A 57,671-nucleotide genomic window follows, 5' to 3' on the forward strand; every position below is an offset into this window, starting at 1 on the left:
TTTGATAAGAAAGCTAAGCCAGAACAACTTTATGAGATTAGAAAGAATCTAATTAAAGATAACAGAAAAGACAGAATTAAAAGTTTAGTATTCGTAGTAATTGTTTTGGCTCTTATATACTTTAATAAATTAAAATAAACTGAAAAATTTTGGGCTTTGAAACATATACTTGCAGATATCACATATAAACTTAATAGCGATTTAACAACGAATAGTTAAAGGAGTTTCGAAATTATAAAGTTATAATTTCATATTTATTTTCACATTAAAAACTCTCGAAGTCATAAAATTTGGGATACCATAAAACTGTTTTGAATACACATCTCTAACCCAAGTATTGGTAATTGAATTTTGAATATCAAACATATTGTAAATCTCAAATCCAACAGCTAATTCTTTAAATTTTTGTAACCACCCACTTTGGTATTGGTTTATTGCATCTGTAAAAACGTAAGAAATTCCTATATCAGCTCTTTTGTATGCATTTAATCTATTTTGATAGTTATAAGGATCTGTATAAGATGGAGAACCACCAGGAACACCAGTATTGAAAACTAAATTTAAATACATTTTTATGTTAGGAATATTAGGAACATAATCTTGAAATAACATCCCAAATTTAAAACGTTGATCTGTTGGGCGGGAAATATAACCTCTGTTGTCGCTGTTTTCTTCAGTTTTTAAAAAGCCAATACTAATCCAACTTTCAGTTCCTGGCACAAATTCCCCATTCAATCTTAAGTCAATTCCAGTAGCATAAGCAGTTGCATTATTACTTGCGCTATATCTAACTCTAACATTGTCAACAGTATATGTATTTACATTGGTTAAGTTTTTGTAATAAATTTCAGAAGTTAATTTAAATGGCCGCTTCCACAGTTTAAAACTATAATCATTTCCTAAAACTATATGGATTGATTTTTGTGTCTTAACATCAGGAACTACAACACCATTTCTATTTCTAAGTTCTCTGTAGAAAGGAGGTTGATTGTACATGCCGCCTGAGATTCTAAAAAGCATTTCTTTTTCCCAATCAGGTTTTATAGCAAATTGACCTCTAATACTGTAAATAATTTGATTTGAAGTTTCAATATCATCGCCATAAACATTCCAATTATGAGATCTAGCCCCAATATTATACCAAATTTTATGATTATTCCAGTTACTATTTTTACTGTATTGTGCAAACCATATTAAACGATCAATTATTGTACTATTTTGGGCTTTAATACTTTGAAAAGGAACAATTTCTCCTGTAAAAGGCTCATAAGGTTGATTGTTTGAAATATGGTTTGGAGGGCGTACACTAAAACCTACCGAGTCTATAACTTCCCATTCATTTATACGATCTTTAATATCTTCCTTTTGGTATTTAATACCAAGATTTAGCTGAAATTTATCTTTTTTATAAGTGACCTTAAATTCAATATTACCAATAAGAGCATCAAGATTATTTCTAGCATGATTTAATTGCGTACCAATTCCTTCTGAAAACGCAACATCACCAAAATTACTAGAACCAAAATCACTGTTAGTTTCTCCTAAATTATAACTTGCTAAAATATCATAATATTCCTCTTCAATTGTTTGATATGTTGAAGTAGTTAAACTTAAATTTAAGTTTTTGTTTACAATATAACTCCCTTTTAGGGCACCAAAAAGTGTTTTAAATTTGTCTTTTTCTTGTCCTTCATAAAAAACAATTAGCTCTAAAGGATTTGAGATTGTTCCAAATTTAGTTCTTCTAGTAATAGGAGTGTAGTTGTAATTATTAATAGAGAAATTACCTAAGAAATCAACTTTTAACTTTGAGTTTACTTCATAAGATAAAAATGTTTGTATATCGGTAAAATTTGGGTTCGAATTAATATTAATGTCTTTACTATTAATAAATATACTATTATTTCTATATCTAACACCTAATATTGCACTTAGTTTGTGATGAAGCATATTACCTTCAACAGTTATACTCCCACCCAGTAAACTTCCCGTCATAGCTACAGCAAATTTTTCAGGAGTTCTATACGTTATATCTAAAACAGAAGAAAGTTTATCTCCATATTTGGCTTGAAATCCACCAGCTGAAAATTTTATATTTTGAACCATTGCGGGGTTTACAAAACTTAAACCTTCTTGTTGACCTGATCTCACTAAAAAAGGTCTATAAACTTCAATGCCGTTAACATAAACTAAATTTTCATCAAAATTGCCACCACGCACATTGTATTGTGTGCTTAATTCATTGTTATTATTAACACCTGCTAAAGTCATTAATATATTTTCAACTCCATTATTAGCACCAGGTATTTTAATTACATCAGCGGGGTTTATTTGAATAAAACCTTGAGCGTCCTTTTTATTATCTTTTACAATTATTTCATCAATATTTTCAACTTTAGGTTTTAATATTGGAGAGTAATTGTAGGTTTTATTTTTAGGAATTGTAATTGTTTTTGTTAAAATAGTGTATGATATATGCCTAAATGTGATTTTAATTTTAGTATCTCCCGGAACAGAGAATTTATATTCTCCCTTTTTATTAGTTGTTGTTCCGTAATTTAAATAAGAAATTGTAACCCCTTCTATGGGGTTTTTATCAGTGTTTTTTACAATGCCTTTAATAATTGAATTTTGAGCAGTAATACTTAGTGAGAATATTAAAAATAAAGTTAGGGTTACTGTTTTAAGCATGTACTATTTATTTTTTTCTAAAGAAAGTTGCTTTAATTATATTGGTGTTTCCAACATTATCTATAACTGTAATTTTTAAATTGTGTTTTGCTGTTGTAAAAGTTTTATCGCTAAAATTATAAGTTAAAATCCCATTTTTCACGTTGTACTCCATTAATATCCATTCTCCATCAATTTCACCTCGGTATGATTTTACACCAGATTCTTTATCAGAAATTTTAACTTTTAAGGTTTTAAAATGAGTGAGCCATTGCTCATTTTTAAAATTATGCAACCTAACTTTAGGTTTAATAGAATCTCTTTTTAAGGTGAATTTCCCTAATTTTTTAGTAGAACTATAAAATGTGGCATCTTTTTTTACGGTAGGTTCATAGCTTGTGCCTCCCTTTTTATTTATATAAGCAATGTATACTTGTTTTTTTTCATTTTCAGTGTATTTTGAAACATTAAAAGTAAGTGTGTATTTTTTATTTAATGGAATTGTAGGAGTATGTACTTTAACAATAGAATCATTTACACTAAAATCTAAATAGAAGTCTTTATAAAAGGTATTTTTAGGAAAAGCGATGGTTACACCATTTTTATTAAATTTATTAAATTGCTTATGCGCTATTTTATAAGGGGTTACTTTTTCAACCTTTTTAACCAATACTGAATTTTTTTCCCCTATGATTGGAATTGTTATTTTTTGTTTATTTCCTTTAAAGTCCTTTGCAATTATTTCAACAGTATATGATAAGCCATCTTCAATTGTTAAATAACCATTATTTATAGATTTAGTATACAAACTTAAGTTGTTCTCGGGTTCAATAAAACATTTTTGAACTCGCTGATTTAAATTTGCAAATCTCTCATAATCAATGAGTAAGTTAATAAATTTACTTTCTGAAAATGAAAAAGAGGAGGCTTCAAACTCAAATATTTTTTTACCATTAACTAGCATTGCTAAACTATAAAGCCCATTTTTGTTATACGCGCCATCCAATTGATCGTACGCGTTTATACCAAAACCAATTTTCCCAAAGGCTTTTATTTTAGTTGCTAATAATTCTCCATTTTTTAATTTTCTAAAAATGAGCTGAGTTGGTTTTTCAATACCATTTATTTGTGAATTTTCACCAAATGAATATCCTATTAACGTGTTAATTCTAGGCTTTTTAGAATCATTTACTTGCATGCCAAAAAGCATAGGATTTATTGGTTCCTCAGTTTTAGTATTTCTAATTTCAAAGTGTAAATGAGGCCCTACAAAGCCTCCAGTGCTTCCACTAAAAGCAATTATTTCATTTTTAGTAATTGGTAGCGTAGTTGAAGAAGGAAAAACCTGAATTTCAAAACTTTCTTTTTTATATTGTCTTTTCTTTATATAAGATTCAATACGTTTATTAAATTTTTTTAAGTGAGCATAAACGGTAGTATATCCATTAGGGTGTGTTATATAAATAGCTTTTCCATATCCCCAATGAGAAATTTTAATACGAGAAACATAACCTTCAGCGGCAGCAACTACCTCTAAACCTTCTTTTTGTAGCGTTTTAATATCTAAGCCAGCATGAAAATGATTGGTTCGTAATTCTCCAAAAGTACCCGATAAAATTAGTGGAATATTTAAAGGGTTTTTAAAATAGTTCACGGGATATTCACTTATTAATGTTGCATCTCCTTGAGAAAACACAATAGCGTTGTAAAGTAAAATGAATATGATAGTAAACTTTTTCATTAGGTTTGTTTAAATGCTAAAATACTAAATAAAACGATTTATAAAATTAATATATTTTCTCTTTATAACGTTAAAAGAAATAAGTTTTGCATAAATTAAAAAAAACAGTTGTAATATTCACTCACTAACACTAACTTTGTAATTAATAGTTTATATTCTTGGGCATATATGAGTAATATAACTGAAATTGTTAATTTAGTTGAAGATAAGCTTCAAAAGCTTTTAAAAAATTATAATTTTTTAAAAGAAGAAAATGATTTATTACATACAAAAATAGCAATTTTAGAAAATCAAGTAGCCAAAGAAAGGCAGTTATTAAATGATATTGAAAAAGAATATCAAACATTAAAAATTGCTAAAACTATTGAGGGCAGTAAAGAAGATAGAAGAGAAACAAAACTCAAAATAAATGCTTTAATTCGTGAAGTTGACCTATGTATAAGTCAATTAAGCGAGTAAGATCTTTAAAATGGCTGAATCTTTAAAAATAAAAGTAACTATTGCTGGTAGAGTATACCCCATTAGAATTAAAAATGAAAATGAAGAAGAAGGGATGCGTAAAGCAGCAACTCAAATAAATAATTTGGTTACAAAATTTGAAAAGAATTATGCCGTTAGTGATAAGCAAGACGTATTGGCAATGTGTGCTTTACAATTTGCTTCATTAATTGAAATAAATGCTATTAATAAAAATGAAGATTTAATTAATGCAACAGAAAAAATGAATAAACTAAGTGTTTTAATAGATAAACATTTAAAAAGATAAGTTCTTTAAAATAAGATAATAATAATACTGCCTACATTAGTTATTGTTTGTTAAACTCAACGTTATACCTTTATGAAGGGTGAGTCTTAATTGCAAAAGCAAGCCGTCTTAGAACGGATCCTTGACCAATTAGTTAGCCTTAATCTTGTTTAAAGGAGTTTTCAAAACCTTTCTAATGTAGGTTTTTTTATACCTAAATTTGAATTATGATAGATTATATATTACCCGTTATAGTTGGTATTGCAATAGGATTGGCTATAGGTTATATTATTGCAAAAGTTTTAGAAAAAACGAAAGCAACAAAAATTTTAAGAAACACAAAAAAAGAAGCAACAGCAATTCTAAAGGAAGCCAGAATTGAAGCAGAGATTCTTAAAAAAGATAAAATTTTACAAGCAAAAGAGAAATTTATTGAATTAAAATCAGAGCATGAAAAAGTAATAATAGCTCGTGATAAAAAAATTGCAGATGCTGAAAAACGTATTCGAGATAAAGAATCTCAGGTTTCACAAGAGTTAGATAAAAACAGGAAATTAAATAAAGAAATTGTACTAAAAATAAATGACTACGATAAAAAAGTTGAATATTTAGAACGCAGAACTGATGAAGTTGATAAGTTGCATCGTAAACAAGTTGAAAATTTAGAAGTTATTTCAGGCCTCTCAGCTGATGATGCTAAAAAAGAATTGGTTAAATCTTTAAAAGATGAAGCTAAATCTGACGCTATGGCACTTATACAAGACACCATTGAAGAAGCTAAATTAACAGCACAGCAAGAAGCACGTAAAGTAATTTTAAATACAATACAGCGTGTTGGTGTTGAACAAACAGTTGAAAATTGTGTCTCAGTATTTAATATTGAATCTGATGATGTAAAAGGAAGAATAATAGGTAGGGAAGGTCGTAACATTAGAGCTTTAGAAGCCGAAACTGGTGTTGAAATTATTGTTGATGATACACCTGAAGCAATTATTTTATCCTGTTTTGATCCGGTAAGAAGAGAAATAGCCCGTTTGGCATTGCATAAATTAGTGACTGATGGAAGAATACACCCAGCACGTATTGAAGAAGTTGTTAAAAAAACTGAAAAACAATTACAACAAGAAATTATTGAAGTTGGTAAACGCACAGTTATTGAATTAGGTATTCACGGCTTACATCCAGAATTAATTAAAACCATTGGTAGAATGAAGTATCGTTCTTCTTATGGTCAAAATTTATTACAGCATTCACGTGAAGTTGCAAACCTTTGTGGTTTAATGGCAGCTGAACTTGGGTTAAATGCTAAATTAGCAAAAAGAGCGGGATTGTTGCATGATATTGGTAAGGTGCCCGAATCTGAAAGTGAGTTACCACACGCATTACTAGGAATGAAATGGGCTGAAAAATACAATGAGAACGCTGAAATTTGTAATGCCATTGGTGCCCATCATGATGAGATTGAAATGACAACTCTTATAGCACCAATTGTACAAGTTTGTGATGCAATCTCAGGCGCAAGGCCTGGTGCTCGTCGTCAAGTTTTAGACTCATATATACAACGTTTAAAAGATTTAGAAGATATTGCTTTTGGTTTTACAGGTGTTCAAAAAGCTTACGCAATACAAGCAGGAAGAGAGTTGCGTGTAATTGTTGAAAGTGAAAAAGTGAGTGATGCTAAAGCTGGCGAACTTTCGTTTAATATTTCACAGAAAATTCAAAATGATATGACGTATCCTGGTCAAGTTCGAGTTACAGTAATTAGAGAAACAAGAATTGTAAATATTGCAAAATAGAACAATAACTTATTGTACTTTATAATTATACGCAATGTCAGTTAAAACCTGTCAACCAAGTATAGAGGAGGTGATTCTTGATATAAAAAACAGTATTGAACACGGTTATTTAACCAAATATCCATCCTTAATGCTGTTTTTTTATTTTCTAGGATGAAACTGGTTTACAACTTCTTTCAAAAAACTTTTATCTAAATGCATGTAAATTTCTGTAGTGGTAATACTTTCATGTCCTAACATTTGCTGTATAGCCCTTAAATCTGCACCTCTTTCTAATAAATGAGTGGCAAAAGAATGTCTAAAAGTGTGTGGACTAATAGTCTTTTTAAGACCTACTTTAATTGCTAAGTTTTTAATAATTGTATAAATCATTACACGTGAAAGGTTTTTTCCCCTTCTATTCAAAAAAACAGTATCTTCAAACCCTTTTTGAATTGTAAGGTGAATTCTAATAGTACTTATATAAAGTTGAATATATTTTTGAGTTTGTAAATTAATAGGTACAAACCGTTGTTTATTTCCTTTTCCAATTACACGTATAAACCCTTCATCAAAAAATAAATCAGAAAGTTTTAAATTGGTTAATTCTGAAACTCGTAGTCCACAACTATACAATGTTTCTAAAATTGTTCTGTTTCTTTCCCCTTGTGGCTCACTTAAATCAATAGCGCCAATTAATAAATCTATTTCTTCAGTTGATAAGGTGTCTGGTAATTTCCTGCCAATTTTAGGAGATTCAATTAAATCAGTAGGATTCTCTTTTCTGTAGTCTTCAAAAATTAAATAATCAAAAAAATTGCGAATCCCTGAAATTAATCTTGCTTGTGAACGTGCATTTATATTCTTTGAAATGGAATACACAAATTGTTGAATGGTATCTTCAGTAATAGTAATAGGAGAAATAGTTATATTATTTTCTTCTAAATACGAAATGAGCTTTTTAACATCACTTGAATAGCTGTTAATAGAATTTTTCGCCAATCCTTTTTCTATTTTCAGATAGAATTGATAGTCTTCTAATAGTTGTAACCATTTCATATGTTTAAATTTTATTTGTTAGTGGTAACATATGCCGTTCGCTATTAATTATTTCGTTGTCTTCCAAAACTTGTAATGCTCGTTTCATTTGATAAAAATAAGGTTTATATTTACATTTTAATAGCATATAAAATGAAAATACTTATTATAAACGGACCCAATTTAAATTTACTTGGAAAACGTGAGCCATCAATATATGGAAGCTTAACCTTTGAAGAATTTTTTGTATCACTAAAAAAGAAATATGCTGCTGTTGAGTTACATTATTTCCAAAGTAATATTGAAGGTGAAATTATAGATAAATTGCATGAAGTTGGCTTTACTTACAATGGTATAATTTTAAATGCAGGTGCCTATACACATACTTCAATTGCCATTGGAGACGCTATTAAAGGTATTGAAACACCTGTTATTGAAGTCCACATTTCTAATGTGTATTCAAGAGAAGAATTTAGGCATATTTCATATATAGCTCCCAATGCAAAAGGTATTATTGCTGGTTTTGGCTTGCAAAGTTATGAGTTGGCTTTAGAAAGTTTTTTATAAAATTTTGGCGTTTCCCCTTGGGTCGGGCTATCACTACTCGCTTTTTTAAGTTGCTAAAAACAACTTTTAAAAGAGCTCAAACAAACCGTTCTATCCCTAACGCAAACAACAATTGTTTTAGAGAGGGAAGTATAACAGAAGTCTATTCAATGATAGCAGTAGATTGCCACAGTTTTTAAAATTTAGTAATAATGTTGTTACAAAGAGTTATAGTAATTAAATAATCTATCACTTTGCATTTCCAATTATCAAATTGCTTCAACTTTCAAAACAATAGATTTCCAAAGAGGTACTTTCAACTAGAATCCTTCAAAAACACCTAATCCAAACAAGGCAAAATCATATTTTACAGGGTCGTTAGCATCCAGTTCTCGTAAATTCTTATCCAATTCAGCCAAAGCTTTTGCATCATTTTGTTTTCTAGCTATTAACCCTAATTTTCGGGCAACATTACCTGAATGTACATCTAACGGACAAGATAGTTGAGTAGGAGAGAGGCTTTTCCAAATTCCAAAATCTACTCCAGTGGTGTCATCTCTTACCATCCATCGTAAAAACATATTAATTCTTTTTGCTGCTGAACCTTTTAACGGATCAGAAATGTGTTTTTCCGTTCGTTGTAAATGAGATTTTTCAAAAAATAATTGTTTTAGTTTATGAATTGCAGGTTGTGTTGAAGATTCATTTGAATATTTTGAAAATACTTTTTCCAACCCATTGTGATTTGTATAAATGTGATTGAGTGCTTTTATAAAATAGGTTAAATCTTTACTATTAAAAGTTCTATGTACAAACCCATCAATTTTTTCTAAATGGTGTTCTTTGTGATTCATAACAAAATCAAAAGGAGAATTGCCCATTAGTTCCATCATACGGTTTGCATTTTTTATAATCATTTTTCTATTACCCCAAGCTATTGTAGAAGTAAGAAAACCCGATATTTCAATATCTTCTTTTAAATTATATTGGTGAGGTATTTGAATAGGATCACTTTCAATAAATTTTGGATTATTGTATTGGATTACTTTTTCGTTTAGAAAATCTTTGAGTTCGGTTTTAGTCAATTTTTTTACGTTTTATATAAGTTGCAATTACAATTCCTGATAAGATAAGTACTAAACTAAAGAAATGAACCATCCCAATTGCTTCATTTAAAATGAAATAAGCCAATAAACCACTAAAAAGAGGCAGTGTATAATAAACAATTCCGGCTTTTGTTGGTCCAATTTTTTCAATTGCTTTATTCCATAAAATATAAGCGGTTAATGAAGCAAATATACCAACATATAAAATTGAAAATATAGTTTTACTTTCAATTTTTATGGGAGGTACCGTAATTGTTTCCCAAATAAAAAAGGGCAACATAAAAAGAAGTCCCAAAATAAAAGTGCTTAATTGAAACCCTAAAAGGCTTAATTTTGTTGGTTTTTGTTTTATTAAAATACTGTATACTGCAAATATTATAGCAGCAAGTAACATCCAAATATCTCCAATTGAAAAAGAGAGGTTTAACAGTTTAGAAAGATTCCCTTTTGTAATTAAAAACAGTACACCAACTATTACAAGTAAAATCCCAATTGCTTTATGTGTAGTAATTAATTCTTTATAAAAAATACGTGAAAGTAATAGTATAAAAACAGGAAAAGTAATAGAAATTAAAGATAGATTAATGGCCGTTGTTGTATGTCCTGCCAAGTAAATTAACGTATTAAATATGGTAACGCCTAGTAAAGAGACTATAGAAATGTATATCCAGTTTTTCTTAAGTGTTTTCCAATCTGCTAACAATTTTTTTATAGCAAACGGAAATAGAAAAATAACAGCAACTGTCCATCTCCAAAAAGCAAGGCTTATAGGTGGAATACTTGTATTTAAATCTCTTGCAATAATAAAATTACCAGACCAAATTGCAGTTGCACTTAATGCAAAAAAATAGCCAAGAAGATATTTTTTATTTTTTAAATTTTTGTCAAAGTATAATTTCTTCAATTTGTTTAAGTATTTCTGAGGTGTTTTCTTCAAAGTTAAACCAATGAATTGTAGTATCTTTTTTATTCCAAGTTAGTTGTCGTTTAGCAAACCTACGTGTATTTTTTTTAATTTCATCAATAGCAAATTCTAATGTGAAATTACCATCAAAATAATTAAATAATTCACGATAACCTACGGTTTGTAGAGCATTTAAATTTTTGTATTTATAAAGTTCTTTCGCTTCTTCTAGTAAACCTTCTTGCAACATTAAATCAACTCTTTTATCAATACGACTGTATATGAGCTCTCTATCAGCTTCTAAGCCAATTTTAATTGGAATAAAGTTGCGTTTTTCTTTTGATTTATTTTTAAAGCTTGAATATGGTTTACCTGTTCCAATACAAATTTCTAAAGCTCTTATTAAACGATGTGGATTTTCAATTTCAATTATATTGTAACTTTCTATATCCAATTCTTTTAATTTATTTTGAAGTAAATTAAGTTCGCCATTTTCCAGTTGTTTAATAAGTTTTAGCCTTATTTCAGGATTAATTTCTGGAAAATAATCCAATCCATCAATTACAGCTTGAGTATATAAACCACTTCCTCCAACCATAACTACTATATTGTTTTTGAGAAATAAATTTTGTAATTTTTTAAGTGCATCTTTTTCAAACTGACCAACACTATAATTATCAAAAATGCTTCTATTTTGAATGAAGTGATGTTTTACAGAAGTTAATTCTTTTATTGTAGGAACTGCAGTTCCAATTTTCATTTCTTTATAAAATTGCCGAGAGTCACTTGAAATAATTTCAGTATTAAAATATTGAGCTAATTTTATACTTAAAGCTGTTTTACCTATTGCTGTAGCACCAATAATTGTAATTAAATAGTTATTCATGGTTTAATTTACTTCCGCATTTGTGGCAAAATGTAGCCATATCTTGATGTTTATCTTCTGAACAGTTGGGGCAGTGCTGTGTGTTAATCAATGCAAGGTTATCAGCTTTAGTCATTTCAGAAGTTACAATTCCTGTAGGAACAGCAATAATACCATAACCCAATATCATAACAATACTGGCTATAAATTGGCCAAAAGGAGTATGAGGAGCTAAATCTCCGTAGCCTACTGTTGTTAATGTTACAATTGCCCAATACATACTGTGTGGTATACTTGTAAACCCATTTTTAGGTCCTTCAATTAAATACATTACTGTACCTAAAATTATGGTGAGAACCAATACACTAAATAAAAACACTGAAATTTTAATTTTGCTTGCTTTTAAAGCAGCTATTAAATTTCTTGAAGCACCCATATAGCGTGCTAATTTTAATATTCGAAAAACTCTTAACAATCGTAAAGCTCGTAGCGCAATTAAAGCATGTGTACCAACAAAAATTATGGATAAATATTTTGGAATTGTAGCTAAAAAATCAATAATACCATAAAAACTAAAAATATAGGATGAAGGTTTTTTTATAGTTACGATACGGGCAATATATTCGATGGAGAATAAGATTGTAATAACCCATTCAGAAATATTTAGAAAATTATGGTATTTAGCATCAAAACTTTCAACACTTTCTAGCATTACAAGAATAATACTTATTAAAATGGTAATTATTAATATAATATCAAACCATTTTCCAGCCTTAGTATCAGCTTCATAAATAATTTCATGAAGTTTAGATTTCCAGTTAGTTGTTTTAGTTTGTGATTTCACAAGTTTTAATAGTTTAAATGTAATTTACAGAATTAAAGTTATAACTTTTTAATTTCAAGAGGTATTTTTTGAGTATTTACAATAATATTAAAAAAATCTTTAAGTGGTTTGTATTCAAAATTAAAAAAAGTAGGCTTACTAATTTTAACACTACTGCTTAAAATAAAAGAATCACTGGTTGATTTTACTAAAAAAATAAAGGAACCTCCATTTTCAGGAAGTTTAACAGACTTAGATTTAGGAAATGTGTGTATCTTATAATTTTTAGGAATATTTAATATGACGTTTGCACTATATGTTCTTGTGTAACCAAAATCTACTGGGTATAATCTATCTTTTTGGTTAAAAGGGTTCCTAGTGAATTTTTCTCCAAAATAAGGGTTAAAAAAATAAGTTTTAGAATTATCAAAATTTTCAATAATCACTTCAAAGGTTTCAATTAAAGGTTTGTTAATGGTAGTCTTATTTTCAATGGTATAATTTGTAACTTCAAGATTATTGTAGTTATCCTCAAAATTAGAAATAATATCATCTTCACTTTTGTTTTCTATTGATTTTCTTCTGTTAAGAGCATCATACCAAAACTTTACTTTTCTTAATTTTCCTATAATTGTACCATCTTCATTCAAGGTTAAGCCAACATAAAGTTTGGTTTTAGAACCTTTTGAAGGAACAATATCTATCCAATAACTTTCATTTTTAAAATCCATAACCCTACCGAAATGGTTAAGGCACTTGAATGGTAACATTCCAAAAGGTAGCAGTTTGTTAGTTGCATCTAAAAAATAATATGAATCTCCTATATTTACTTTAGCTATGATGTAGTTAAAATCGGAAATAATAGGGTGTAGTTTAGTAGGAAATCCATTACTTCTGGTAGAAAGAAGTACAAGCTCCGTTTTAATACCAACAAATTTAAGAGCGTTAATTAACGAGATGTTAATTTCACCTATATTTCCAACTTTATTTTCGTAGGCTTTTTTAACATTTACATTTTTAAAAATACTATACTTTTGATTCCAAGTATAATGTTTTTGTATAAATATATATATGGCTTTCGCTTTTTCTAAATCGGAGCTTAAAAGATTTATTTCTTTCGGAATTTTATTTTTAAAAAAAGATGTTTTTTTAAACTGCCCACCAATATTTTTATCAGTTTTAAACTCTCTGTCAACAGCTTTCCAAGTTGATGTGTATTTTTTTTTGGTACCATCAAACCAGGAGGTTGAACTTAGTTCAAATTTTATTTTTGAGAGAAAATTTTCTTTTGCGGTCATATATTCTTCTTCCTCAAAAGCGGGGATATTTTCCATAGCATAAAGTACCTTTTCGCAATTTGATGGAGTCGTATATCTGGGTACACTAAAGCACCTTCTTACAACTTGAGCATCGTTTACGCTAAGTTTTAAATATCCAGTTAAGCTTCTGTTATAGATGTAATTACCCGGAATTAATGCACTATACTGACTGTATTTTTTTGGAATATCTGATTGAAATTCCCATCCAGTTAAATTAAATTTAAACGGTGTATTTACGGTGTACATTACTTCAATAATACTTCCTTTTTTTAAATTAGGCATAGTAAATTTAACTTCCCTCCATCTATCGTTCACTCTTTCTTCAAAAATTTGTGATTTTTTAAGAAAAGTTTTATTAAAATTATTGTGTGTAATGGCTTTAACGTCTTTCACATATTCTTTATCACTTTTGTCATTGTATAGAGGAATAGAAAAGGTAGCATATTTAAAGCCTTCTTTATTAAAAATTTTAATTTTTTTATAAAAAGAGGTACTAACAATAACATTGTGAACTCCAACTTTAAAAGTGGTATTTGCAGATTCAAATAGTACAACTGCATTTGCAGTAGTATCTAATTTATATGTTTTTAAGGCTAATTCTTTGGTTGTGAGTTTTCCAAAAGTATATTTTTTTTGAGAATAAGTGAATAAGCAATTCAAAGATATGATTAAGAGAATAATTTTTTTTTTCATAGCATATAATTTTTAAAATCTAATTAACTGTTCTACTTTATTTTTTTGCAAGTATTTTTTTATAATTTCTCTATTGTGAATTGAATTTTTCATGGGAGAAATAAGGGTTTTTAGTATTTTAATATTGTTAATTTGATAATTTAAATCTGCAAAGCAATATCCTTTAAATTCATTGTTCTCAATTAATAAAACAGATTTTTCACCTATAGTTCTCCCTCTATCAATTACTATTAAATTTTCGTTGCTAAATTCAATAGTTGTAACTTTTGGTTTATTTATAAAGTTATATTGAGGCTTATTTATATGAAGTTCTTCATTGTATTTGAGTGCTGCAACAAGTTCATTCCCTGTTTCTTCGTAGGAAACAGAAATGACACTATTTTGTATGATTTTTGCCTTTTTTGAAGTCCGTAGAAATAATTGATTTACCTTTTTTTTAATATTTTTCCCTTTGCCAATATATAGAATTTTACTTGTATTATTGTGAATATAAAACAAACCAGTTGTTGAAGGTAAGTCATCTAAAATAGTTAATAATTTAGGAGTTAGTGTTCTTGTATTTTCAATTTTTACAGCTTGTTTTACAATTAGCTTGTCAACATCTTTATTGAGTAAAAGTTTAAATAGCTGAATAGTTGCAATAGCATCACCATCAGCTCTGTGACGACTTGAAACGGGGATTCCTAAAGATCTGCATAATTTTCCTAATTTATAAGAAGGAAGATTGGGAATTAATTTTTTACTTAATTCAACAGTACAAAGTGTTTTCCGTTCAAATAGGTAGCCTAAACGTCTAAATTCGGTTGTTAAAATTCGCTTGTCAAAATTAGCATTATGTGCAACAATAACACAATCTGTGGTAATCTCAATAATACGTTTTGCAACCTCATAAAATTTAGGTGCATTTTTAAGCATTTCACTATTAATACCTGTTAAATTGACTACAAATGGTTGAATTTCTCTTTCGGGATTTACCAAGCTAATAAATTGATCAACAATTTGATGCCCATCAAATTTATAAATGGCAATTTCGGTAATTCCTTCTTCGTTAAATTTACCTCCTGTGGTCTCTATGTCGAGTATTGCATACAAATTAGGTGTAGTTTCTTTTTCCAAAAATTAAACTTCCAACCCTAATCATATTGCTTCCTGCTTCAATGGCTATTTTGTAATCTCCACTCATACCCATTGAAAGAATAGAGAGATTAAAATTAGATGAATGGTGTTTTTTAAGTTTGGTAAAAATAAGATTAAGCATCTTAAATTCAGTTCTAATAATAGATTTATCTTCAGTAAAACTTGCCATTCCCATTAATCCTTTGATATTGATATTATTTAAGGATGCAAATTCTTCAGAAGTAATGATATTGTTTACATCAGTAATAGATAAACCAAATTTGGTATCTTCTTTTGCAATTTTTAACTGTAATAAGCAATCAATTATCCTATTGTGTTTTAGAGCCTGTTTGTTTATTTCTTTTAAAGTTTTAAAGCTGTCAACACCGTGAATTAAATGTACAAAATGAGCCATATATTTCACTTTATTGCGTTGTAAATGCCCAATCATATGCCATTCAATATCTTTTGGAAGTTCTTCATATTTTTTAACCATTTCCTGAATTTTATTTTCTCCAAATGCCCTATGCCCAGCATTGTAAGCTTCTAATATATCAGAAATTGGTTTCGTTTTAGAAACCGCAATCAATTGAACGTTTTTAGGAATATCATTTTTTATTTTATGTAAATTATCTTTTATAAACACAAATGTTAATCTAATTTATTAATAACTAAACCTGATCTTAATTTGGGTTCAAACCAAGTTACTTTTGGGGGCATAATATTATTGGTGTCAGCAATTCTCATTAATTGACTCATGCTTACAGGAAATAAAGCAAATGCCGCTGCCATTTCACCGCTATCAACACGTTTACTTAATTCTGATAGTCCTCTAATACCTCCAACAAAATCAATTCGAGTATCAGTTCTTAAATCTTTTATATTTAAAAGAGGCTCTAATATGTATTTTGACAAAACGCTAACATCTAAACTTTCTATAGGGTTGTTATCGTTATAAGTTGGTTTTTTTGCTGTTAAACCATACCATTTTCCATCTAAATACATGGAAAAATCATGTAGTTTTTCGGGTTTAACAATAGATTCACTAACTTGGGTAATTCCAAAATTTACATCAATTTTATTTAAAAATTCAGCAGTACTCAAGCCGTTTAAATCTTTTACAACTCGGTTGTAATCAATAATTTGTAATTGCGTATCAGGAAAATGCACAGCCATAAAATAGTTATAAGGCTCGTTACCAGTGTGGTTAGGGTTTTTTTTACTAAACTCAGTGCTCATTTTTGCAGCAGCAGCAGTTCTATGATGTCCATCAGCAACATAGGTGTATGGAACTTTATCTTTAAATAATTTTTCTAATAATTTAGTTGTTTCAATATCTTCAATTACCCAAAAATGATGTCCAAAACCATCTTCGGCAATAAAATCATATTCAGGGGTATTATTTGTAACAATATCAGAAACAATTGCATCAATTTCAGGAACAGCCCTGTATGTAAAAAATACAGGTTCAATATTAGCTTCTAAATTTCTTGTAAGTACTTTACGGTCTTCTTCTTTATCGGGACGAGTTAATTCGTGTTTTTTTATAACTCCATTTAAGTAATCATCACAAGCAGCATCTCCCACAATTCCATATTGTGTTTTCCCATTCATTGTTTGTGCGTAAATATAATAATGAGGCTCTTTATCTTGGATTAAAAATCCTTTTTCTTGGAAGGCTTTAAAATTAGATTTTGCTCTTAAATACACTTTCTCATCGTGAGGGTTTACTTTACTGTCAAATTCAACTTCAGCACGTGTTATGCGTAGTAAAGAAGCTTCTTTACCATCAACCATTTTTGTAGCTTCTTCAGAGTTCATTACATCGTAAGGTAAGCATGAAACTTCTTCTACTTTATCTTTTGGAGGTCGAAGTCCTTTAAAGGGTTTTACAATTGCCATTGAGTATTGTATTAGGGATTATGTTAAAATTTCAATAATTTGTTGTGCTAATTCTGTTCCTATTCTATCTTGAGCTTCTCCAGTTGCAGCACCAATATGCGGCGTTAAAGATAGGCTTGAATTCATTAATAATTGGATTTCAGGAGTTGGTTCATTTTCAAAAACATCTAGTGCTGCGCCAGAAATTTTTCCATTTTCAATTGCTTTTACTAATGCAACTTCATCAATTACACCACCACGAGCGGCATTTACAATAAAAGCACCATCTTTCATAATTTCAAATTCTTTTGTTGAAATAATATATTCATTTTGGGCTGGAACATGCAAAGTGATAAAATCAGCTTGTTGCAATACTTCTTCTTTAGTTATAGTATTTATATTGAAAAATAAAGTTTGGTGATCAAAAAATTCAAGTTCTAAGTTAATAGCGTCTAAAAATGGATCAAAAGCAATTACTTTCATTCCTAAACCTAAGGCTACTTTAGCAGTTGCTTGACCGATTCTTCCAAAACCTATTATACCTATTGTTTTACCTCTTAATTCAACGCCTTTGGCATAAGATTTTTTTAATTGTTTAAATTTTGTATCACCATCTAGTGGCATATTTCGGTTAGAATCGTGTAAAAAACGAGCCAATCCAAATAAATGAGCAAAAACAAGTTCAGCCACAGAGTGTGAAGATGCAGCAGGTGTATTTATAACAGCAATACCTTTTTGTTTTGCATATTCAACATCAATATTATCCATTCCAACACCACCTCGTCCAATAATTTTTAGAGAATTGCAATTATCAATAATATCTTTTCTTACTTTCGTAGCACTACGTACAAGTAATACATCAATTTCATTAGAGTTTAAATAATCTAATAATTGATCTTGTGCTACGGTTGTTAAATCTACTTCAAAACCGGCTTCTTCAAGTGCTTTTACACCACTTGCTGCTATTCCGTCATTTGCTAATACTTTCATCTTATATTTTATATTGAATTTTTATTATCCTATTTGTTTTTCTAATTGTTGCATTGTGCTAACTAATACCTGTACACTTTCAATTGGCATTGCATTGTATATACTTGCTCTATAACCACCTACAGATCGGTGTCCTTTTAAGCCACTTATACCAGCATCATTCCAAAGTTTGTCAAATGTTTCTTTATCAGCTTCATTGGTAAGATTAAAAGTAACATTCATTAAAGAGCGATCTTCTTTTGCCGCAAATCCTTTGAAGTGAGAATTTCTATCTATTTCATCGTATAATAATGTTGCTTTCTTTTCATTTCGTTTTTCAATGGCAGCAATACCACCTAAATTTTTAAGCCACTCTAGTGTTAGCATTGATGTGTAAACGGCAAATACAGGAGGGGTATTAAACATACTATCTTTACTAATATGAACCTGAAAATCTAACATTGAAGGGATATTACGCCCTGTTTTTCCTAAAATTTCATCTTTAACTATAACTAAAGTTGTTCCTGCAGGTCCCATATTTTTCTGAGCACCAGCATAAACTAAATCAAATTGAGTAAAGTCTAATTTACGAGAAAAGATATCTGAACTCATATCACAAACAAGCAGTGCATCGGTTTTTGGGAATTCTTTAATTTGAGTTCCGTAAATAGTATTATTTGATGTACAGTGTACATAATCTATAGCTGTAGGTATTGTGTAATTTTTTGGGATGTAGTTGTATGTTTTATCTTTTGATGAAGCTACTACATTAATTTCACCTAATAGTTTAGCTTCTTTAATTGCTTTAGTACTCCAAGCGCCGGTATCTATATACGCTGCTTTGCCGTTAATTTTTAAAAGGTTGTAAGGCGTCATTAAAAATTCTAAACTGGCGCCTCCTTGTAGGAATAAAACTGAATATCCTTCAGGTAAGTTTAACAATTCTTTTACTAAGCTGCGTGCGTTTTCCATCACATCAATAAATTCTTTACTTCTGTGGGATATTTCTATTAATGATAAATTTAAATGGTTAAAATTAATTACAGCTTCGGCTGTTTTTTTTAAAACTTCTTGTGGTAAAATGCTTGGCCCAGCACTAAAATTATGTTTTTTCATTTTTTTTTATGAAATATGAATTTATTTATGCCACAAATTTCGGAAAAAAGATTTAAGCGTATGACTAATTATTGGTAAAATATGTTAAATAGTTAACAAAAAATTTAAAGTATCAATACCATCGGCATAGTTCCATAACTTTGGATGTTGTGTTTCTCCAAATTTTACAAAATCTTTGTAGTTTTTGTTGCTCACAACACATTGAATTTGCTCACTTTCCAATTCTAGTTTCAATAATAAATCATCAAATGAATTATAATATTCATAAAAAAGTGTTGCAATAGGAGAAGCATAATTTTTATCTTCTTTCAACATTATAAACCCATTTTCTTGAAGTTTAAACAAACTCATTAAATAAATGGCTTTATTATAATCGTAGTTATTCTCGTATTTTTTATAGTTTATAATATCTTTAAATTGGTACAAAGCATTAAAAAGAGGATTAAAATCATAACCTTTAGGTATGAAAATTTTAGAAACACTTCTACAACCTAATCCAAAATATTGAAAAATATCATTACCTAAACTTTCTAATTCTTCTTGAGTTTCATTACTAGTTAAAATGGCTACTGAATTTCTATTCCTTCTAATAATATTTGGATATTTTCCAAAATAGTGTTCGAAATAACGTGCTGTATTAGTACTGCCTGTTGCAATAACAGCGTCAAAATTAGTTAATTTTCCTTCGGTGAAAGTTATTTTATTTTTAAATTTTGGATTGTAGTATTCTAAAAATTTTGCAATTAAAGGTAAAAAGTGTTTGTCGTTTGATGATTGTTTAACAATTACATTATGTCCGCTTGTTAAAACAGACAAAAAATCGTGAAATCCTACTAAAGGAATATTTCCAGCCATAATAATGGCAACATTTTTAGGAGCATACTCACCATTGAAATTATAATTTGAAGTCCATTTGTTTAAATTTTTTAGTGTAAGCGCTTCACTCCAACTTTCAAAAGCTTTTAAAACATTTTCTTTGTTAAACCAGCCGTTGTATTCTTGGGCTCTATTAATTTGAACTTTAAAAACATCAAAAAATAGGGTATTGAATTCAGATTTATCATTTTTTTCAATTTTTGAAGTGTTGAACTGTTTTAAAAAATTACCAAGTTTTGCAAAAGCTTTAATTCGTTGTTCTAAATTCATTTTAATTATAATTTTATATTTGCAAAAATAATCTAAATAATAGTATGGCAATAAAAATAACAGATGAATGTATTAATTGTGGTGCCTGTGAACCGGAGTGTCCAAATAATGCAATTTATGAAGCTGCAGAAAACTGGAAATTTTCTGAAGGTACTTCACTAACAGGAAAAATAGTTTTACTAAATGGAAAAGAGTACAATGCTGATGAATCTCAAGAACCAATAGATGATGAAGTTTATTTTATAGTTGCTGATAAATGCACGGAGTGTAAAGGTTTTCATGAAGAACCTCAATGTGCAGCTGTTTGTCCTGTAGATTGTTGTATACCAGATGAAGAAAATGAGGAAAGTGAAGAACTATTATTAAAAAAGAAATTCTTTTTACACAGAGAGTAATTTTTTTTTTGCATAAATTTAAAAAAATTGCGTACTTCATAGTCAATTATAAAAGAGTGTTATTTATGAAAAATCGTAGAGATTTTATTAAACTGTCGGCGTTAGGTGGTGTAGCCGTGTTAACAAATTCTTGTTTAACTTCTACAAACGAGAATAAGATAAGGCAAACTAGTCAAAAAAAAATTATTAAACCAATTGTTATTTCTACTTGGAATCATGGAATGGAAGCAAATGTTTCAGCTTGGAAAATTTTAAGTAAAGGAGGCTCTTCATTAGACGCTGTTGAGGCTGGTGTTAGAGTTACTGAATCTGATCCAAATAACTCAAGTGTTGGTTTGGGAGGTTTGCCAGATAGAGATGGTTTTGTTACACTTGATGCATGTATTATGAATCATGAAAATGAGTGTGGTGCTGTTGCTTTTTTACAAGATATTGAGAACCCTATTTCTGTAGCTCGTAAAGTTATGGAAGACACTCAGCATGTGCTACTAGTAGGTAAAGGAGCTAAACAATTTGCGATAGAAAAAGGATTTAAAGAAACGAATCTGTTGACTGAAAAAGCTAAAATAGCTTGGGAAAAGTGGAAAGAACAATCAAAATACCAGCCTGTAATTAATAGTGAAAACCACGATACTATTGGATTGTTGGCATTAGATGAAAACGGAAACCTTTCAGGAGCTTGTACCACCAGTGGTATGGCTTATAAATTACACGGTAGAGTAGGAGATTCTCCAATTATTGGAGCAGGATTATTTGTAGATAATGAAGTAGGAGCTGCCTGTGCAACAGGTATGGGTGAAGCTGTTATAAGAATTGCAGGTACTGCAATTGTTGTAGAACTGATGCGTAATGGAATGTCGCCATATGAAGCTTGTAAAGAAGCTGTAGCCAGAATTGTAAAAAAGCACAAAAATTTAACAAATTTACAAGTTGGCTTTTTAGCCTTAAACAAGTATGGGGAACATGGAGGATATAGTGTTTATAAAGGTTTTAATTACGCATTACAAACTAAAACTCAAACTAAAATGATTGATGCTAAATTTAATAGAAAATAGCACTAGACAATATTTAAAATAATTTAGCTTAAAAGATTAGTATAGAAACTTTTACTTTTGATTAATCAGTCTGTAAATTAATAAAGCTGCACGTTGTGTTAATTCTTTAAAATGGTTTAAATCAATATATTCATTAGGGGTGTGAGACCCTTTTCCCATAGTACCTAGTCCGTCTAAGCAATCTACATAATTAGCTACAAATGAAATATCTCCAGCTCCTCGTTTACTAGGGTCATAAGCTTTAACATTTCCTTTTCCCATTGCCACACTAATAGCATCTAAAACACTTAAAATAGCATAATTTCCAGGTGTGGGTTTCATAGGAGGGTATTTTAATTGAAAACTAATAGTTGCAGAAGTTTTAGGTAAATTAGTTGAAATAATAGCTTTCATTTTGGCAATTGTATTTTCAATTTGCTCATTAGTAAGGCATCTTAAATCTCCTTTAACAATCGCTTCTTGAGCTACAATATTTGTTTTGCCAAACATAGTTCCTTTAGACTGTGCACTGTCATAATTTACAATAGTACCTCCAACAATTGTTGCCGGATTAAATGTTAAGTTTTGTTCAGGTAATTCGTTGTAAAAATCATTGAGTATTCTAGACATTTCAAAAATAGCACCTGCACCAACTTTTTTTGTAAATATACCTGATGAGTGTGCGCGAACTCCTTTCGTTTTGAGAATCCAACTTCCAGAGCTTCTTCTGGCTACTGTGGCGTAATTTAAACCAGTTGCTCCTTCAAATCCTAAAGCAATATCGCTGCGTTTACTTGCATCAATTAAATCCTTTCTGCTAATACTAAGTGGAAATCCAACTTTTTCTTCATCACCAGTAAAAGCAGCAATTATTTGAGTGTTTTTTAAAACTCCAGTTTCAGATAACGCTTTTAATGCATATAAAACAATAATGTTACCACCTTTAATATCTCCTACTCCTGGTCCATATAATTTATTTTTTTCTTTGCTTGCTTTTTGAAACGGACTATTTTCTTCAAAAACGGTATCTAAATGTCCAATTAACAAAAGTTTCTTTCCTTGAACATTTCCTGTATTTAATTCACAAAATAAATGCCCAGCTCTTTCCATTTCACTTGGCATAGGAATCCAAGTAGGTGTAAATCCAATTTTTTTGAATTCTTCAGAAAAAACAGACCCTACCTTTTCTACTCCCAATACGTTCATCGTTCCACTATTGATGTTTACCACTTTTTCTAAAAGTGTTAGTGCTTCATCATTATTATTTACTACTTGTTTCAATATTTTTTTTTCAATTCGACTTAATTTTTGTGCGTTTACAGAAAAAATGTTTATAAAAAGAAGTAATGCTAGACTTAACTTTATGATTTTCATAAAAGATTGATATTTATTATTTTGGGTAAATTTAATAAAATTTAAACATATTTAAGAAGTATTTATAAACAGCTATTCATTTTTGAAAAAAAACTGAAAAGGCAATTTTATTTTTTATCAATATTGAATATATTCTGAAGAATAAGCAACATGTGTAAAGATAAATTTCTAAGTTTGCATATTAAGAAAAAAGAAGATAAATACACAGATTGTAAATAATGAAAGAACAACATAATAAATTTATAAGAAGAGCTGTAGCGTTAGCAAATGAAGGTGTAAATTCAAATTGCGGAGGCCCTTTTGGTGCGGTTGTAGTTAAAAACAATGAGATTATTGCAGAAGGATATAATAGTGTAACATCTGTGAATGACCCAACAGCACATGCTGAAATTGTAGCCATTAGAAAAGCTTGTAAAAAGCTAGGAACATTTCAATTAGATGATTGTATAATTTATACTTCATGTGAACCTTGTCCTATGTGCTTAGGAGCTATTTATTGGGCAAGGCCTAAAGAGGTTTACTATGCTTGTACACGAGAAGATGCTGCAGCGATTGATTTTGATGACCAATTTATTTACAATGAGATTGGTAAAAATATTAATGATCGTCAAATTAAGTTTACTCAAATTCTACAAAATGAAGCATTGCAAGTTTTTGAGAATTGGAAATCAAAGACTGATAAAACAGAATATTAAATTTTTAGAAAATAGTTTCACTTAAAGCATAATAAATAGCCATTAATGCTGAGAAAATAGCACTTGCTAAAAAACGCCAGTTTAGTGGCATTTTATTTTGAATACTATAATTTGCAATAAATGAAATTGGAATATTTGCAAGAAATGACCAAAGTGCTATTTCTAGTAAATGGCTGTTAATAGCATTGAAATTTCCTGAAAATAATTTGATGAATAATAAGTGCCTTCCTATCCACAACGGATTAAAGTATGCAATTGCCAACCCTGTTTTAGCCAACGTTAGTTTTATACCTGAATATAACTTCGTTTTTTGTACTATCCAGTTAAAGTAATTAGGAATTTCAAATGCGTATAGCGTAGCACCAATAAATACCATACCCATGAAGCGACTCCAAGAAAATTCATTTAAAAATAGGGCCGCAATTGTGTCTCCTGCACTATAAATAATAGCACCTTTTAGAATGTTTGATTTGGTATAATGTAGTTTGATAATTGAAATGTTTTAAATAGTGATTATTCCTCGTACAATCCCATCAACACCTTTTCAGGTGTAAAAGGAGCATCAAATTTTAGTTGATAGTTAGGGTTGAATTCTTTTACTGCATTTTGAATGGCAAAATAAGCACCAATACCATACATTAATGGAGGTTCACCAACAGCTTTAGATTTGAATATGGCCTGCTCGTTTCCAAGAGTTTTAAGAGGGAGTACTTCAATTGTTTTTGGAGCAGAGAACACATCTGGAACTTTGTATGTAGATAATGCATTTGAAAGTAATTGCCCTTGTTCATTATAGGAAATTTCTTCTAAAGTCATCCAGCCAATTCCTTGTACCAAAGCACCTTCAACCTGACCTACATCAATACCAATATTCATGCTTTTCCCAAAATCATGTACAATTTTCACAGCATCAATTTCATAAGTACCTCTAAGGCAATCTACCGTAACAATAGTAATTGCCGTTCCATATACGTGATATGCAAAAGGATGTCCTTTTTCTTTGGATTTATCAAAATGAATAATAGGAGTTGCATAATGCGCATTTTCTGAAAGAGCAACACGTTCAAACATAGCCTGTTCAACCACTTTTTCCCAAGTGAGAGAAGTTTGCTGTTGGTTAGCATATATCATGTTATTTTTAAATTCAATAACATCCTTATCAACAGCTAATAGTGCAGATGCAACAGTTGTTAACCTGTCAATTAAAGAATTACATGCTTTTAAAACTGCTTTTCCATTTAAATCGGCTGTAGCACTTGCAGCTGTAGGAGAAGTGTTGGCAACTCTTGTTGTATTTGTAGTTTCCAATTTAACTTTAGAAGTGCTAATACCTAATGTTTCTGAAGCTACTTGTAGCATTTTTGTATTCACACTTTGTCCCATTTCAACAGCTCCTGTACTTACTCCAACACTACCATCTTGGTAAATATGAATTAAAGCTCTTGCATGGTTCATAGGTGTATTGGTAAATGAAATACCAAAAGTAATTGGCATAAAAGACAATCCTTTTTTGTATTGTGCATTTTTATTGTTGAAATTTACTATTTCTTCTTCTAATTTAGCTGAATTAAAGTTGCTTTTTGCAGATGTCCAGCTATTTTTAATTTCAACTTGCGTTGCTATTTGACCATACGAAAACTCATCATTTTCACTAAGTAAATTTAGCTCTTGAATTTTCTTTTTATTGACTCCTATTTCTTCAGCTGCTTTGGCAATTGCAGCTTCAATAACAAACATTCCTTGTGGTCCTCCAAAACCTCTAAAAGCTGTATTTGGCGGTAAATTTGTTTTACAGCTATGTACAGTTGTAGTTACATTGGGAATAAAGTAACTGTTGGTTGCGTGAAACAAGGTGCGCTCTGCAATTGCAGGTGATAAATCTGCTGCAGCTCCTGAATTTTGAAGAAATTCAACTTCAAAAGCTTGAATTTTCAACTCTTTAGACAATCCAATTTTAAAAGTAGATTCATACGGATGACGTTTCCCTGTCATACGTAAATCATCGTGGCGATTTAAAATGTATTTTACAGGCTTTTTCAAATTTTGTACCGCAACAGCAGCCATAACCGCCCAAGGTGTTGCCTGATCTTCTTTTCCTCCAAAACCACCTCCTAAACGAATAACATCAACTTCAATTTTATGCATAGAGACACCTAACACCTTCGCAACTGTTTTTTGAACTGAAGTTGGGCCTTGTGTTGAAGAAGTAATTTTAATGTTTCCATTTTCCATAGGAATAGCGTAACAACCTTGAGTTTCTAAATACAAATGTTCTTGTCCGTTAGAAAAAGTTTCACCTTCAATTACATACTTGCAATTTGAAAAGGAAGTGGTTGTATTTCCTAATTTAAATGAACGAGGAGCATTGATAAAACTACCTTTTTCTTTTGCCTCTTTCGCTGTGGTAATAACAGGTTTTTCATCAATTTCAATGGTAATAAGAGCTCTTGATTTTTTTGCAATAGCTTCAGATGTTGCAACAATAAAAGCAATAGGCTGCCCTATAAAATGCACTTCACCTTCTGCCCACAAAGGTTCATCAGGTATAATACCGCCAATTTGATTTTCCCCTAAAATATCTTTATACGTAAATATTTTTACCACACCTTCTAAACTTTCCGCTGTAGAATAATCTATATTTTTTATGGTTCCATGTGCTTTTGGGGAATCAAATGTTACGCCATATAAGGTACCTTGTAAGGTAGTAATGTCATCTACAAAAAGAGATTCACCTCTAACGTGTCCAAAGGAATCTATATTTTTCATTGTTTTCATTTGGATACTAAGTTTTGAAAATTAATTAGTTGAGGAAATAATGTAATAAAATGTGCATAAAAAAGTTGTTTGGCTAGTGCCCGCTTGTATGTTTCAGTTCCTCTAACATCGCTGATAGGGTTAATTTCAGACTGCAGAACTTTTTCAGCTTCTTTTATAGTAGATATGCCAATAGTTTTGTTTTTTAAAAATTGGTTGGTTTTTGAAAGATATTTTGGAATTGGAGCCACACCGCCCATAGAAAAGTGAGCATAAGAAATAACATTGTTTTTAGCTGCAATTTCACAGGCAGCATTCACAGTAGCAATATCCAAATGGGTTCGTTTGCTAACTTTTTCAAAATTAAAATTAGCTATTGGAATATTAAATGAGATAGCTACAATTAATTCACCTTCTTTCAAATCTACAACTTTGTAATCTTTGTGAAATTCTTGAAATGGTATTTTTCGCACACTACCACTTGTATGTTGTAAGGTTAGTTCACTGTTTAATGCTAAAAAAAAGATAGACATATCTCCAATAGGTGAGGCATTTACAAAATTACCACCTAAAGTTCCCATATTTCTAATTTGTTCAGAAGAAATTAGTTTCAGAAACTTTTTCAGTGAAGGGAAAATAGTATTTAATTGTTCGTTTTGTAAAATCTCTGTTGCGGTTGTATTGGCACCAATAATACATTTATCTTTAGTGAATACAATACCTTTTAACGCTTTTTCATCAGAAATTAAATGTACTTTTTCTTCTGAAAGTTGATCGGCATTGCGGACATACACGTCTGTTCCATTAGCTACAATTGTTCCTCTTTTGGCTAACTCAATTGGTTGTAGCCGTTGTAATTTTTGAGGAATTTCTTTAAAATAAGTAGGTAAAAAACCTTCCTCAATTAACCAAGAAATAGAGTTGTTACTGTCTTTACCTAGTAGTTTTTGGTCTATTGAGTTAGCCGCTTTTTCAATAGATTTATACCCTGTACATCTGCAAATATTACCACTAATAGCATCATTACAAGTTGAAGTTGTTTGTGGCGACTTTTCTAGTGCGTAACCAACTAAAGAAACTACAAACCCAGGCGTGCAATAGCCACATTGAGTAGCGTAATTATCGGCCATTTTCTTTTGTGTGAAATTTAAATTTTTAGGTAAATTAATTCCTTCAATGGTTACAATATGTTTTCCATTCGCATTTCCTAAAGGTGAAATACAAGAAGTAATACTTTTATAGGTAATTTGGGAGTTATTTAAAGTGCCAACTAAAACTGTACAGGCTCCACAATCACCCTCTCTACAACCAATTTTTGTTCCTTTTAATTGTTGATGGTCTCTAATAAAATCGACCAAAGTTATTCCCGCATTTGCGGTTGTTTTAATAACTTCGTTGTTTAATATAAATTGTATCATAAGCTAAGGGGCAATGTACTAAAAAGTATAAAGCCTAAAAATTATTTCAACTATTTTTTTTGTAATATTTATTTCATTTGGAAGTATAATTTGTATTTTTATTAAGGTTATTTAAGTGGTTATATTGTTTCTATATTTTTTTGCATTTTTGTAATTGTAAATGCTATATTTGCAGCGCTAAAAATAAAATTATGAAGGCAGGAATTGTAGGATTACCAAATGTAGGAAAATCAACCTTATTTAATTGTTTATCAAATGCAAAAGCACAAAGTGCAAACTTTCCATTTTGTACTATTGAACCAAATATAGGAGTTGTAAATGTCCCAGATGATAGATTGGTAAAATTAGAAGAATTGGTAAATCCTGAACGTGTATTACCTGCAACAGTTGATATTGTTGATATTGCCGGATTGGTACGTGGAGCAAGTAAAGGAGAAGGCTTAGGAAACCAGTTTTTAGCTAATATTAGAGAAACTGATGCTATTATTCATGTAGTTCGTTGCTTTGATAATGATAATATAATTCATGTTGATACTACTATTGATCCAGTAAGAGATAAAGAAACTATTGACATAGAATTACAGTTAAAAGACTTAGAATCTTTAGAAAAAAGAATAGATCGTGTTAAAAAAAATGCGAGAACAGGAAATAAAGAAGCTCAAAAAGAGCTGGATGTGCTGGAAAAAGTAAAAGCAGGCTTGGAATCAGCAGTTTCAGTAAGAGCCATTGAATTATTAGATAAAGAGCGTGAAGAGTATATTAAGCCATTACAGCTAATTACTGATAAACCTGTATTGTATGTTTGTAATGTAGATGAAAACTCAGCAGTTGATGGCAATGATTATGTAAAAGTATTAAAAGAAGCTGTGAAAGATGAAAATGCCGAAGTTATTATTTTAGCCGTAGGAACAGAAGCTGACATTACTGAATTAGAAACATTTGAAGAGCGTCAACTATTTTTAGAAGATTTAGGTTTAGAAGAACCTGGAGCTTCCGTTTTAATTAGGGCTGCTTATAAATTATTAAACTTACAAACCTATTTTACGGCTGGAGTAAAAGAAGTACGTGCTTGGACTATAAACATTGGAGACACAGCACCACAAGCAGCAGGTGTTATTCATACTGATTTTGAAAAAGGATTTATTCGTGCTGAAGTTATAACCTATAACGATTTTGTTGCTTATGGTAGCGAAGCTAAAGTTAAAGAAGCTGGTAAAATGCGCGTTGAAGGAAAAGAATACATTGTAAAAGATGGAGATATGATGAATTTTCGTTTTAATGTTTAGTAGTTGCTATTCCTTCTCTCTTAAATATGAAATTCTTTTAAGGAGTTGTTTTTAGAACAAAAATGGTTTAAAAAGAATATTGGAAAATCAATTAAAAAGGTTCCATTGCAATCCTAGTTGAAATGTATAATAACGTGTATCCCAATGTGGCCCAAATCTAAAAGGGAACCATCTTCCTGATGTATCTACAAACCAACCATTTTTATTTGCTAATGTATCTATGTCTCTGGTGAGTAAATAATTAAATTCTAATAAAGCTCTTACTCTTTTTGTTATAGGTAATGAAAGACTGTAAGACAATTTAAATGCAGCTCTCCATTGTGTTCTTCCTTGTTCTACTTCTGTTAATGTTTCTCCAATTCCTATTCCCAAAAAGGAATATTTCTCTGATGATTGATTACTGTCTTTACCCAAAAAAGGGAAACGATACTTACGCAGAACACTGAAGAAAAAAGCTTCTCTACCTTGTTCTATCCTATAGAAAGGAGGAAGCTCATTAGTCAAAAACTCATTAGCTTCACTTATATGTTCCCATCCATAATAGTCTAACCTAACTCCATATTTTTTAAAATAATAAGTTGCATTTATATTAAAAATTGGAGTAACAGATGAATGTACTTCTGTGGTTTTTATGTTCTCTTCTAAAATACCATCTTGATATCGTCTAAATTTAAGATCTTGCCTTCCAGGTATTTGAATACCGTAAGATGAGCCAATAGAAAATTGAGCGTAAGTTGATTCTGCAAAAAGTATAAAGATTAGGACTAATAGTGTAGAAACAAAAGTATTTTTTTTAAATTTACTCATTATAGCTATGGCTTTTTATATTCATATTTATATTGGTACAAAATGCCATTACCGCATAAATAAATAGAATTATTTTGATATAAACATTTAAAGCTTACGAATATTGTATAAAAAGTAAAATAAGTTTTATAAATTTTAAAGCATCTAAATTCTATTTTCATAGCATCAATGGTAGTGCAAAAAGAAGAAACAGAATGTTAATGAACTACTATACTTGTAGAGGTTAGATAATTTTGAGGGTAATTTTGGTTAAACTTATTAGGAATCATCTCCATTAATTTTTTTAATTTATTTCTTCATTACACTCGCAACAAAGTTTATACAACTTAGTTGTTGATAATTATTTTAATAGACTTCTTTTTATATTTTAAGTCAAAATTGTACTTTAGCGACTCTTCAAGAATATTATAGAAATAAATGGCTAAACAAGCAGCATATACTGAGGATAATATCCGTTCACTCGATTGGAAAGAGCATATAAGAATGCGTCCGGGAATGTATATTGGTAAATTAGGCGATGGTTCATCACCTGATGATGGTATTTACATTTTAATAAAGGAAGTATTAGACAACTCCATTGATGAATATGTAATGGGTGCAGGAAAAACCATTGAAGTTTCTGTAAAAGAGAATACCGTTACTGTTCGTGATTTTGGGCGTGGAATTCCTCTAGGAAAAGTAGTAGATGTAGTTTCGAAGATGAACACAGGAGGAAAGTATGATTCTCGTGCGTTTAAAAAATCGGTAGGGCTAAATGGAGTGGGGACTAAGGCTGTTAATGCACTTTCATCATATTTTAAAGTGCAATCTATTCGTGATGGACAAACGGCTTTTGCCGAGTTTTCAGCAGGAGATATTACAGCAAATGAAAAAGCTCATGATTCATCACAGCGTAAAGGAACTAAAGTAACCTTTGTACCAGATAAAGAAATATTTTCAAAATATAAATACAGAAGTGAATACATTGTAAAAATGATTAAAAACTATGTGTATTTAAACACAGGGTTAACAATTGTTTTTAATGGGGAAAAATATTTTTCTGAAAATGGATTAAAAGATTTATTAGAAGAAAATATAGCAGATGAGTTTATGTTGTTCCCAATTATTCACCTCAAAGGAGAAGATATTGAAGTAGCTATAACTTATAGTAAAGCTCAGTATAGCGAAGAATACCATTCTTTTGTAAATGGACAGCATACTACACAAGGAGGAACACATCAAAATGCTTTTAGAGAAGCTATTGTAAAAACAATACGTGATTTTTTTGGTAAAAATTATGAAGCCTCAGACATACGAAAATCTATTGTTTCAGCCATTAGTATAAAAGTGATGGAGCCCGTTTTTGAAAGTCAGACCAAAACAAAATTAGGTTCTACAGAAATGGGAGGAGGATTGCCAACTGTAAGAACATTTATAGGCGATTTTGTTAAAACAAATTTAGACAACTATTTACATAAAAATCCTGATGTTGCTGAAAAAATTCAAAAGAAAATTTTACAAGCCGAGAAAGAGCGAAAAGATTTATCAGGAATACGGAAATTAGCACGAGAACGCGCTAAAAAAGCGAGTTTACATAATAAAAAATTACGAGATTGTAGAGTTCATTTAAACGATTTAAAAAAAGACAATCGTTTAGAAAGTACCTTGTTTATTACTGAAGGAGATTCAGCAAGTGGTTCTATTACAAAATCTAGAGATGTTAATACGCAGGCAGTTTTTAGTTTGAGGGGGAAGCCATTAAACTCATACAATATGAACAAAAAAATAGTGTATGAAAATGAAGAATTTAATTTATTACAAGCAGCGTTAAATATTGAAGATGGTTTAGAAGATTTACGATATAATAATATTGTAATTGCTACCGATGCTGATGTAGATGGTATGCACATTAGATTGCTATTAATTACTTTCTTTTTACAGTTTTTTCCTGAGTTAATTAAAGAAGGCCACCTATTTATTTTAGATACACCATTGTTTAGAGTGCGTGATAAAAAACAAACGTTTTACTGCTATTCGCCTGAAGAAAAGCAACATGCAATTAATAAATTAAAGGGGAAACCAGAAATAACTCGATTTAAAGGATTAGGAGAAATTTCTCCAGATGAATTTGTCCATTTTATAGGGAAAGATATTCGATTAGACCCTATTATGCTAGACAAAGAAATGTCTATTGATAAATTGTTAGAGTTTTATATGGGAAAGAATACACCCGATAGACAAAAATTTATTATAGAAAATTTAAAAGTTGAATTAGATATTGTAGAAGAGTAATTTTTGATTTACAACTGAAGAAATTAGAATGACACAAAAGAAAAAATTTTCTTCCATACGGGAAGAATAACCAAAGGGCATAAAATGCAACAAGAGGAGAGAGATAAAGATTTAAAAGAGGAATTTGGAAATCAAGAAACCATTACCAAAGTTACGGGAATGTATAAAGATTGGTTTTTAGATTATGCTTCATATGTTATTTTAGAACGTGCAGTGCCAGCCATTAAAGATGGCTTTAAACCTGTACAGCGTAGAATATTACATTCTATGAAAGATTTAGATGATGGGCGCTACAATAAAGTAGCAAATATTGTTGGACATACTATGCAATATCATCCTCATGGTGATGCTTCAATTGCCGATGCAATGGTACAAATTGGTCAAAAAGAACTATTGATTGATATGCAAGGGAACTGGGGAAATATTTTAACTGGCGACCGAGCAGCTGCTTCACGTTATATAGAAGCCCGTTTGTCAAAATTTGCACTAGATGTTGTTTTCAATCCTAAAACTACAGAATGGCAAGCATCTTATGATGGTAGAAGAAAAGAACCAGTAGATTTACCGGTGAAGTTTCCTATGTTATTAGCTCAAGGTGCAGAAGGAATTGCAGTAGGGCTTTCAACAAAAATATTACCTCATAATTTTAAAGAATTAATAGATGCTTCAATAAAACATTTAAGAGGAAAGAGTTTTACATTAATACCAGATTTTTTAACTGGCGGAATTGCAGATGTTTCCAATTATAATGACGGCAAACGTGGAGGTAAAATTAGAGTTCGTGCAAAAATTTATCAACTCGATAAAAAAACGTTGGTTATTTCAGAAATTCCTTTTGGTACAACAACTTCAACCCTAATTGATTCTATTTTAAAAGCGAATGAAAAAGGAAAAATTAAGGTTAAAAAAATAGAAGATAATACGGCGGCAAATGTTGAAATTTTAGTGCATTTACCAAATGGTATTTCGCCTGATAAAACAATTGATGCTTTATATGCATTTACCAATTGCGAAAATTCTATTTCACCTTTGTGTTGTGTTATTGAAGATAATAAACCTGTTTTTATAGGCGTCTCAGAAATTTTAAAACTTTCTACACAACATACCGTTGACCTTTTAAAGCTAGAACTTGAAATTCAATTAAATGAGCTAGAAGAACAGTGGCATTTTGCTTCATTAGAACGTATTTTTATTGAAAAAAGAATTTATAGAGATATTGAAGAACAAGAAACTTGGGCAGGTGTAATAAAAGCTATAGATAAAGGTTTAAAACCCCATATAAAACATTTAAAACGTGCTATTACTGAAGAAGATATTGTGCGTTTAACAGAAATACGGATTAAAAAAATATCAAAATTTGATATTGATAAAGCAAAACAATTTATAGAAAGTTTAGAAGATAAAATAGAAACTGTTAAACAGCATTTAGCCAATTTAATAGACTATGCTATTGATTATTTTAAAAATTTAAAAATAAAATACGGTAAAGGGAAAGAACGGAAAACAGAGATACGTTTATTTGATGATATTGTTGCAACAAAAGTTGTAATGCGCAATACAAAGCTATATGTTAATAGAGAAGAGGGCTTTGTAGGTACATCATTAAAACGAGATGAATATGTTGCCGATTGTGCAGATATAGATGATGTTATTGTTTTTAGAAAAGATGGAATAATGACTGTTACTAGGGTAGATAGTAAAACTTTTGTAGGTAAAGATATTATTTATGTTGCAGTATTTAAAAAGAATGATAAACGTACGGTTTATAATATGATTTACCGTGATGGACGAAGTGGGCCAAGTTATATGAAGCGTTTTAATGTTACAGGAGTAACGCGTGATAAAGAATATAATTTAACTGTAGGAAATAAAGCCTCAATAGTGCAGTATTTTACGGCAAACCCTAATGGAGAGGCAGAAACCGTCACCATTAATTTACGTGCTGTTAAAGGTGTAAAAAAAATAAAATGGGATATAGATTTTTCAAATTTAGCAATTAAAGGTAGAGGTGTTAGAGGGAATAGAGTAACCAAAAATACCATTAGAAAAATTGAATTAAAATCTGAAGGAGTTTCTACGCTTAAACCTCGTAAAATTTGGTTTGATGATGTAACTCAACGCCTAAATGTTGATGGAAGAGGAGATTTGTTAGGAGAATTTAAAGGGGAAGATAGGTTGTTAGTTATCAATCAAAAAGGTTTAGTTAAAACTATAAAGCCAGAATTAACCACGCATTTTGATTCTAATATGATTGTTCTTGAAAAATGGATTCCAGAAAAACCAATTTCAGCGATATATTTTGATGGAGATAAAGGAAAATATTATGTGAAACGGTTTATGATTGACAACCCTAATAAAGAAGAACTCTTTATTTCTGAACACCCAAAATCACAGTTAGAAATTGTAGCAACAGATTATAGACCAATGGCTGAAATTATTTTTTCAAAACGTAGTTTAGAACCTATAACTATTAATTTTGAAGAATTTATTGCTGTTAAAGGTATTAAAGCGCTTGGTAATCAATTAACTACAGATAAGATGAAACAAGTGAATTTATTAGAGCCATTACCTTATGAACCTCCAATAATTGAAAATGTAGAAGTAAATGATGAAGAGATAATTGATAGTAACAGTGTAGAGAAAACAGCTGAAAACAATCAAACTAATTTAAAGAGAGGTAAAGATGTTGATAATGCCACAAAAGAAGATGATGGACAGATAACACTATTTTAATTTCTCATAAAAAGTAAACTCATAGTCTTTTAATAATTCTGGATGTGCCATTTTAATAATATCTTTCAATACTAAATCGGGTCGGGCAGGAGCTAATTCAAAATAAAGAACACCTCCTTTTTCACCTTTTTTATTAACAAATGTAAAAATATTATGATGTTGAAAAGCGTTAAATTTAGCGTAAATACTATTGGCATTTTTAAGTTGTTCCATAGTTTTGTAATAACTGGGAGAAATCCATAATTCGGCGTCTTTTCCTTTTTCAAAAACATTTTCAATATTTAAAGAAAGGCTTCCTTTTCCTTTAGAATTTTTCCATAAATAATTAGTATTCGCATCCTGTAAAAAAGTAGCTTCAAAACTGTTACCTGCAGGTAAATTCCAAATATCTTTAAAAAGTCCACCAGAAATAATAGTCGGTATTTTTTCAGCTTTTAAAGCAATAGATTTGGCATTTAAATAATTTTTTTCAATGTTTTTGAATATACTATCAGCTTCACGTTCTTTATTAAATAATACACCAAAAAACTTAATCCATTCAGCCCTGCCTAGAGGAGTTTCTTCTAACCAGTCACCATTTAGGAGCACAGGAATTCCAAATTTTTGAATAATATTAAACATTTTATTGTTGCTAGTTATAGAAAACCCTATTACAGCATCTGGTTGTAACTCAAGTAATAATTCAGTATTTATATTTTCTTCATTCCCTAGCTCTTTTATGTCACCATTTTTAATTAATACCCTTGTTTTTTTTGATGAAATATATTTAGTGTTTGGAAATCCAACTAATTTAGTTTCAACACCTAACAATTCTAACATAGGGATATGTGTAGTACTAGTTACTACAATTGATTGTAATGGTGTTTTTAAGGTATTTAACTGCTTTTTACCCAATGAATCAGTCAATATATATTCAAAAGTTTCTTTTGAGTTTTGGTAAGGAGCTTTTATACTAAGTTTAGTGTATTTTTTATAATGTTTAATCTCAAAGCCTTTTGCGTATTTTATAGCGTTATCAACAGTGTTTTCTCCATTAAAAGAATTTTTGTTTTCGTTCTTTTTACAAGAATAAATAAGTAATAGGAAAAATATGGATGTTAAAAATTTTATGACAAATAGTTTCATTAAAAATTAATTTTTACAAATGTAATATTTTATATATTTAATGGTACAAATTGGTCTTAATTAATTAAATTTGTTGCCGATTATGGTTTTTATTTATGCTTCTGTATAAATAAATTAAAAGGGAATTCGGTTAGAAACCGAAGCTGTACCCGCAACTGTAAGCTTTGTCGAATTTTTTCGATGGTTGTTATTAAACTTTATAACCACTGTTCAGTTTTTTTGAATGGGAAGGTGAATAACAATACGCAAGCCAGGAGACCTGCCAAAATCATTTTAATTAACACTTTCGGGAGAAAAGTAAATTAGGTATGAAACAGTTTAGCAGATTTTTATTTTTTTTATTTCTTATTAATAATTGGAGCTCTTATGGGCAAAAAGATTCAATTGTAGCCCTAGATATTGTTGTTTTAAGTGATGTTAAATTGAAGAAATTTTCTGCAGGATACAATGTGAATGAAATTTTAGATTCTGTAATTAAAACACAAACCTCATTAACTGATTTACTCAATTTAAATACGTTAATTTATTTCAAGACAAATGGTTATGGAATGATTTCTTCACCATCATTTAGAGGTACAAATGCATCACAAACTGCAGTTATTTGGAATGGTATAAATATAAATTCTCAGTTAACAGGACAAACAGATTTTAACAACGTTTCAATAGTTAATTACAATGAGATAACTGTTAAAAGAGGTGGGAGTTCAGTACAATACGGTAGTGGTGCTATTGGAGGTAGCATACACCTCAACAATTCTTTTCATTTTTACAATCATTTTATAAATGAGATTCAAGTTTCTTATGGTAGTTTCAACACCTTAAATACTTCATATAAATTAAGTGCGGGTACTACTAAAAGTTACATAACTACAGGAATTGATTATAAGAAATCTGAAAATGATTACAAATACTTAGGATATGGTGAAAAAAATGAAAATGGAGCTTATAATTTTTTGGGTTTCAACTTTAATGCTGGGTATTTTATAAATGAAAATGTACTGCTAAAATTATTTCATAATTCTAGTTTAAATGACAGAAATTTATCAGGAACATTAACATATAACGCAAAAGATGCTTACAAAAATAATGATTCCAAAACACTGTTAGTACTTGATTTTTTAGATGAAAAATTCTCATCAAATTTAAATTTAGCACATATTTATGAAGACTATAAGTATTATCCAAATAACGAAAATAACACTCAATTTTCGTTCGGAAAAGTGAATACTTTTATTGTGAAATACGATGCTTCATTATTTTTTAAATCTGCAAATTTATTAGTAAAAGGAATATTAGAATATGATAGTGTAAAAGGAAGTGGTAGTAATATTGGTTTCAACCAGAGAGATGTATTTTCAGCTGTTTTTTTGTTAAATCATAAATTAACGCCAAAAATAGATTACGGTGTTAATATTAGAACAGAAGTTACAAATCAATACAACGTTCCATTAATTTTTTCAATAGGTTCAAATTTTAAAATTACTAAGTTTTATACGTTACAACTAAATACTTCAAAAAATTATAGAATACCAACATTTAATGATTTATACTGGGTTCCTGGCGGAAATACTACTTTAAAACCTGAAAATTCATATCAATTTGAACTAGGAAATGATTTTAATTTTAATTCTCAAAAAATTAATTTAACAGGGTATTATATCAACTCTAAAGATATGATAAAGTGGTTGCCAAATAGGAATAATATTTGGTCACCTATTAATGTTGAAGAAGTTGAAAGTTATGGCATTGAATTTAAGTATGAAGTACTAAAGAAAATTGGAAACAATACGTTTGAGTTTTTAACAAATTATGGGTATACCATTTCAAAAAATGTTCAAACAAATAACCAATTAATTTATGTGCCAAAAAATAAAATAACAGGAACATTTTCTTATAATTATAAGAAATTCTCAGCTTATTATCAATTACTATATAATGGTAGTGTTTATACTACAACCGATAATTTTAGTGATTTAAGTTCATACGATATTTCAGATGTAGGTGTGGGTTATAAGTTATCTAGCAAAAAGAAAGAGGCTACTATAATAACGTTTAAAGTACAAAATATTTTTAATAAAAAATACCAAAATGTGGCATATAGACCTATGCCTAATATAAATTATAAATTAAAATTAATCTTAAATTTTTAGAAGTATGAAGAATAGTAAAATTATAGTAATGGCAATTTTATTTTTAGGAATATTTGTTACATCATGTGATGATGATGATACAATTATAGAACCTAAAGGAGATTACGAAAATGGAATACTAATTGCAAATGAAGGCCCTTTTGGAAGCGGTACAGGAACCGTAATGTTTATAAGTGATGATTATACTATAACAGAGAATGCCATTTTTAATAAAGTAAATAATCAGGATATAGGTAATATCTTACAATCTATTGGCTTTGAAGAAGATAATGCTTATTTAATAGCAAATGTATCAAATAAAATAACAGTTGTTAACAGGTATACTTTTGAGGTTATAACAACTATTACCGAAGGGCTAAATAACCCTAGATATTTTGCTGAAGTTAATGGGAAAGGGTACGTAACTAACTGGGGAGATCCATTAAATAATAATGATGATTACATTGCGGTACTAAATTTGAGCACAAATATTGTTGAATCAACAATACCAGTTGCATTTGGACCCGAAGAAATTGTGGTAGTAAACAATACACTTTATGTAGCACATCAAGGGGGTTATGGACAAAATAATATTGTTTCTGTAATTAGCGCAAGTTCTAATAGTATTGTAAAAACATTAGAAGTTGGCGATGTGCCAAATTCATTAACTGTTGACGATAATGATAATATATGGGTTTTATCAGGGGGTAAACCTAGTTGGACAGGTGTTGAAACTAAAGGTGTTTTATCAAAAATTAATACAGCTACTAATTTAATAGATACAAGTTTTGATTTTCAGGTTACAGAACATCCGAATTTTTTATCTGTTGATGATGATTATTTGTACTATAACTTAGGAGGGAATGTGTATAAAATGAGTAGTACAGCTTCTGCATTGCCAACTACAGAAGAAATTTCAGGGTTATATAGTTACAATATGGTGGCTAAAGATGGCATATTATATGCAACAGATGCCGTTGATTATGCTAGTAATGGGAAATTGTATCTGTACGATTTATCTACAAATTTATTAACAAATACATTCACAACAGGAATTATTCCAAGCGGAATTTACTTTAATTAAATTGTAGCCTAATAAAAAAAGAAGGTTTTCTAACTTTTTAGAAAGCCTTCTTTTTTTATATAAAACTTTTAACTTCTTCTTTAATAAATGCCAGGGCAGTAATTGAAGGAGGAGTTATATCCAACATTTTTCGTAAAATAACCTCCCTTAATTCTTCAGCATTTTCAATTGTAGTGTTTTCAGAAGCATTTTTGATGAGTTGAATTGTTGCATTTTTTGAAGTAATAATAACGCTCCAACATTCTTCTGAAAGATATATTTGCTGTGCTAAATTATGTTCAAACTCATGTTCTATAGTATCAATAAGACTTATTGTGTATGAATTTTTATCATTATTAACAGAAGTAACTCTAATTAATAATTTAGAAGGATTTATTCGTTCTAAAAATAATGTCATTCGCTCATAAGCCTGTAATTTTAGAGGTAAGCTATTCTTTTGATTTTCTTTTAAAGCTAAAATTTTTAACTTTTTTTCTTCTGTTTTAGTGTGATTTAAAAAAAAATAATAGGCTATTAAACCGGTTACAATTGAAGGGATGGTATAGCTTAATAAATCAATAATTTTAGATATCTCAATAATTTGTAAAATTTTCATAATAATTCAAAATTAAACGCAAATTTATTACAAGTTTATTAATTTTCTATATTTTAGCTGATATTTATCATTAAATCTCTATACAAAACTTTCTAATTTTGTTGTGTAACAAATGTTAAGTACTTAGTAATCAAAGTGTAACAATTGTTACACAACAAAGAACATTAAAATTAAAATTAAAATTATGAGAAAATTATTAAGACTAGTAGTCGTACTTTTTACAACAGCAACTTTTGCTCAAGCTGGACACATTATGCAAGGAGTTGGAGCCGTTAACATGTCAATGGGAGGGGCTTCTACCGCTCAACCTATAGATATTAGTGGGGCATTACAATGGAATCCAGCATCAATATCTGTTTTTGATAGTAAAATATTAGACTTTAATATAGGTTTATTCTTTTCATCTCCAGAGTTGAGTTCTTCATTACCTGCTGGAGCCATGTGGCCAGCTGATGCTTTTGGACCTGGATCACCAGCTTCACCTGCTGTTTCTGGTGTAACTAAAGATGATAGGGGAGCATCTCCAATGCCTGCATTTGCCATGGTTTGGGGAAAAGAAGATAGCAAGCATACTTTTGGTGTTTCAGCCTTTGGTATTAGCGGGTTTGGGGTAACATTTCCAGAGGAAACTAATTTACCAATGGATGCAAATGGAAACCCTAATCCAAACTGGGATCCAAATAATTCTAACCCTATAAGTTATCCACAAAGTTTAAATGGCTTTGGTCATATAGAATCAGACTATATGTTGTTACAAGTTGGTTTTACTTGGGCGTATGAATTAAGTGAAACATTCTCTATTGGTATTGAACCAACGTTTAACTACGCCGCCTTAGAATTAGCACCTAACCCAACTGCTAATCCAAATGCTTCTGGATATGCAGTAAGTGATAAAGCTTCTGCTTTAGGATTTGGAGCGCAATTTGGAGTGTTTTATAATTCACCAAGTGGATTTAAATTAGGAGCATCTTATAAAACAGCTCAAAATTTTGGTGATTTAGAATTTAACAATACATATTTAGATGGTTCTACTGCTACCAATAACTTCAATATGGACTACCCAGCAATTTTATCGTTTGGTTTAGGTTATTCAAAAGGAAATATTGATTTTGCACTAGATTATAGAATGGTAGATTATGAAAATACCGATGGTTTTGCAGAAAAAGGATGGACACAAACAGGTTCTGTAGCTGGTTTTGGATGGAAAAACATCAATATTCTTTCAGTTGGTTTACAATATAAAGGAATTGAAAAATTACCTTTACGTTTTGGGTATACTTACAGTAGTAATCCTATTGATAGCGATGTAGCCTTTTTCTCAATTCCTGCAACTGCTGTTATAAAAAATGCATTCCAATTTGGATTCAGTTACCCAATGACAGATAACTTAAAATTAAGTGGTGTTTACCATTATGGTACTAGTGGTGGAGATACAAAAGGACAATTGCTTAATCCTATGCTTGCTCAAACGAACCCTCCTTATGGCGCAATACCAGGAACTGAAGTTTCTTATAAAATGGATACAAGTTTAATTATGTTTGGTATTTCTTATACTTTTGCAAAAAAATAAAAATTAATAATAACCTATAAATTAGTATTAAAAAACAACTGTTTAAAAAATTATAAATGGTTGTTTTTTTATGTTTAAATTTAAGATAATACATAAAATTCTTGTTTATTTGTAGTCCAAAACTATATAAATGTTGTTTAAAAAAGATAGTAAACTTTTGTCCTTATTGGCATTGTCATTATTTATGTTATCAGCAATTTACGGATTGTTGTTAAGATGGAATTTTACTTTTTCATTACCGTTTGTAAACTATCATCATTTTTTACAAAGTCATTCTCACGTAGCATTTTTAGGGTGGGGTTATTTAGCAACTATTGGAGTTCTTCTCTCTAATTTTGTAGCAGTCAATGCTAAACAAAAGAAGATTTATAAAACAGTAATTTTAATTATAGTAGTAGCTATTTCTTTAATGTTAATTAGCTTTCCTTTAGGAGGTTATAAGTTATTTTCAATTGTGTTACTTTCTGTATTTGGATTGGCTAGTTATGTGCTCTCCTATAGATTGTTAAAAGATATAAAAGGAAATAGTGTAGCTGTTAAATTAATAAAATATGGTATTTATTATTACATATTATCAAGTTTGGCAACTTGGTTTTTAGCAGGTGTTGTAGTTACACAGGGAAAAACAGATTTGTATCACAACACCATTTATTTTTATTTACATTTTTTGTATAATGGTTATTTTGTTTTTGTACTCTTCGGGTTTTTATTCAAAATATTTGAAAAACAAAAAATTACAATTTCTAAAAAATTACAAGAAAACTTCTTTATATATTTAAATGTAGCTTGTATTCCAGCTTATGCATTATCCATTTTATGGAGTGGTGTATCTTCAGTGTATTATATAATAGGTTTTGCAGCTTCAATTTTACAGTTATTTTCTTTATTTTTTTTGATAAAAATAGTAAGACAAGCAATACCACAATTAAAATGGAATTCAATTTCTAAATTATTACTAAATTTCGCATTGATTGCTTATAGTTTGAAAATTTGTATTCAAATAGCATCAGCATTTCCTTATATTGTTAAAAAATCATTGGCTTTAAAACCTTTTTTTATCATTGGCTATTTACATTTGTTTACCTTGGCTTTTATGAGTGTTTTACTCTTCTTAATTTTAGATAAGCTAAAAATTGTTATGTTAAAAAATAACATTTCAAAAATTGGAATAATTATTTTTTTAATTGGAGTTTTTACCACAGAAGTTATCTTGTTTTTACAAGGGTATTTATTATTTAAAGGACTTTCACCAATAGTAAACTACAATTTATTACTGCTAATTTTTAGTGCTGCAATGGTAATAGGACTGTTAATGCTTTTTGTAAATAGGTTTAGAAATCAGGAATAATATTTAAATAAACTTTGTCAATAACTTTTATTGCTAAACTAAATTTGGAATGGTACTTTTGAAAATCAAAGAATTCCTGTGAATAATTACTTAGAAAATCTTAATGAATCGCAAAGAGAGGCTGTCTTACACAAAGAGGGACCAATGATTATTATTGCTGGAGCTGGTTCGGGTAAAACACGTGTTTTAACCTATAGAATAGCCAATTTAATGCATAATAATATTGATGCATTTAATATTTTAGCATTGACATTTACCAATAAAGCAGCACGTGAAATGAAAAGTCGTATTGCCGATGTTGTTGGTGATTCTGAAGCTAAAAATTTATGGATGGGTACTTTTCATTCAGTTTTTGCACGAATTTTACGTTCAGAAGGTCATCATTTAGGGTTTCCATCAAATTTTACAATTTACGATACACAAGATGCTGTTAGGTTGATTTCTTCTATTATTAAAGAAATGCAATTGGATAAAGATAGGTACAAACCAAAACAAGTTCTAAGTCGTATCTCGTCCTTTAAAAATAGCCTAATTACGGTAAAATCATATTATAGTAATCCAGATTTATTGGAGGCTGATAAAATAGCACAACGTCCAAAAATTGGAGAAATTTATCAACAATATGTAAATCGTTGTTTTAAATCAGGTGCCATGGACTTTGATGATTTATTACTTAGAACCAATGAACTATTAACCCGTTTTCCGGAGGTTTTAGCAAAATACCAACAACGGTTTAAGTACATTTTGGTTGATGAATATCAAGATACAAATCACTCACAATATTTAATTGTTAGGGCTTTGGCCGATAGGTTTCAAAATATTTGTGTTGTAGGAGATGATTCTCAAAGTATTTATTCATTTCGTGGGGCAAATATTCAAAACATATTGAATTTTCAGCGTGACTATGAGAAAGTGAGTATTTTTAAATTGGAACAAAATTATCGTTCTTCAAGAAATATTGTTGACGCATCAAACAGCATTATTCAAAGAAATAGAACAAAATTAGATAAGCAAATTTGGACAGCTAATAATGAAGGCACTAAAATAAAAGTAATGCGAACTTTTACAGAAGCTGAAGAAGGACGTTTTATTGCAAATTCAATTTTTGATAATAAATTAAATTTGCAGCTTAAAAATTCAGAATTTGCTATTTTATATCGTACAAATGCGCAATCACGTGCTATTGAAGACGCTCTTCGAAAAAAAGATATTAAATATAAAATATACGGAGGCTTGTCTTTTTATCAGCGTAAAGAAATTAAAGACACACTAGCGTATTTGCGTCTGTTGATAAACCCAAATGATGAGGAAGCGTTAAAAAGAGTTATTAATTATCCTGCACGCGGTATTGGAGCAACAACAATAGATAAATTAACAGTTGCTGCCAACCATTATAAAAAGTCAATTTTCGAACTACTTTTAACGTTAAATCAGTTAGATATTAATATAAATGCAGGTACAAAAACAAAGTTGATAAACTTTGTTACAATGATGCAACATTTTCAAATTGAAGCACAAACTAAAAATGCTTTTGAAGTAGCTGAATTTGTAATAAAACAAACAAGACTAATAAAAGATTTAGAAAGTGATGGTACACCAGAAGGTGTAAGTAAAGTTGAGAATATACAAGAATTATTAAACGGACTTAAAGATTTTGTAGATGTTCAAAAAGAAAATGAAGAAGAAGATTCTTTAGCTTTTTTCTTAGAAGATGTTGCTTTAGCTACTGATTTTGATAGTGAAAAGAAAGATGATATTCCAAGAGTTTCATTAATGACTATTCACTTAGCGAAAGGTTTAGAATATCCATATGTGTACATTGTTGGTTTGGAAGAAAATTTATTCCCTTCAGCAATGAGTATGAATACTCGAAGTGAGTTGGAAGAAGAACGCCGTTTATTCTACGTAGCATTAACAAGAGCAGAAAAACAGGCATATTTAACGTATGCTCAAACGCGTTATCGTTGGGGTAAATTGGTAGATTGTGAACCAAGTAGATTTTTAGAAGAAATTGATGAAAAATATTTAGAATATTTAACAGTTAAGAAACCTTCTTTTTCCCAAAATAAATTCATAAATGAAGATATTTTTGGTAGCGTACCTCAACATAAAATTCGTTTTAAAAAACCAATTCAACGACCACCAAAAAAAGTAATAAAACAACAAAAAACAGAATTCAATCCTCCTAAAAATTTAAAAAAGGTGTCAAAGTCAACACCAAACGCTTCAAATTTGTTTGACAGTAAAATAGCTGTAAGCAATATAGTTGAACATTCAAAGTTTGGTAAAGGAGAAGTACTTAGTTTAGAAGGCTCTGGAGCTAATAAAAAAGCTGAAATAAGATTTGCTTCAGTTGGGGTTAAAAAGCTGCTATTGCAGTTTGCGAAACTTAGAATTATTAGCTAAAATAGTAGTGAAAACAATATTTATATTGTAATTTGCAATTTCTAAAAATAGAAGAATAAATACATGGAATTTGATTTAGAATACAATTCAGAAAGACCTCATTTAATTATACCAGAATACGGTCGTCACATACAAAAATTAGTAGATTATTGCATAGCATTAGAAGATGTTGAAGAACGAAATAAAATGGCAAAAGCTATTGTTGATGTTATGGGTAATTTACAACCACATCTAAGAGATGTTCCTGATTTTAAAAGTAAACTTTGGGATCAGTTATTTATAATGTCTGATTTTAAATTGGATGTTGATTCCCCATACGAAAAACTTAAAAAAGAAGTTTTACAGGCAAAACCTGAGAAATTAGATTATCCTAAATACGCATTTAAATACCGTTTTTATGGGAATAATATTCAAACTATGATAGACACAGCTTTGACTTGGGAAGAAGGAGAAGCTCGTGATGCATTGTATTTTACCATTGCAAATCATATGAAAAAATGTTATTTGAATTGGAATAAAGATACCGTTGATGATCAAGTAATTTTTAAGCATCTAGTTGAATTATCAAAAGGTAAAATAGATTTAACTGATAAGAATGAAACTTTATCAGATGTTAAAGATCTACTTAGAAAAAGGAAACCAACAAATAAACAATCCAATAAACAATCCAATAAGCATTCAACTAAACAACGATTAAAAAAAAAGTGAGACTAAATTAATTTCAACTAAAAATGGCTACATTTAAAATAGAAGGAGGTCATAAATTAAGTGGTAATATTACTCCTCAAGGTGCTAAAAATGAGGCTTTACAAGTTATATGTGCAGTTTTATTAACAGCAGATAAAATTACAATAAGCAACATACCAAACATTAGAGATGTAAATAAATTAATTTATATTTTAAGTGAATTAGGTGTTAAAGTGAATAAAACTAGTGATAATACCTACACTTTTCAGGCAGATACATTAGATTTAAATTATTTAGAATCTGAAAAATTCAAGAAAGAAGGAAGCTCATTGAGAGGTTCTATTATGATTGTTGGTCCTCTTTTAGCTCGTTTTGGAAAAGGATATATTCCTAGACCAGGAGGTGACAAAATAGGAAGAAGAAGGTTAGATACCCATTTTGAAGGATTTATTAAATTAGGAGCTACATTTAGGTATAATAAAAATGAACAGTTTTATGGTGTTGAGGCAGTAAAGTTAACAGGAACAGATATGTTGTTGGATGAAGCTTCAGTCACAGGAACAGCGAATATTGTTATGGCAGCAGTAATGGCTGAAGGTGTAACCACAATATACAATGCCGCATGTGAACCATATTTACAACAATTATGCAAAATGTTGAATAGTATGGGCGCTAAAATTGATGGAGTAGGGTCTAATTTACTTACAATTAAAGGTGTTGAAAAATTAACTGGTTGTACCCATAGAATTCTTCCTGATATGATTGAAATTGGGAGTTTGATAGGTATGGCAGCAATGACAAAATCTTCTATTACCATAAAAGATGTTAGTTGGAAAGATTTGGGTTTAATACCAAGAGTTTTTCAAAAATTGGGAATTAAATTAGAACGAAAAGGAGATGATATTTTTATACCTGAACAACAAAATTATGAAATTCAAAATTTTATAGATGGATCTATTTTAACAATTTCTGATGCTCCTTGGCCAGGTTTCACGCCTGATTTGTTAAGTATAGTATTAGTTGTTGCAACGCAAGCGAAAGGAAGCGTACTGATTCATCAAAAAATGTTTGAAAGTCGACTTTTTTTTGTTGATAAATTAATTGATATGGGAGCAAAAGTAATACTTTGTGATCCACATAGAGCAACAGTTATAGGTATGAATCATGAGTCGAGTTTAAAAGCGACAACTATGACTTCTCCAGATATAAGAGCAGGTATTTCTTTATTAATTGCGGCTCTCTCTGCTAATGGTACTAGTACTATTCATAATATTGAACAAATAGATAGAGGATATCAAAATATAGATGGACGTTTAAAAGCTATTGGAGCTAAAATTACTAGAATTTAATAAAAAATTTAAATCCTGCTCAATGCAGGGTTTTTTATAAATGTCATATTGGCATAATTTAAAAAATGGCAATGTTTTTGCAAACGTAAAATTGATAAAATTTTTTAAGCTAAAAATTATGAGTAAAAAGGAAGATAATCTAAAGGATAAAGACAAAGATAGAAAAGAGCAAGAAACTCAAGAAATTAGTGTTGAAGAGCAACTGAAAGAAGAAATAACAAAAGAAAAAGATAAGTTTTTGCGTTTGTTTGCTGAATTTGAAAATTATAAAAAACGTACATCAAAAGAACGAATAGAACTGTTTAAAACAGCCAATGAAGATTTGATGGCTGCTCTTTTGCCAATTTTAGATGATTTTGACAGAGGTTTAGCAGAAATTAAAAAAGTTAAGGAAAAAGAACTTTTAAAAGGAATGGAGCTAATTAATAATAAACTTTTTAATCTTCTCCTTCAAAAAGGACTAAGTCCTATTCAAGTAAAAAAAGGAGATGTTTTTGATGTAGAACTCCATGAAGCAATTACTCAACTACCTGCACCTTCAGAAGATTTAAAAGGAAAAATAATTGATGTAATAGAACAAGGCTACAAACTAGGAGATAAAGTAATTAGATATCCAAAGGTAATAGTAGGTCAATAATTAAAGTAAGTATGAAGATAGATTATTACGAAGTTTTACGTATTACAAAAACTGCAACACAAGCAGAAATAAAGAAAGCTTATAGAAAAAAGGCAATAAAATATCATCCAGATAAAAATCCAGGAGATAAAGAAGCCGAAGAAAAATTTAAACAAGCAGCCGAGGCTTATGAAGTTTTAAGTGATGAAAACAAAAGAGCTAAATATGATCGCTTTGGTCATGCGGCTTTTGAAAATGGAGGAGCTGGAGCCGGTGGTTTTGGTGGAGGAATGAATATGGAAGATATCTTTAGTCAGTTTGGAGATATTTTTGGTGGAGCATTTGGAGGTAGCGGTTTTGGAGGACATTCAAGAGGTAGAGCAAGAGTAAAAGGAAGTAATTTAAGAATTAGAGTAAAGTTAACTTTAGAAGAAATTGCAAAAGGTGTTGAGAAAAAAGTAAAAGTTCGCAGAAAAGTAAAAGCTTCAGGAGTAACATTCAAAACATGTTCAAGTTGTAACGGTGCCGGTCAAGTAATGCGTGTTACAAACACTATTTTGGGTCGTATGCAAACTGCAACTACCTGTCCTACATGTCAGGGAGCAGGAGAAATTTTAGATTCAAAGCCAAAAGGAGCAGATAGTAATGGATTAGAATTTAAAGAAGAAACCGTTTCTATAAAAATACCACCAGGTGTTACTGAAGGTGTGCAGCTAAAAGTAAATGGCAAGGGAAATGCAGCACCTGGAAATAATTCAATTGATGGTGATTTAATAGTGGTTATTGAAGAAATTAAGCATGATACTTTAAAACGAGAGGGAACAAATTTACATTTCGATTTGTATATTAATTTATCTGAAGCTGTTTTAGGTACAAGTAAACATATTGATACAGTTTCAGGAAAAGTAAAAATAAAAATAGAGCCAGGAACTCAGTCTGGAAAAATACTGAGGTTAAGAGGTAAAGGTTTACCAAGTATAGACCATTACGGTACAGGAGACTTGTTAATACATACAAATGTTTGGACTCCTCAAAACCTTACAAAAGAACAAAAAATGTTTTTTGAAAAAATGAAAAATGATGAAAATTTTGAACCAAACCCTTCAAAATTTGATAAATCTTTTTTTGAAAAAGTAAAAGATATGTTTTCGTAAAAAAAAACAAAAAAAATTATTTATTTTAAAAAAAATAAATATATTTGACAAAGTTTATTAGTGAAATATCTAATAACACTTTTTCTTTTTCATAGCAATTTTCCCACTCATACTGTGAGTGGGTTTTTTTTAATCTATTTTTAACGTACTTTTGCAAAATTAAGTAGGTCGTCTTATCGCTCCATTCTAATGGAGAGGAAAGTCCGGACACCAAAGAGTAGTGTAGCGGATAACATCCGTCCAACGTGAGTTGAGGACAAGTGCAACAGAAAGCAAGTACAGTTCGGCTGTAGTGAAACCAGGTAAACTCTATGCGGTGAAATGCTACGTATATTGAAATTTTAGGGTTACTCGCTCTATTTCAAGGGGTAGGCAGCTTGAGCTATAAAGTAATTTATAGCCTAGATAAATGATAAGAACTTTTTAAGTACAAAATCCGGCTTATAGACCTACTTAATTTTATTAAATTCTTAAAAAACAGGGTAATTTACCCTTGTTAATTTGTATTTTTCAAAAAAATAGCTCTTATTTATATTTATATCTATAAAAATATGATAGGTATTGATAATTTTATAATTTAAAACATCATTTTTTGTAACTTCGCGTAATAAAATAATTAAATAAAAATAGATATGGCTTTTGATATTGAAATGATTAAAGGTGTGTATAATCGCATGGCTGAAAGAGTTGATTCTGCAAGAAAAGTAGTTAATAAACCCTTAACATTAGCTGAAAAAATATTATACAATCACCTTTGGGAAGGTAATGCAAATAGTGCCTTTAAAAGAGGTAAAGATTATGTTAATTTTGCTCCAGATAGAATTGCTTGTCAAGATGCAACTGCACAAATGGCTTTGTTGCAGTTTATGCAAGCAGGAAAAAATAAAGTTGCAGTACCTACAACCGTACATTGTGACCATTTAATTCAGGCAAAAATAGGAGCAGATAAAGATTTACAAACTGCACTAAATAATAGTAGTGAAGTATTTAACTTTTTAGCTTCTGTATCAAATAAATACGGTATTGGGTTTTGGAAACCAGGAGCAGGAATTATACATCAAGTTGTACTAGAAAATTATGCATTTCCTGGAGGAATGATGATTGGTACAGATTCTCATACAGTAAATGCTGGCGGTTTAGGAATGGTTGCTATTGGTGTTGGAGGTGCTGATGCTGTAGATGTAATGGCTGGGATGCCTTGGGAATTAAAATTTCCAAAAATGATAGGCGTAAAATTAACAGGAAAATTATCAGGCTGGAGTGCTCCAAAAGATGTAATTCTAAAAGTAGCAGGTATTTTAACTACTAAAGGAGGTACAGGATGCATTGTCGAATACTTTGGAGAGGGGGCAAAATCTATATCTGCAACAGGTAAAGGTACTATTTGTAACATGGGAGCTGAAATAGGAGCAACTACTTCAACTTTTGGTTATGATGAATCAATGGAACGTTATTTAAGAGCTACAAACCGAAATGAAGTTGCTGATGAAGCAAATAAAATTGCTTCATATTTAACAGGTGATGAAGAAGTTTATGAAAACCCAGAGCAGTATTTTGATCAAGTAATTGAAATTAATTTAACAGATTTAAAACCTCATTTAAATGGCCCTTTTACACCAGATTTAACGACGGAAGTTGGTGAAATGACTGAAAAAGCGACTAAAAATGGATGGCCATTAAAAGTAGAGTGGGGATTGATAGGTTCTTGTACTAACTCTTCTTATGAAGATTTATCACGAGCGGCCTCAATTGCTAAGCAAGCTATTGATAAAAAATTAGTTGCAAAAGCTGAGTTTGGCATAAATCCAGGTTCAGAACAAGTTAGATATACAGCTGAACGTGATGGATTATTAAAAATATTTGAAGATTTAGATGCGAAAATTTTCACCAATGCTTGTGGACCTTGTATTGGGCAATGGGCTAGAGAAGGGGCTGATAAGCAAGAAAAAAATACCATAGTTCACTCTTTTAATCGTAATTTTTCTAAAAGAGCAGATGGAAACCCAAATACACATGCTTTTGTAGCTTCTCCATCAATGGTGGCAGCAGTTGCAATCTCTGGGCGATTAGATTTCAATCCAATCACTGATACATTAATCAATCAAAATGGAGAAGAAGTTTTATTAGATGAACCAACAGGTTTTGAATTGCCTCCAAAAGGTTTTGAAGTAGATGATCCAGGATATGTACCTCCAATAGAAGACGGTTCAAAGATTGATATTAATGTAGCTCCTGATTCTAAACGTTTACAGTTGTTAACTCCATTTACACCGTTAGGAAATGATATTAAAGGTGCTAAGTTGCTGATAAAAGCCTATGGCAAATGTACTACAGATCATATTTCTATGGCTGGACCTTGGTTGAGATATAGAGGACATTTAGATAATATTTCAAATAATATGCTTATTGGAGCAATAAATGCTTTTAATAAAGAAACTAACAAAGTTAAGAATCAGTTAACTGGGGAGTATGGACCAGTACCTGATGTTGCTAGAGCATATAAAGCAGCAGGAATTAAATCTATTGTAGTTGGGGATCACAATTATGGTGAAGGATCTTCTCGAGAGCATGCTGCTATGGAGCCTCGTCATTTAGGTGTTGCTGCAGTTATTGTAAAATCATTTGCGCGTATTCATGAAACCAATTTAAAGAAGCAAGGGATGTTAGGATTAACATTTGCAAATGAATTGGATTATGATTTAATTCAAGAAGATGACACTTTTAACTTTTTAGATTTAAATGAATTTGCACCAGGTAAACAATTGACTTTAGAAATTATACACACTGATGGAAGTAAAGATATTATTAAGTTAAATCACACTTACAATGCGGGGCAAATAGAGTGGTATAAAGAAGGTTCTGCATTAAATTTGATTAAAAAGCAAAACGATTAAAAAAAATAAAGTGAAATTATAAAAATAGAATAACTTTAAAGAGGGGTTTTTTACTCCTCTTTTTTTATTTTAAAAACTCATTAATTTAGATTTTTAAAGATATACAGTAAATTATAAACGGTTAGTTTCTAAAAAATAGAATAGGTAAATTAAGTAAAGTGCTTGTAGCCTTACCATTTTTTAAAGCAGGTTTCCAATTAGGCATATTAATAACAACTCTTTTAGCTTCTTTATTTAGAATTTTGTTAACACCTTTAACAATTGCTACATTAGAAATTCTTCCATTTTTTTCAATTTTAAAGCAAACAATAACTTTCCCTCTAGAACTTGAATTTTCTGAATTTCTTGGATATCTAATATTTTTACTTAAATATTTAGCTAATTCTTCATGGCCACCTGGAAACTGAGGTTGGGAATTTATTTTTGTTGAAACTAAATTTAATTCAGAAGTCTTAAATTCCACATTATCATCTATTGAAGCTAGCGTGTTTTGTGCATTTGTTTGTGCAATTAAAAGTATTAGAAATAATGTAGCTGAAATAATTTTCATTTTATGCATATTTAATAATTAGATTTTTAAAAATTCTAATTATAGTTGTTAAATTAATTACTACAAAATTCGCTAATATTTCCATTACCTGATATGATAAATATCACACCATTTTTTATTTTAAATAATATTCACAAAAGAAAACCCGAAAAGAATTAATTCTTTTCGGGTTTTAAAATTATCTTTTTTAGATATTTTTATTTTAGTACAAAATTTAATCTTGCAAAAAGGAAACGTCCACCAATACCAAATTGTTGTGCTCTTCTTGACCAATCAAATCTACCACTACTTCTATTTGTTCCTCCATCAGAGAATGCTAAAGCAGCTCTATCTGGATAAATATCAAACAAGTTGTTAGCACCAACAGTAATAGTTAAAACTTCTGTTGCTTTGTAACCAAAAGATAAATCTGTAACCACTTTAGTTCCAAACACTTGTTGTCTAAGAACATTATTTGTTGCTTCAGTTACTTCACCGAAATAAACATTTCTTAAGAAAATATTATATTTATCTGTTGTTAAACTATGTGATAAATTAATTTTTGTACGAGGTACAGCTTCTTCTAAGTAAACTCTACTTGCCTCATCAAAATAAGTATCAACTTTACCTGCAGCTATTAAAACATCAGATGCTTTTACATTACCAACACGTTTTGTGTTAGAGAAAGTAGCAGCCAAGTCTGTTTTTAATTTAGTACTACCACCCAACATTGCATCATGAGTAATTACAACATCTAAACCTTTTGATTCAGTATCTATTGCGTTTGCAAAGAATGCAGCGGCTCCAGCATTTGCTTGTGCTAATAAGTTATCTAACTCAGTACCTGTTCCAGGGCCAGTAAATCTACCCGTGTATACAACTCTATCATCAATACCAATCCAGTAACCATCAACAGTAAATGTTAAATTTGCGTCAGGTAATTTAGATGTAAATCCTAAACTTAAAGATCTAGAAGTTTCTTCTTTTAATTGAGGAATACCTAATAATTTTGCAGCTCTACTGTCATTAGCAAATGTTCCAACTTCAATTGGATCACCATTTTGATCAAAAATTGTTGAAGTAGAGTTAAAGTTTAATTGGTGTAATGAAGGAGCTCTAAAACCAGTGTTAAATGCAGCTCTAATATTTGTGTTTTCAGTAGCTTTAATTCTAGTTGCTACTTTAAAGTTTAATGTAGAACCAAAATCAGAATAGTCTTCATATCTAGTAGCTAAACTTACTAAAAAGTTTTCAGTAACATCAGCTTCCATATCTAAATAACCAGCAACACTACTTCTACCACGAGATAACTCATTAGCAGGGCTAAATCCTGGGAATACTTGAGATCCACCTGGTCTAGCTCTATCAAAGAAATCTACTGAAGGATTTTGTGAAGGTAAAGTAATTACCTGTCCATCAGCTGTATATTGAGCATAAGAACCCAACTCACCAGCGTATATTTCATAAGTTTCAACTCTATACTCTGCTCCAAAAGCTACGTTAAAACCAGACATTGTATCTTCATAAAATTTACTAATATCTAAATTTGTAGTGTTTTGGGCAAATGAGAATCCACCAGCATCAAAAGTTGTTGGAGATGCACTTTGCATAGAAGCATTAAATGTATTTCCTATAGTATACAAGAATTCGTTTTTACCGTAAGTATTACTAAAATCTACATCCCAATCAGAAACTTTACCCTTTATTCCAACAGAAAAAGATTTATCAGTAATTGCTGAATTAATTTCAGGTAAAAAACCATTGATATAAGCAGGTGTATATGTTCTATTTTGACTAGGAAGTCTGTAAAAACCTGCAGAATTACCAACTCTAGAACTAACTCCAGCAAAAGAGTAAAGTTCAGTACCATCATCATTTAGAGGTAATGAGAAGTTTGCAAAGAAACGACCACCACGTAAAGCAGATTGACCAACTCTCATATTAAAATCACTTCTGGTTAATCCACGTGCAGTTAATTCTGCAGTAGTATTATCAGCAGATAATATACTTTGTAGGTCAGCTTTTGTAGCATTAAGAGGTAGGCCTAATCCTGCAGCATTACCATATTGAATTACGTCAGAAACGTCATCATCTAATAAATTAGTAATATCGTATCCAGCATTGTCTGCAACTCTTTCAACAGTATTATAAAGGTTGAAAATTCCACCTTCAAATTCTTTCATTCTACTGTATTCATCTCTAACATCAAAATCACCAGTAAAGTTAATAAATCCACCTTTGTCTCCTAGTTGTAAACCATAGTTAGCACTTATGTTTGTTGTGTTACCATCGCTACCTCCAGTTTGATCATTTGAATTTTTTGAAAAATAGGCACCATTAGTAACATTTACAGTTAATTCATTGGTACTTCTTTTTAATACAATATTAATTACACCAGCAATGGCATCAGAACCATATTGTGCTGCTGCACCATCACGTAAAACTTCAATACGTTCAATTGAAGCAGCTGGTATAGCATTTAAATCTGTACCAACACTACCACGACCGAATGTTCCATTTACATTAACTAATGAAGAAGTATGCCTTCTTTTACCGTTAATTAAAACTAATACTTGATCTGGACCTAAACCTCTCAAAGAAGCAGGATCAATATGGTCAGTACCATCAGAAATAGTTTGTGTGTTTGATGTAAATGAAGGGGCCACATAATTTAAAATTTGATTTAAATTAATTTGTGGTCCAGCTGTAAGAAGCTCTGTCACATCAATAACATCAACTGGTACTGCAGTATCTACAGCTGTTCTGTTTGGATTTCTAGATCCAACAACAACAACTTCATTCAAAGAAACTCCAGAAACTAAGACAACGTTAAATGTTCTAGTTCCATCCATTTGTAATTTCTTTTCATTAAATCCAACGTATGAAAAAATAAGATTTTCACTGGACTCAACTTTAATAGAGAATTTTCCATCAAAATCAGTAGTAGTTCCCCTTGATGTTCCTTCAATAGTAACAGTAACCCCTGGTAATGGCTGACTATTGGAGTCAGTAACCGTTCCTGTAACTTGATACGATTGCGCATAAATTGCCATCGTAAAAAGCGATAAAATCGCTAAAATAAATTGTCTTTTTTGTTTCATGTATTTTGATTTATGTTAATTAATTCGCCAATATATAACAAAAATTTAACATTTGACGGGTAGTAATGTATCATTTATTACATATTAGTATGTGAAAATGTATATTTAGTATCAAATATATTCAATATTTTTTATTAAGTCATTAATAACGTGTAAATTATTTAATTTAGTTATTTTTGCATACAAAATAAATTTATTTTTTTTTAGAATGCTAAATGTTTATGTATGAACAAATTATTAAATAAAAAAACGATATCTAATATTATTTTTGGTATTGCGGTTGTATTATTATTGTATCCTCCAACGCGAGAGTGGGGTATGAGGCAACTTGCTTTTGCCCCTACCATTAAAAATAACAAAAAAGCTGAATTTGTTAAATCTTACGACTGGAATTTGAGGGGTCTAAATACAAAAGATATTAATTTAAGCGCATTTAAAGGGAAAATTATTTTTGTTAATTTTTGGGCAACATGGTGTCCTCCTTGTAGGGCTGAAATGCCAATGATTCAAAAGTTATATAATGATTATAAAGATAAGGTTACCTTTATATTTGTAACAAATGAGGATTGGAAAACAGTTGAAACTTTTTTTAATAAGAGAGCGTTTAATTTACCTGCTTATAACTCAATAAGCACACCTCCAGAGATATTTTTAAAAACGAATAGTATTCCGGCAACTTATTTAGTTAATAAAAACGGTGCTATTTTGATTTCCAAAACTGGTGCTGCCGATTGGAATAGTAGTAAAGTAAGGAATTTATTAGACGATTTATTATCAAAATAAAACCTATTGATTTTAATTACTTTATACCTATAGGTTAGAGTTCTATTTTTTATAAATCAAATGTTTAATTTAAATACTTGTTAATAACCATATCTCCTAAATTTATTCCATTGTAATCTTTTGGTATTTGTAAAGTTAATAAAAGATATTTTTTTTCTGTTTTGTTGCGGTAAGTTTAAATTTAAAATAGTCATAATAAATAGTATTTAAATATGTTAGTTTTACATGTATGACGCTTAACAATTTATTTTGTTACGCTATTATGTATAACAAGGTACTATATTAATATTTATTTAACTAAACTTTTTATAATTAAAGAAGGGAGAGATTTTTCATGTATTGAAATAGATGCTAAGATTTAACCAAAAGTTCATTTAAAGTCTCAAGGATTATAGTACAACCTTTGGTTATTTCATCATTAGATATTGTTAGGGGAGGTGTTATTCTAATAGCTTTTCCTTCAAACAATAGCCAAAACAATAACAATCCTTTTTCAAGGCTATTTAAAATTACTTTTGAGGCAATTTCCTCGGTCTTAACAATTATAGCCAACATTAAACCTTTACCTCTAATTTCTGTTATTAAAGGATGTATTAATAATTTCCGAATTAATTTTTCTTTATGAAGAGTTTCTTTAATAAGATTTGAATTAAGTAATTCAATTAATGTTGCATTAGCTGCTGATGCAATTACAGGGTGACCACCAAAAGTAGTAATATGACCTAGTTTTGGATGTGTTTTTAGGCAACTCATAATTTTGTTTGAAGATATAAAAGCACCAATTGGCATTCCTCCTCCCAAGCCTTTTCCCGCAACAATAATATGGGGGATAACATTGTAATTCTCAAAGCCAAATAATTTACCGGTTCTTCCAATTCCAGTTTGTATTTCATCTAAAATAAGTAAGGCACCAACCTCATCACATTTTTCCTTTACTTTTTTTAAATAATTATTTTTAGGTTCAATAAAACCTGCACCACCTTGAATGGTTTCCAAAATTACAGCAGCAGTTTTAGAAGTTATTTTCTGAATATCAATTACGTTATTAAATTCAATAAATTTAATGCCTGGTATTAAAGGT

General features: G+C 30.0%; 45 protein-coding genes, 2 other RNA genes and 1 riboswitch (1 of these 48 running past the window's edge). Of the genes, 23 read left to right on the top strand and 24 right to left on the bottom strand.

The features are described from left to right. Positions 1-240: 240 nt before the first annotated feature. Both Lupro_RS01320 and Lupro_RS01325 read right to left on the bottom strand, forming a co-directional pair. Positions 241-2,691, bottom strand: a complete 2,451-nt coding sequence (locus tag Lupro_RS01320; protein WP_068205696.1) for a TonB-dependent receptor — start codon at positions 2,689-2,691, stop codon at positions 241-243. 7 nt (positions 2,692-2,698) lie between these two features. Further along, a complete protein-coding gene (locus tag Lupro_RS01325) occupies positions 2,699-4,411 on the bottom strand; it encodes a M23 family metallopeptidase (protein ID WP_068205697.1) in 1,713 nt (570 codons plus the stop codon). Between the two features lie 168 nt (positions 4,412-4,579). Here Lupro_RS01325 and Lupro_RS01330 point away from each other — a divergent pair, with 168 nt between their 5' ends. The 4 genes from Lupro_RS01330 to rny all read left to right on the top strand — a co-directional run bounded on the left by Lupro_RS01330 (position 4,580) and on the right by rny (position 6,952). Continuing rightward, a complete protein-coding gene (locus Lupro_RS01330) occupies positions 4,580-4,870 on the top strand; it encodes a hypothetical protein (RefSeq protein WP_068205698.1) in 291 nt (96 codons plus the stop codon). Between the two features lie 10 nt (positions 4,871-4,880). Beyond that, positions 4,881-5,177 carry a cell division protein ZapA gene (locus Lupro_RS01335; protein WP_068205699.1) on the top strand — a complete coding sequence of 99 codons (297 nt, stop codon included), beginning with the start codon at positions 4,881-4,883 and terminating at the stop codon, positions 5,175-5,177. A gap of 54 nt (positions 5,178-5,231) precedes the next feature. Further along, a non-coding RNA gene (gene ssrS, locus Lupro_RS01340) (6S RNA) lies at positions 5,232-5,338 on the top strand. A gap of 45 nt (positions 5,339-5,383) precedes the next feature. Then, complete coding sequence (gene rny / locus Lupro_RS01345) at positions 5,384-6,952, top strand: ribonuclease Y (RefSeq protein WP_068205700.1); 1,569 nt, start codon at positions 5,384-5,386, stop codon at positions 6,950-6,952. 141 nt (positions 6,953-7,093) lie between these two features. Here the strand turns inward: rny and xerD are convergent, their stop codons facing one another. Beyond that, positions 7,094-7,990 carry a site-specific tyrosine recombinase XerD gene (gene xerD, locus Lupro_RS01350; RefSeq protein ID WP_068205701.1) on the bottom strand — a complete coding sequence of 299 codons (897 nt, stop codon included), beginning with the start codon at positions 7,988-7,990 and terminating at the stop codon, positions 7,094-7,096. A 132-nt stretch (positions 7,991-8,122) separates the two neighbouring features. Between xerD and aroQ the strand changes: the two genes are divergently transcribed. After that, the gene (gene aroQ / locus Lupro_RS01355; RefSeq protein ID WP_068205702.1) at positions 8,123-8,536 is read left to right on the top strand and encodes a type II 3-dehydroquinate dehydratase; all 414 of its coding nucleotides are present in this window, start codon (positions 8,123-8,125) and stop codon (positions 8,534-8,536) included. A 299-nt stretch (positions 8,537-8,835) separates the two neighbouring features. On the opposite strand, the gene Lupro_RS01360 is transcribed toward aroQ, so the two are convergent. The 11 genes from Lupro_RS01360 to Lupro_RS01410 all read right to left on the bottom strand — a co-directional run bounded on the left by Lupro_RS01360 (position 8,836) and on the right by Lupro_RS01410 (position 20,453). Continuing rightward, positions 8,836-9,600 carry a TIGR02757 family protein gene (locus tag Lupro_RS01360; RefSeq protein ID WP_068205703.1) on the bottom strand — a complete coding sequence of 255 codons (765 nt, stop codon included), beginning with the start codon at positions 9,598-9,600 and terminating at the stop codon, positions 8,836-8,838. Further along, complete coding sequence (locus tag Lupro_RS01365) at positions 9,593-10,525, bottom strand: DMT family transporter (RefSeq protein ID WP_068205704.1); 933 nt, start codon at positions 10,523-10,525, stop codon at positions 9,593-9,595. Before Lupro_RS01365 ends, Lupro_RS01360 begins: the two co-directional genes overlap by 8 nt. Then, entirely contained in the window at positions 10,506-11,411 is a 906-nt protein-coding gene (gene miaA / locus Lupro_RS01370; RefSeq protein ID WP_068205705.1) for a tRNA (adenosine(37)-N6)-dimethylallyltransferase MiaA, read from the bottom strand. Before miaA ends, Lupro_RS01365 begins: the two co-directional genes overlap by 20 nt. Next, positions 11,404-12,234, bottom strand: a complete 831-nt coding sequence (locus tag Lupro_RS01375) for an ion transporter (RefSeq protein ID WP_068205706.1) — start codon at positions 12,232-12,234, stop codon at positions 11,404-11,406. The genes miaA and Lupro_RS01375 overlap by 8 nt, the downstream gene beginning before the upstream one ends. Before the next feature lie 38 nt (positions 12,235-12,272). Beyond that, positions 12,273-14,225 (bottom strand): transglutaminase domain-containing protein, encoded by a 1,953-nt coding sequence (locus Lupro_RS01380; protein WP_068205707.1) that lies wholly within the window; start codon positions 14,223-14,225, stop codon positions 12,273-12,275. Positions 14,226-14,237: 12 nt separating this feature from the next. Next, entirely contained in the window at positions 14,238-15,317 is a 1,080-nt protein-coding gene (locus Lupro_RS01385) for a 3'-5' exonuclease (RefSeq protein ID WP_068211315.1), read from the bottom strand. Position 15,318: 1 nt separating this feature from the next. After that, positions 15,319-15,987 (bottom strand): YggS family pyridoxal phosphate-dependent enzyme, encoded by a 669-nt coding sequence (locus Lupro_RS01390; protein ID WP_068205708.1) that lies wholly within the window; start codon positions 15,985-15,987, stop codon positions 15,319-15,321. Between the two features lie 5 nt (positions 15,988-15,992). Next, the gene (locus Lupro_RS01395) at positions 15,993-17,243 is read right to left on the bottom strand and encodes a DUF1015 domain-containing protein (RefSeq protein ID WP_068205709.1); all 1,251 of its coding nucleotides are present in this window, start codon (positions 17,241-17,243) and stop codon (positions 15,993-15,995) included. An 18-nt stretch (positions 17,244-17,261) separates the two neighbouring features. Next, positions 17,262-18,212 carry a D-2-hydroxyacid dehydrogenase gene (locus Lupro_RS01400; RefSeq protein ID WP_068205710.1) on the bottom strand — a complete coding sequence of 317 codons (951 nt, stop codon included), beginning with the start codon at positions 18,210-18,212 and terminating at the stop codon, positions 17,262-17,264. A 24-nt stretch (positions 18,213-18,236) separates the two neighbouring features. Next, positions 18,237-19,307: a 3-phosphoserine/phosphohydroxythreonine transaminase gene (serC, locus tag Lupro_RS01405; RefSeq protein ID WP_068205711.1), complete on the bottom strand. Its 1,071-nt coding sequence runs from the start codon at positions 19,305-19,307 to the stop codon at positions 18,237-18,239. An 84-nt stretch (positions 19,308-19,391) separates the two neighbouring features. Further along, on the bottom strand, positions 19,392-20,453 hold the full coding sequence (locus Lupro_RS01410) for an acyl-CoA reductase (RefSeq protein WP_068205712.1): 1,062 nt from the start codon (positions 20,451-20,453) through the stop codon (positions 19,392-19,394). 44 nt (positions 20,454-20,497) lie between these two features. On the opposite strand from Lupro_RS01410, the gene Lupro_RS01415 reads away from it, so the two are divergent. Next, positions 20,498-20,848 (top strand): 4Fe-4S dicluster domain-containing protein, encoded by a 351-nt coding sequence (locus tag Lupro_RS01415; RefSeq protein ID WP_068205713.1) that lies wholly within the window; start codon positions 20,498-20,500, stop codon positions 20,846-20,848. Between the two features lie 65 nt (positions 20,849-20,913). Then, complete coding sequence (locus Lupro_RS01420) at positions 20,914-21,903, top strand: isoaspartyl peptidase/L-asparaginase family protein (RefSeq protein WP_068205714.1); 990 nt, start codon at positions 20,914-20,916, stop codon at positions 21,901-21,903. 51 nt (positions 21,904-21,954) lie between these two features. Here Lupro_RS01420 and Lupro_RS01425 read toward each other — a convergent pair whose 3' ends face one another. Continuing rightward, complete coding sequence (locus tag Lupro_RS01425; protein ID WP_068205715.1) at positions 21,955-23,256, bottom strand: M20/M25/M40 family metallo-hydrolase; 1,302 nt, start codon at positions 23,254-23,256, stop codon at positions 21,955-21,957. Positions 23,257-23,474: 218 nt separating this feature from the next. Here Lupro_RS01425 and Lupro_RS01430 point away from each other — a divergent pair, with 218 nt between their 5' ends. Further along, a complete protein-coding gene (locus Lupro_RS01430; RefSeq protein WP_068205716.1) occupies positions 23,475-23,951 on the top strand; it encodes a nucleoside deaminase in 477 nt (158 codons plus the stop codon). Positions 23,952-23,955: 4 nt separating this feature from the next. Here the strand turns inward: Lupro_RS01430 and Lupro_RS01435 are convergent, their stop codons facing one another. The 3 genes from Lupro_RS01435 to Lupro_RS01445 form a co-directional block, all read right to left on the bottom strand. Then, a complete protein-coding gene (locus tag Lupro_RS01435; protein ID WP_227807461.1) occupies positions 23,956-24,333 on the bottom strand; it encodes a hypothetical protein in 378 nt (125 codons plus the stop codon). A gap of 131 nt (positions 24,334-24,464) precedes the next feature. Next, positions 24,465-26,717 carry a xanthine dehydrogenase molybdopterin binding subunit gene (locus Lupro_RS01440; RefSeq protein ID WP_068211318.1) on the bottom strand — a complete coding sequence of 751 codons (2,253 nt, stop codon included), beginning with the start codon at positions 26,715-26,717 and terminating at the stop codon, positions 24,465-24,467. Positions 26,718-26,722: 5 nt separating this feature from the next. Further along, positions 26,723-28,123: an FAD binding domain-containing protein gene (locus Lupro_RS01445; protein WP_068205718.1), complete on the bottom strand. Its 1,401-nt coding sequence runs from the start codon at positions 28,121-28,123 to the stop codon at positions 26,723-26,725. Between the two features lie 191 nt (positions 28,124-28,314). On the opposite strand from Lupro_RS01445, the gene ychF reads away from it, so the two are divergent. Beyond that, entirely contained in the window at positions 28,315-29,409 is a 1,095-nt protein-coding gene (gene ychF / locus Lupro_RS01450; RefSeq protein WP_068205719.1) for a redox-regulated ATPase YchF, read from the top strand. An 87-nt stretch (positions 29,410-29,496) separates the two neighbouring features. On the opposite strand, the gene Lupro_RS01455 is transcribed toward ychF, so the two are convergent. Further along, positions 29,497-30,216: a hypothetical protein gene (locus Lupro_RS01455; protein ID WP_068205720.1), complete on the bottom strand. Its 720-nt coding sequence runs from the start codon at positions 30,214-30,216 to the stop codon at positions 29,497-29,499. Between the two features lie 417 nt (positions 30,217-30,633). Between Lupro_RS01455 and Lupro_RS01460 the strand changes: the two genes are divergently transcribed. Both Lupro_RS01460 and Lupro_RS01465 read left to right on the top strand, forming a co-directional pair. Beyond that, entirely contained in the window at positions 30,634-32,487 is a 1,854-nt protein-coding gene (locus Lupro_RS01460; RefSeq protein ID WP_068205721.1) for a DNA topoisomerase IV subunit B, read from the top strand. An 84-nt stretch (positions 32,488-32,571) separates the two neighbouring features. After that, positions 32,572-35,220 carry a DNA gyrase/topoisomerase IV subunit A gene (locus tag Lupro_RS01465; RefSeq protein ID WP_068205722.1) on the top strand — a complete coding sequence of 883 codons (2,649 nt, stop codon included), beginning with the start codon at positions 32,572-32,574 and terminating at the stop codon, positions 35,218-35,220. Here Lupro_RS01465 and Lupro_RS01470 read toward each other — a convergent pair. Next, on the bottom strand, positions 35,212-36,345 hold the full coding sequence (locus Lupro_RS01470; protein WP_068205723.1) for an ABC transporter substrate-binding protein: 1,134 nt from the start codon (positions 36,343-36,345) through the stop codon (positions 35,212-35,214). The genes Lupro_RS01465 and Lupro_RS01470 overlap by 9 nt on opposite strands. Positions 36,346-36,411: 66 nt before the next feature. Then, positions 36,412-36,626: riboswitch (cobalamin riboswitch) on the top strand. Positions 36,627-36,653: 27 nt separating this feature from the next. Here Lupro_RS01470 and Lupro_RS01475 point away from each other — a divergent pair. Both Lupro_RS01475 and Lupro_RS01480 read left to right on the top strand, forming a co-directional pair. Continuing rightward, the gene (locus tag Lupro_RS01475; protein WP_068205724.1) at positions 36,654-38,495 is read left to right on the top strand and encodes a TonB-dependent receptor plug domain-containing protein; all 1,842 of its coding nucleotides are present in this window, start codon (positions 36,654-36,656) and stop codon (positions 38,493-38,495) included. Between the two features lie 4 nt (positions 38,496-38,499). After that, complete coding sequence (locus tag Lupro_RS01480) at positions 38,500-39,558, top strand: YncE family protein (RefSeq protein ID WP_068205725.1); 1,059 nt, start codon at positions 38,500-38,502, stop codon at positions 39,556-39,558. Positions 39,559-39,613: 55 nt separating this feature from the next. Here the strand turns inward: Lupro_RS01480 and Lupro_RS01485 are convergent, their stop codons facing one another. After that, positions 39,614-40,153, bottom strand: coding sequence for a DUF7935 family protein (locus Lupro_RS01485; protein ID WP_227807462.1), 540 nt, complete (start codon positions 40,151-40,153; stop codon positions 39,614-39,616). Between the two features lie 184 nt (positions 40,154-40,337). Between Lupro_RS01485 and Lupro_RS01490 the strand changes: the two genes are divergently transcribed. The 9 genes from Lupro_RS01490 to Lupro_RS01530 all read left to right on the top strand — a co-directional run bounded on the left by Lupro_RS01490 (position 40,338) and on the right by Lupro_RS01530 (position 52,177). After that, a complete protein-coding gene (locus Lupro_RS01490; protein WP_068205726.1) occupies positions 40,338-41,723 on the top strand; it encodes an OmpP1/FadL family transporter in 1,386 nt (461 codons plus the stop codon). 130 nt (positions 41,724-41,853) lie between these two features. After that, positions 41,854-43,071, top strand: coding sequence for a hypothetical protein (locus Lupro_RS01495; RefSeq protein WP_068205727.1), 1,218 nt, complete (start codon positions 41,854-41,856; stop codon positions 43,069-43,071). Between the two features lie 78 nt (positions 43,072-43,149). Then, positions 43,150-45,477, top strand: coding sequence for an ATP-dependent helicase (locus tag Lupro_RS01500; RefSeq protein WP_068205728.1), 2,328 nt, complete (start codon positions 43,150-43,152; stop codon positions 45,475-45,477). A 63-nt stretch (positions 45,478-45,540) separates the two neighbouring features. Further along, a complete protein-coding gene (locus Lupro_RS01505; protein ID WP_068205729.1) occupies positions 45,541-46,185 on the top strand; it encodes a DUF4290 domain-containing protein in 645 nt (214 codons plus the stop codon). A 23-nt stretch (positions 46,186-46,208) separates the two neighbouring features. Further along, positions 46,209-47,513 carry a UDP-N-acetylglucosamine 1-carboxyvinyltransferase gene (gene murA / locus Lupro_RS01510; RefSeq protein WP_068205730.1) on the top strand — a complete coding sequence of 435 codons (1,305 nt, stop codon included), beginning with the start codon at positions 46,209-46,211 and terminating at the stop codon, positions 47,511-47,513. A 118-nt stretch (positions 47,514-47,631) separates the two neighbouring features. After that, entirely contained in the window at positions 47,632-48,150 is a 519-nt protein-coding gene (locus Lupro_RS01515) for a nucleotide exchange factor GrpE (RefSeq protein WP_068211324.1), read from the top strand. 11 nt (positions 48,151-48,161) lie between these two features. Then, a complete protein-coding gene (dnaJ, locus tag Lupro_RS01520) occupies positions 48,162-49,283 on the top strand; it encodes a molecular chaperone DnaJ (RefSeq protein ID WP_068205731.1) in 1,122 nt (373 codons plus the stop codon). 160 nt (positions 49,284-49,443) lie between these two features. Further along, an RNA gene (rnpB, locus tag Lupro_RS01525) (RNase P RNA component class A) lies at positions 49,444-49,743 on the top strand. A gap of 172 nt (positions 49,744-49,915) precedes the next feature. Then, positions 49,916-52,177, top strand: a complete 2,262-nt coding sequence (locus tag Lupro_RS01530; RefSeq protein ID WP_068205732.1) for an aconitate hydratase — start codon at positions 49,916-49,918, stop codon at positions 52,175-52,177. Between the two features lie 121 nt (positions 52,178-52,298). On the opposite strand, the gene Lupro_RS01535 is transcribed toward Lupro_RS01530, so the two are convergent. Then, positions 52,299-52,727, bottom strand: a complete 429-nt coding sequence (locus Lupro_RS01535) for an energy transducer TonB (RefSeq protein ID WP_068205733.1) — start codon at positions 52,725-52,727, stop codon at positions 52,299-52,301. Between the two features lie 197 nt (positions 52,728-52,924). Then, a complete protein-coding gene (locus Lupro_RS01540; protein WP_068205734.1) occupies positions 52,925-55,807 on the bottom strand; it encodes a TonB-dependent receptor in 2,883 nt (960 codons plus the stop codon). A 225-nt stretch (positions 55,808-56,032) separates the two neighbouring features. On the opposite strand from Lupro_RS01540, the gene Lupro_RS01545 reads away from it, so the two are divergent. Then, positions 56,033-56,590, top strand: coding sequence for a TlpA family protein disulfide reductase (locus tag Lupro_RS01545; protein ID WP_068205735.1), 558 nt, complete (start codon positions 56,033-56,035; stop codon positions 56,588-56,590). Between the two features lie 351 nt (positions 56,591-56,941). Here Lupro_RS01545 and Lupro_RS01550 read toward each other — a convergent pair whose 3' ends face one another. Next, positions 56,942-57,671: the 3' portion of an aspartate aminotransferase family protein gene (locus Lupro_RS01550; protein WP_068205736.1), read on the bottom strand. Its footprint extends 458 nt past the window's final position; the window shows 730 of its 1,188 coding nt (coding positions 459-1,188); its start codon lies off the right edge, out of view; its stop codon occupies positions 56,942-56,944.

Origin of the sequence: Lutibacter profundi (assembly GCF_001543325.1) — a bacterium.
Lineage (GTDB): Bacteria > Bacteroidota > Bacteroidia > Flavobacteriales > Flavobacteriaceae > Lutibacter > Lutibacter profundi.

What these genes read in the sequence shown, in the direction of transcription:
- Lupro_RS01320 (WP_068205696.1), bottom strand. Translation starts at nt 2,691, where the DNA reads ATGCTTAAAACAGTAACCCTAACTTTATTTTTAATATTCTCACTAAGT.
- Lupro_RS01325 (WP_068205697.1), bottom strand. Translation starts at nt 4,411, where the DNA reads ATGAAAAAGTTTACTATCATATTCATTTTACTTTACAACGCTATTGTG.
- Lupro_RS01330 (WP_068205698.1), top strand. Translation starts at nt 4,580, where the DNA reads ATGAGTAATATAACTGAAATTGTTAATTTAGTTGAAGATAAGCTTCAA.
- Lupro_RS01335 (WP_068205699.1), top strand. Translation starts at nt 4,881, where the DNA reads ATGGCTGAATCTTTAAAAATAAAAGTAACTATTGCTGGTAGAGTATAC.
- rny (WP_068205700.1), top strand. Translation starts at nt 5,384, where the DNA reads ATGATAGATTATATATTACCCGTTATAGTTGGTATTGCAATAGGATTG.
- xerD (WP_068205701.1), bottom strand. Translation starts at nt 7,990, where the DNA reads ATGAAATGGTTACAACTATTAGAAGACTATCAATTCTATCTGAAAATA.
- aroQ (WP_068205702.1), top strand. Translation starts at nt 8,123, where the DNA reads ATGAAAATACTTATTATAAACGGACCCAATTTAAATTTACTTGGAAAA.
- miaA (WP_068205705.1), bottom strand. Translation starts at nt 11,411, where the DNA reads ATGAATAACTATTTAATTACAATTATTGGTGCTACAGCAATAGGTAAA.
- Lupro_RS01380 (WP_068205707.1), bottom strand. Translation starts at nt 14,225, where the DNA reads ATGAAAAAAAAAATTATTCTCTTAATCATATCTTTGAATTGCTTATTC.
- Lupro_RS01395 (WP_068205709.1), bottom strand. Translation starts at nt 17,243, where the DNA reads ATGGCAATTGTAAAACCCTTTAAAGGACTTCGACCTCCAAAAGATAAA.
- Lupro_RS01400 (WP_068205710.1), bottom strand. Translation starts at nt 18,212, where the DNA reads ATGAAAGTATTAGCAAATGACGGAATAGCAGCAAGTGGTGTAAAAGCA.
- serC (WP_068205711.1), bottom strand. Translation starts at nt 19,307, where the DNA reads ATGAAAAAACATAATTTTAGTGCTGGGCCAAGCATTTTACCACAAGAA.
- Lupro_RS01410 (WP_068205712.1), bottom strand. Translation starts at nt 20,453, where the DNA reads ATGAATTTAGAACAACGAATTAAAGCTTTTGCAAAACTTGGTAATTTT.
- Lupro_RS01415 (WP_068205713.1), top strand. Translation starts at nt 20,498, where the DNA reads ATGGCAATAAAAATAACAGATGAATGTATTAATTGTGGTGCCTGTGAA.
- Lupro_RS01420 (WP_068205714.1), top strand. Translation starts at nt 20,914, where the DNA reads ATGAAAAATCGTAGAGATTTTATTAAACTGTCGGCGTTAGGTGGTGTA.
- Lupro_RS01425 (WP_068205715.1), bottom strand. Translation starts at nt 23,256, where the DNA reads ATGAAAATCATAAAGTTAAGTCTAGCATTACTTCTTTTTATAAACATT.
- Lupro_RS01430 (WP_068205716.1), top strand. Translation starts at nt 23,475, where the DNA reads ATGAAAGAACAACATAATAAATTTATAAGAAGAGCTGTAGCGTTAGCA.
- Lupro_RS01435 (WP_227807461.1), bottom strand. Translation starts at nt 24,333, where the DNA reads ATGGGTATGGTATTTATTGGTGCTACGCTATACGCATTTGAAATTCCT.
- Lupro_RS01440 (WP_068211318.1), bottom strand. Translation starts at nt 26,717, where the DNA reads ATGAAAAATATAGATTCCTTTGGACACGTTAGAGGTGAATCTCTTTTT.
- Lupro_RS01445 (WP_068205718.1), bottom strand. Translation starts at nt 28,123, where the DNA reads ATGATACAATTTATATTAAACAACGAAGTTATTAAAACAACCGCAAAT.
- ychF (WP_068205719.1), top strand. Translation starts at nt 28,315, where the DNA reads ATGAAGGCAGGAATTGTAGGATTACCAAATGTAGGAAAATCAACCTTA.
- Lupro_RS01455 (WP_068205720.1), bottom strand. Translation starts at nt 30,216, where the DNA reads ATGAGTAAATTTAAAAAAAATACTTTTGTTTCTACACTATTAGTCCTA.
- Lupro_RS01460 (WP_068205721.1), top strand. Translation starts at nt 30,634, where the DNA reads ATGGCTAAACAAGCAGCATATACTGAGGATAATATCCGTTCACTCGAT.
- Lupro_RS01465 (WP_068205722.1), top strand. Translation starts at nt 32,572, where the DNA reads ATGCAACAAGAGGAGAGAGATAAAGATTTAAAAGAGGAATTTGGAAAT.
- Lupro_RS01470 (WP_068205723.1), bottom strand. Translation starts at nt 36,345, where the DNA reads ATGAAACTATTTGTCATAAAATTTTTAACATCCATATTTTTCCTATTA.
- Lupro_RS01475 (WP_068205724.1), top strand. Translation starts at nt 36,654, where the DNA reads ATGAAACAGTTTAGCAGATTTTTATTTTTTTTATTTCTTATTAATAAT.
- Lupro_RS01480 (WP_068205725.1), top strand. Translation starts at nt 38,500, where the DNA reads ATGAAGAATAGTAAAATTATAGTAATGGCAATTTTATTTTTAGGAATA.
- Lupro_RS01485 (WP_227807462.1), bottom strand. Translation starts at nt 40,153, where the DNA reads ATGAAAATTTTACAAATTATTGAGATATCTAAAATTATTGATTTATTA.
- Lupro_RS01490 (WP_068205726.1), top strand. Translation starts at nt 40,338, where the DNA reads ATGAGAAAATTATTAAGACTAGTAGTCGTACTTTTTACAACAGCAACT.
- Lupro_RS01495 (WP_068205727.1), top strand. Translation starts at nt 41,854, where the DNA reads ATGTTGTTTAAAAAAGATAGTAAACTTTTGTCCTTATTGGCATTGTCA.
- Lupro_RS01505 (WP_068205729.1), top strand. Translation starts at nt 45,541, where the DNA reads ATGGAATTTGATTTAGAATACAATTCAGAAAGACCTCATTTAATTATA.
- murA (WP_068205730.1), top strand. Translation starts at nt 46,209, where the DNA reads ATGGCTACATTTAAAATAGAAGGAGGTCATAAATTAAGTGGTAATATT.
- Lupro_RS01515 (WP_068211324.1), top strand. Translation starts at nt 47,632, where the DNA reads ATGAGTAAAAAGGAAGATAATCTAAAGGATAAAGACAAAGATAGAAAA.
- dnaJ (WP_068205731.1), top strand. Translation starts at nt 48,162, where the DNA reads ATGAAGATAGATTATTACGAAGTTTTACGTATTACAAAAACTGCAACA.
- Lupro_RS01530 (WP_068205732.1), top strand. Translation starts at nt 49,916, where the DNA reads ATGGCTTTTGATATTGAAATGATTAAAGGTGTGTATAATCGCATGGCT.
- Lupro_RS01535 (WP_068205733.1), bottom strand. Translation starts at nt 52,727, where the DNA reads ATGAAAATTATTTCAGCTACATTATTTCTAATACTTTTAATTGCACAA.
- Lupro_RS01540 (WP_068205734.1), bottom strand. Translation starts at nt 55,807, where the DNA reads ATGAAACAAAAAAGACAATTTATTTTAGCGATTTTATCGCTTTTTACG.
- Lupro_RS01545 (WP_068205735.1), top strand. Translation starts at nt 56,033, where the DNA reads ATGAACAAATTATTAAATAAAAAAACGATATCTAATATTATTTTTGGT.